Origin of the sequence: Pseudofulvimonas gallinarii, from assembly GCF_004343305.1 — a bacterium.
In the GTDB taxonomy this organism is placed as follows: domain Bacteria; phylum Pseudomonadota; class Gammaproteobacteria; order Xanthomonadales; family UBA2363; genus Pseudofulvimonas; species Pseudofulvimonas gallinarii.
On sequence record NZ_SMAF01000023.1, the window covers coordinates 1 to 49,140 of the forward strand.

General features: G+C 67.7%; 36 protein-coding genes. 27 read left to right on the forward strand and 9 right to left on the reverse strand.

From position 1 onward, the window contains the following. From EDC25_RS12110 to EDC25_RS14750, 4 genes are all read left to right on the forward strand, one after another. On the forward strand, nt 1–324 hold a 324-nt coding region (locus EDC25_RS12110), incomplete at its 5' end, for a TCP-1/cpn60 chaperonin family protein (protein ID WP_279432525.1). A gap of 298 nt (nt 325–622) precedes the next feature. Continuing rightward, the gene (locus EDC25_RS14745; protein ID WP_164483851.1) at nt 623–763 is read left to right on the forward strand and encodes a virulence RhuM family protein; all 141 of its coding nucleotides are present in this window, start codon (nt 623–625) and stop codon (nt 761–763) included. Between the two features lie 343 nt (nt 764–1,106). Next, nucleotides 1,107–2,258 (forward strand): Fic family protein, encoded by a 1,152-nt coding sequence (locus EDC25_RS12120; RefSeq protein ID WP_377600084.1) that lies wholly within the window; start codon nt 1,107–1,109, stop codon nt 2,256–2,258. A gap of 38 nt (nt 2,259–2,296) precedes the next feature. After that, nucleotides 2,297–2,458: a hypothetical protein gene (locus EDC25_RS14750; protein ID WP_164483842.1), complete on the forward strand. Its 162-nt coding sequence runs from the start codon at nt 2,297–2,299 to the stop codon at nt 2,456–2,458. 283 nt (nt 2,459–2,741) lie between these two features. On the opposite strand, the gene EDC25_RS12125 is transcribed toward EDC25_RS14750, so the two are convergent. Beyond that, the gene (locus EDC25_RS12125) at nt 2,742–3,941 is read right to left on the reverse strand and encodes a M12 family metallo-peptidase (RefSeq protein WP_123520640.1); all 1,200 of its coding nucleotides are present in this window, start codon (nt 3,939–3,941) and stop codon (nt 2,742–2,744) included. A gap of 188 nt (nt 3,942–4,129) precedes the next feature. Between EDC25_RS12125 and EDC25_RS12130 the strand changes: the two genes are divergently transcribed. Further along, entirely contained in the window at nt 4,130–5,542 is a 1,413-nt protein-coding gene (locus EDC25_RS12130) for a short-chain fatty acid transporter (protein ID WP_123520639.1), read from the forward strand. Nucleotides 5,543–5,557: 15 nt separating this feature from the next. Here EDC25_RS12130 and EDC25_RS12135 read toward each other — a convergent pair whose 3' ends face one another. The 4 genes from EDC25_RS12135 to EDC25_RS12150 form a co-directional block, all read right to left on the reverse strand. After that, nucleotides 5,558–7,912: a hypothetical protein gene (locus EDC25_RS12135; RefSeq protein ID WP_132577546.1), complete on the reverse strand. Its 2,355-nt coding sequence runs from the start codon at nt 7,910–7,912 to the stop codon at nt 5,558–5,560. Between the two features lie 133 nt (nt 7,913–8,045). After that, entirely contained in the window at nt 8,046–10,403 is a 2,358-nt protein-coding gene (locus tag EDC25_RS12140) for a right-handed parallel beta-helix repeat-containing protein (protein WP_123520637.1), read from the reverse strand. 133 nt (nt 10,404–10,536) lie between these two features. After that, nucleotides 10,537–13,323, reverse strand: coding sequence for a serine/threonine-protein kinase (locus EDC25_RS12145; RefSeq protein ID WP_164483850.1), 2,787 nt, complete (start codon nt 13,321–13,323; stop codon nt 10,537–10,539). A gap of 44 nt (nt 13,324–13,367) precedes the next feature. Then, a complete protein-coding gene (locus tag EDC25_RS12150) occupies nt 13,368–13,925 on the reverse strand; it encodes an ECF-type sigma factor (protein ID WP_164483849.1) in 558 nt (185 codons plus the stop codon). A gap of 211 nt (nt 13,926–14,136) precedes the next feature. Between EDC25_RS12150 and EDC25_RS12155 the strand changes: the two genes are divergently transcribed. Next, on the forward strand, nt 14,137–16,395 hold the full coding sequence (locus tag EDC25_RS12155) for an FdhF/YdeP family oxidoreductase (protein WP_123520634.1): 2,259 nt from the start codon (nt 14,137–14,139) through the stop codon (nt 16,393–16,395). After that, complete coding sequence (gene fdhD, locus EDC25_RS12160; protein ID WP_123520633.1) at nt 16,392–17,192, forward strand: formate dehydrogenase accessory sulfurtransferase FdhD; 801 nt, start codon at nt 16,392–16,394, stop codon at nt 17,190–17,192. The genes EDC25_RS12155 and fdhD overlap by 4 nt, the downstream gene beginning before the upstream one ends. Nucleotides 17,193–17,213: 21 nt before the next feature. On the opposite strand, the gene EDC25_RS12165 is transcribed toward fdhD, so the two are convergent. Both EDC25_RS12165 and EDC25_RS12170 read right to left on the reverse strand, forming a co-directional pair. Further along, complete coding sequence (locus tag EDC25_RS12165) at nt 17,214–17,963, reverse strand: hypothetical protein (RefSeq protein ID WP_123520632.1); 750 nt, start codon at nt 17,961–17,963, stop codon at nt 17,214–17,216. A gap of 122 nt (nt 17,964–18,085) precedes the next feature. After that, nucleotides 18,086–18,901: an AraC family transcriptional regulator gene (locus EDC25_RS12170; protein WP_123520631.1), complete on the reverse strand. Its 816-nt coding sequence runs from the start codon at nt 18,899–18,901 to the stop codon at nt 18,086–18,088. A gap of 361 nt (nt 18,902–19,262) precedes the next feature. Here EDC25_RS12170 and EDC25_RS12175 point away from each other — a divergent pair, with 361 nt between their 5' ends. The 14 genes from EDC25_RS12175 to EDC25_RS12240 all read left to right on the forward strand — a co-directional run bounded on the left by EDC25_RS12175 (nt 19,263) and on the right by EDC25_RS12240 (nt 39,907). Then, nucleotides 19,263–19,733, forward strand: a complete 471-nt coding sequence (locus EDC25_RS12175) for a roadblock/LC7 domain-containing protein (RefSeq protein ID WP_123520630.1) — start codon at nt 19,263–19,265, stop codon at nt 19,731–19,733. A gap of 53 nt (nt 19,734–19,786) precedes the next feature. Then, on the forward strand, nt 19,787–20,146 hold the full coding sequence (locus EDC25_RS12180; protein ID WP_123520654.1) for a roadblock/LC7 domain-containing protein: 360 nt from the start codon (nt 19,787–19,789) through the stop codon (nt 20,144–20,146). 85 nt (nt 20,147–20,231) lie between these two features. Continuing rightward, on the forward strand, nt 20,232–21,245 hold the full coding sequence (locus EDC25_RS12185; RefSeq protein WP_132577547.1) for a hypothetical protein: 1,014 nt from the start codon (nt 20,232–20,234) through the stop codon (nt 21,243–21,245). Further along, complete coding sequence (locus tag EDC25_RS12190) at nt 21,242–21,784, forward strand: GTP-binding protein (RefSeq protein WP_123520628.1); 543 nt, start codon at nt 21,242–21,244, stop codon at nt 21,782–21,784. Before EDC25_RS12185 ends, EDC25_RS12190 begins: the two co-directional genes overlap by 4 nt. Nucleotides 21,785–21,857: 73 nt before the next feature. After that, complete coding sequence (locus EDC25_RS12195; protein ID WP_132577548.1) at nt 21,858–22,724, forward strand: hypothetical protein; 867 nt, start codon at nt 21,858–21,860, stop codon at nt 22,722–22,724. Next, on the forward strand, nt 22,721–23,650 hold the full coding sequence (locus tag EDC25_RS12200) for an arginase family protein (protein WP_123520626.1): 930 nt from the start codon (nt 22,721–22,723) through the stop codon (nt 23,648–23,650). The genes EDC25_RS12195 and EDC25_RS12200 overlap by 4 nt, the downstream gene beginning before the upstream one ends. Before the next feature lie 136 nt (nt 23,651–23,786). Continuing rightward, entirely contained in the window at nt 23,787–26,357 is a 2,571-nt protein-coding gene (locus EDC25_RS12205; RefSeq protein ID WP_132577549.1) for a serine/threonine-protein kinase, read from the forward strand. Between the two features lie 151 nt (nt 26,358–26,508). Beyond that, complete coding sequence (locus EDC25_RS12210; protein WP_123520623.1) at nt 26,509–27,759, forward strand: efflux RND transporter periplasmic adaptor subunit; 1,251 nt, start codon at nt 26,509–26,511, stop codon at nt 27,757–27,759. A gap of 132 nt (nt 27,760–27,891) precedes the next feature. Beyond that, complete coding sequence (locus EDC25_RS12215) at nt 27,892–28,623, forward strand: ABC transporter ATP-binding protein (RefSeq protein ID WP_240639541.1); 732 nt, start codon at nt 27,892–27,894, stop codon at nt 28,621–28,623. 89 nt (nt 28,624–28,712) lie between these two features. Beyond that, nucleotides 28,713–29,894: an alpha/beta hydrolase family protein gene (locus EDC25_RS12220; RefSeq protein WP_165910905.1), complete on the forward strand. Its 1,182-nt coding sequence runs from the start codon at nt 28,713–28,715 to the stop codon at nt 29,892–29,894. Further along, on the forward strand, nt 29,879–32,362 hold the full coding sequence (locus EDC25_RS12225; protein ID WP_123520620.1) for an ABC transporter permease: 2,484 nt from the start codon (nt 29,879–29,881) through the stop codon (nt 32,360–32,362). The genes EDC25_RS12220 and EDC25_RS12225 overlap by 16 nt, the downstream gene beginning before the upstream one ends. A gap of 89 nt (nt 32,363–32,451) precedes the next feature. After that, nucleotides 32,452–34,854: an ADOP family duplicated permease gene (locus tag EDC25_RS12230; protein ID WP_164483846.1), complete on the forward strand. Its 2,403-nt coding sequence runs from the start codon at nt 32,452–32,454 to the stop codon at nt 34,852–34,854. Nucleotides 34,855–34,877: 23 nt separating this feature from the next. Then, complete coding sequence (locus EDC25_RS12235) at nt 34,878–37,310, forward strand: ABC transporter permease (RefSeq protein ID WP_123520618.1); 2,433 nt, start codon at nt 34,878–34,880, stop codon at nt 37,308–37,310. A 185-nt stretch (nt 37,311–37,495) separates the two neighbouring features. Further along, nucleotides 37,496–39,907: an ADOP family duplicated permease gene (locus EDC25_RS12240; protein ID WP_123520617.1), complete on the forward strand. Its 2,412-nt coding sequence runs from the start codon at nt 37,496–37,498 to the stop codon at nt 39,905–39,907. Nucleotides 39,908–40,033: 126 nt separating this feature from the next. Here the strand turns inward: EDC25_RS12240 and EDC25_RS12245 are convergent, their stop codons facing one another. After that, nucleotides 40,034–42,427 (reverse strand): TonB-dependent receptor domain-containing protein, encoded by a 2,394-nt coding sequence (locus tag EDC25_RS12245; protein WP_207905714.1) that lies wholly within the window; start codon nt 42,425–42,427, stop codon nt 40,034–40,036. 250 nt (nt 42,428–42,677) lie between these two features. Here EDC25_RS12245 and EDC25_RS14755 point away from each other — a divergent pair, with 250 nt between their 5' ends. From EDC25_RS14755 to EDC25_RS12260, 3 genes are all read left to right on the forward strand, one after another. Then, nucleotides 42,678–42,965 (forward strand): hypothetical protein, encoded by a 288-nt coding sequence (locus EDC25_RS14755; RefSeq protein ID WP_164483845.1) that lies wholly within the window; start codon nt 42,678–42,680, stop codon nt 42,963–42,965. A gap of 160 nt (nt 42,966–43,125) precedes the next feature. After that, nucleotides 43,126–43,704 (forward strand): YceI family protein, encoded by a 579-nt coding sequence (locus EDC25_RS12255; protein WP_132577551.1) that lies wholly within the window; start codon nt 43,126–43,128, stop codon nt 43,702–43,704. A gap of 116 nt (nt 43,705–43,820) precedes the next feature. Then, a complete protein-coding gene (locus EDC25_RS12260) occupies nt 43,821–45,878 on the forward strand; it encodes a S9 family peptidase (protein ID WP_123520615.1) in 2,058 nt (685 codons plus the stop codon). A 109-nt stretch (nt 45,879–45,987) separates the two neighbouring features. Here the strand turns inward: EDC25_RS12260 and EDC25_RS12265 are convergent, their stop codons facing one another. Continuing rightward, nucleotides 45,988–46,623: a phosphotransferase gene (locus tag EDC25_RS12265; protein ID WP_132577552.1), complete on the reverse strand. Its 636-nt coding sequence runs from the start codon at nt 46,621–46,623 to the stop codon at nt 45,988–45,990. A gap of 160 nt (nt 46,624–46,783) precedes the next feature. Here EDC25_RS12265 and EDC25_RS12270 point away from each other — a divergent pair, with 160 nt between their 5' ends. The 3 genes from EDC25_RS12270 to tnpA all read left to right on the forward strand — a co-directional run. Next, on the forward strand, nt 46,784–47,338 hold the full coding sequence (locus EDC25_RS12270; RefSeq protein ID WP_164483844.1) for an ECF-type sigma factor: 555 nt from the start codon (nt 46,784–46,786) through the stop codon (nt 47,336–47,338). A gap of 358 nt (nt 47,339–47,696) precedes the next feature. Next, on the forward strand, nt 47,697–48,950 hold the full coding sequence (locus tag EDC25_RS12275; RefSeq protein ID WP_132577553.1) for a hypothetical protein: 1,254 nt from the start codon (nt 47,697–47,699) through the stop codon (nt 48,948–48,950). A 98-nt stretch (nt 48,951–49,048) separates the two neighbouring features. Then, nucleotides 49,049–49,140, forward strand: a 92-nt coding sequence (gene tnpA / locus EDC25_RS15185) for an IS66 family insertion sequence element accessory protein TnpA (RefSeq protein ID WP_425599501.1), incomplete at its 3' end; no start/stop codon positions are given.

A 49,140-nucleotide genomic window follows, 5' to 3' on the forward strand; every position in this document is an offset into this window, starting at 1 on the left:
ATCAACCTGGCGCTGCGCGCCATGGAAGCGCCGCTGCGCGAGATCGTCGCCAACGCCGGTGAAGAGCCGAGCGTCGTCGTCAACAACGTCAAGTCCGGCACCGGCAACTACGGCTACAACGCCGCCACCGGCGAATACGGCGACATGGTGCAGCTGGGCATCCTGGATCCGACCAAGGTGACGCGCAGCGCGCTGCAGCACGCCGCGTCGATCGCCGGCCTGGTGATCACCACCGAGGCGATGATCGCCGAGCTGCCGAAGAAGGAAGCGGCCGCCGACCACGGCCACGGCCATGGTGGCGGCATGGGCGGCATGGATTTCTGAGGGCAGGACGCCCGAATGCCGCAAAGGCCAGGAGCCAAGCGCGGCTGATCCACGCCTACCAGCGTTATCGCGCCAGGGATGGCGCAACGAAAAGCCCGGCCTTGTGCCGGGCTTTTTCTTGTTCCCGAATGATGGGTGAGTCATTCCGGGGCCTCCGATGCCGCTGCAAGTCGGACCGTGCGCCGGTCGCCGCTCCCTGAAATCAGGGCGTGGCCGAGGCCGACCACCTCGCCGCCCTCAATTCCCACAAGCAGGGCCTGATGCAGCAACTGTTTCCCGCACCGGCGGCCGCGGGCGCATGAGCGGCCTGATTCTCTACACAACGGAAGACGGCGCCAGCCGCATCCAGCGGCGCGCCGATGGCCGGCCTGTGTCGCTCACGCAGGTCGAGATGGCGGAGCTGTTCTACGTCACCGCCGAAACATCCGCCAGCATCTGAAAAGTGTCTTTGCGGACAAGGAGTTGGGGCCTGAACGAATCTCCAAGGATTCCATGGTAGTTCAACCGGAGGGCGGGCGCGCCATGCGCCGGCACGTCACGCAATGCATCCTTGACCGTCCTCGTCGTGGGCCGCCGCGTCGGTCCCCGCGTGCCGCTTGGGATGGCAAGGTGACGGCTGGCTCGCAATGCTATGCAAGGCTGCCTTGTATATGGAGCCGACCTGCTCTTATATTACTTCCAGCCTTCAATATGAGCCGAGATCGCCGCCTTATGCACGCCAGCCTTGCATGAGTACGCCGCCCGGAGTCACCGGCCGGCTGCCCAATCGTGCCGGACGCTACATGGCGCAGCCGACCGGCTATCGCGCATTTTCCCCGGCGCCACTACCGCCGCAGCCGCCCGTCAGGCTCGAGGGTGAGCTGCAGGCCCTGCTATCGAAGGCCGACCGCGCGCTGGGTCGCCTCGACGGCTCGATCCAGACCTTGCCCAACCCCGATCTGTTCGTCTTCATGTACGTGCGCAAGGAGGCAGTGCTGTCGAGCCAGATCGAAGGCACGCAGAGTTCGCTGCAGGATCTGCTGGCGGCGGAAGCGCGCATCCTTTCGCCCCATCTGCCGCGCGACGTCGACGAGGTGGTCAACTACGTCACCGCGATGAACTACGGGCTCGCGCGCCTGGCCACGCTCCCCGTCTCGGTGCGGCTGATCCGCGAGATCCACGAGCGCCTGCTGCAGGGCGTGCGCGGCGCGCGGTGTACGCCGGGTGAGCTGCGCCGCACGCAGAACTGGATCGGCCCGGGCGGCTGCACCTTGAACGAAGCGACCTTCGTGCCGCCACCACCGCACGAAGTGCCCGAGGCGCTCGGTGCGCTGGAAACCTTCCTGCATGCCGACAGCGACATCCCCGCGCTCATCCAGATCGGGCTGGCGCATGCCCAATTCGAGACCATCCACCCGTTTCTCGACGGCAATGGTCGCGTCGGCCGCCTCTTGATCAGTTTCCTGCTCTGTCAGCGCGAGATCCTCGTCAAGCCGGTGCTGTACCTGTCGCACTACTTCAAGCGCCATCGCGCCGAGTACTACGAGCGGCTCCAGGCAGTACGCGACATCGGCGACTGGGAAGGCTGGCTGGCATTCTTCCTGCGCGGCGTTGCCAGCGTGAGCCTGGAAGCCACCGACACCGCGCGACGTATCCTCGCCCTGCGCGAAGACCACCGCGCCCGCGTCACGCAAGGCCTGGGCCGCGCCGCGGGCAACGGACACAAAGTGCTGGAGCACCTGTACCAGCGGCCGATCGTCGCCGTCGCCGATGTCGAGGCGCTGACCGCGACCTCGTACACCGCGGCGAACAATCTCGTCTCGCGGATGGTGGAGCTCGGGGTGCTGGTCGAGGCGACGGGCTACCGGCGCAACCGGCTGTTCCGCTATCAGGCCTATATCGATCTGTTTGGTGAGGGTGGGGAGCCGGGGCAGGGGCCGGGGCCGGAGCCATGACATCTCACAGCGCTCCCTGATTTCACGGCAGTTCAACCATGACCGACAAAGACCCTAAAGAACTGGGCAAGACCCTGTGGGCCATCGCCGGGCTGGTGATCACCACCGAGGCGATGATCGCCGAGCTGCCGAAGAAGGAAGCGGCCGCCGACCACGGTCACGGCCACTGCGGTGGCGGCATAGGCGGCATGGATTTCTGATCCAGGCGTCTCCCAGGTTTGACCGCGAAGCCCGGCCTTGTGCCGGGTTTCGTGCATTCGGGCAGCACAAGCGCAATCGACTTGTGCCTGCCTCGAATCCGTCTTCGCCACAGTGACTTCTCGCGTGCTGCTCTTCGTTCTTGTCGGTGCGTAGCTGGCTGCGCACGCTCTTGTCGGGGTCGCGGTGTGATTGCCAGCGGCTTGGCGGCCGCAGCGGGCAGCAAGCTACCCGCCTACAGGAGCGCGGGGACGATGACGCTGCGGCCTGTCACGGCAGTGCCGGTTAGAAGTCGTCGATAAAGAGCAGGTCGACCGGTACCAGGCATTGCTGGTTTTGCGGGTAGTGGTAGTCGAACCAGATCATGCTGCATGGGGAGAATGCGGTGGCGGGATCGCTGGCGTTGATGCTGGGCCGCATGATGAAATTGTACGAGCAGTTCTGGGAGACGAATGCCGAGGTGAGTCCTATGGGCAGGCTGATTTGGTTGTCGTGCCGGGCGCCGAAGTTGTGGCCCATCTCGTGCGCGAGAAGGGTGGCGTTGCTGCCGCCGGAACCGGTCATCTGGTTGACGCCGAATCCTTTTGTGCGGCTGCACAGTCCGTTGATCCACGCGTAGCCGATCACTGCGCCGTCGAAGTCCTTGCCGCTCAGAAGGTGCGCCAGGCCATGCAGGGGAATGCGCTTGTCATTGACGAAGTCGCCGAACGCATCCAGCAGGTCCGCGTAACTGGTCGTGGTCAGCGGGCCGTTGTCGGTCAGCGCCAGCAGGTAGTGCAGGCGGATGCGTGTATCGACCTGTGCCGTGTAGAAGCCGTCGACGACATTGAGCGCGGCCAGGGCGACGCTGGCGGGCGCGTCGTAGAGGTCCTGGAACTCGGTGTCCATCACCAGCGTCAGCCGCAGCTCCTGGTCCGTGCCACCGCGCACCGGCGACGGCATCCACGCGCCCGCTGCAGCTGCATGTGCGGTGTGGTCGGCGGGCGTGTCGCCGTGGAAGTCCAGCGGCTGCGCGAGATCGGCCAGCGTATAGACCAGGGTGGCGCCGGCATCGACACCGATGCGCGTGGCCAGTTCGCGATGGTGGCTGGCCGGGTCTAGAAACCAGAGTTTTTCGCCGTCGAGGACGGCGCCCAGCCAGGCGTCGCCGATGCGCGTCAGACGCAGCCAGCTTCCGCTTCGTCCCGCCACGTCACCGGCGAAGACCTGTGTCGTGCCGTCGCGCACCTGCGGCACATGGGCGCGCGCGTCCTGCATCAGGGCGGTGTGCTCCACTAGCACGAGGTCCAGCAGCTGGCCATCGGGCGTGGCCAATCGCAACACCATTGCCGCTTCGCCATCGCTGGCTTGTGTACTGTCGACCCGATGCAGGCCGGCATCACTGGCGCGCAGCAACTTTCCGGCGATGGCCGGTGCCGGTGCAACCAGCACGAACGATACGGTGACGGCCGCAAGCAGCCTCAGCCCATGTCGGAAAATATGCATTGCCAACTCCCTTGTCTCCCCGGTGCCAAGAAAGACGATCCAGACTGGAGATGCAAGTTGACCGGCAATACGTCATGGACGTTCTGCCTCGAGCGATTACGGGCGGCCGCAGCAGAACGGCATGCGCCGACATCGCCGCCAAGGTAGGCTTGGCCGGCGATGCCGCAGCACGATCAGGGAGAGTCCGGATGACGGAACACAGGTCATGGCCGTTGCGTACCGCCTTGCGCTGTGCGGCGTTTGCGGAAAAGTGGTTTCCCGATGCCTGGGTGTTCGCGGCGCTGGCGTTGGTGCTGGTGGCGTGCATCGCGCTGGCCTTTGGCGCGCCGCCGCAGACGGTGGCGCAAGGTTTCGGCAAGGGCTTCTGGAGCCTGATCCCGTTCACCATGCAAATGGCCTTCGTGGTTATCGGGGGCTACGTGGTGGCGACGGCGCCGGTGGTGTCGCGCTTGATCGTGCGCCTGGCGAAGCTGCCGCGAAGTGGTCGCGGCGCCATCGTTTTCGTGGCGACGCTGTCGATGCTCACCTCGCTGCTGAGCTGGGGTTTTTCCCTGGTGTTCGGCGGTCTGCTGGCGCGGGCGCTGGCGCAGCGCGAAGAGCTGCGCATGGACTACCGCGCTGCCGGTGCCGCCGCCTACCTGGGCCTGGGCGCGGTGTGGGCGATGGGTCTGTCATCATCGGCGGCACAGTTGCAGGCCAATCCGGCGTCGATGCCGCCGGGCCTGCTGGCGATCACCGGCGTCATTCCCTTCACCCAGACCATCTTCCTGTGGCAGTCCATCGCCTTGACCACCGGGTTGATCCTGGTGTCGATCTGGGTGGCCTGGCTGACCGCGCCACAGGGCACGTCGGCACGCACGGCGAAGGCGTTCGGTGTCGAAGCCGGATTGATGCAGTCGTCGCTTCCGCCGCGCACGCGCCCGGGCGAGTGGCTGGAGTACAGCCCGTTGTTGACGCTGCTGATCTCGCTGCTTGCCTTCGGCTGGCTGGCCGGCGAGTTCGTGAGCAAGCCGGCCGCCATCGCCATCGCCGATCTCAATACCTACAACCTGCTGTTCCTGTCGCTGGGCTTGCTGTTGCATTGGCGTCCGCGCAGCTTCATCGATGCGGTGACGCGGGCGGTGCCGGCCACCAGTGGCGTGCTCATCCAGTTCCCGTTGTACGGCGGCATCGCCTTCCTGCTGACTCAGGCGCCGGGTGCCGATGGCGAAACGCTTTCACACCGGTTGTCGGAACTGTTCGTCGCCGTCACCACGCATGACACCTTCGCCCTGGTGATGGGCAGCTATTCGGCGGTGCTCGGCTTTTTCGTACCATCCGGTGGCGGCAAGTGGATCATCGAGGCGCCGTACGTGATGCAGGCGGCGAACGATCTGCACTACCACCTGGGCTGGTCGGTGCAGATCTACAACGCCGCCGAGGCACTGCCGAACCTGATCAATCCGTTCTGGATGCTGCCGCTGCTTGGCGTCATGGGCCTGAAGGCGCGCGACATCGTCGGCTTCACGTTCGTGCAGCTGCTGGTCCACGCGCCGCTGGTGCTGCTGGCGCTGTGGGTGCTGGGCGGAACGCTCGACTACCTGCCGCCGCAGATGCCGTGACCCGGTCATCGCGGCTTACTCGAAACCATCGGCGAAGATGAGGTCATCCAGCGACTCGATCTCCAGGGTGACACCGTCGAAACGGCCAAGAACGCCACCGTTCGGAAAATCGACCGAATCGGTGACGACCGCGTACACGCCCAGCGAAGTGTTGGTGGTCCATTGTTCGGCGGTGACATCGAAGGTGACTGCCTGCGCCGGCCGATGCCAGGCATTGCCGCTTGTCAGGTCATGGTCACCACTGGCGATCACCGTGCCGGTGCAGTCCTCGCTGCCGTTCAGCCGAAGTTCCCAGCGCAGTGTCACCTGGTCGGTGAATAGCCCGTGTGACTTGCCCCAGGCATTGAGCGTGTAGCGCGCCGGGAACGGAAGGTGCACGCACTGTCGGGCGGCGGTGACTCGCGGACTTGCGATATTGCTCACGCTCACCAGCATCGAGCCGGAGCCGGTGCCGCCGCTGGCGTTCTGCGAACCGTCGCGGCTGATCGCTCCAGGAATCAAGGCTTCCCAGGCGTTGAGGTTGCTGTCGAAGTCGCCGTTGTGTAGCAGCGGCATCAGTGCCTGGCGTTCCAGGGCGCCGATGTCGCGCGCGGCGCCGACAATCACCGGCAGCCGCTGGTCGCGTGGCAGGCCGAAGACATCGATGTCGTTGCCGGTGACCGGCACCGTGGCGTCGACCGCCGGCGAGGCGGCGCGCAGCCGGTAGTCGCCGTTCGCCAGATCGACGAAGCGCGGCGACGCCACCAGCACGTCCGGCGTGTTGCCGCCGTCCAGCGAGTCGCGCTCGCTGGCGATGATGCGGTCGAAAGTGCCGAACGGACGCTCGCAGCCATTGCATTGCAGGATCGGCTTGCCGGGCTGCCAGAAGATCGATCGGCTTAGTTGGAAACCGCGTTCGCCGATGGCCAGCATGTGGCTGCCGCCTATCTCGTTGCCGGCCAGGGTCGAGTCGATGATGCGAAGCCGCAGGTGGTCGTCGTCACCACTGCCGACGTCGATCAGTGCGCCGGTCAGGGTGTTGTCGGCGATCAGCGTGTTCTGAAGGTTTACCTTGCTTTCATCGCCGGCATGGACAAGGCTGCCGCCCTGGTTGCCTTCAATGAGAACGCCGCCCACACCTGCATGGCCCGAACCGATGACTAGTCTGCCGCTCTCTTCCACGCGGATGATCGCCCCATTGGTCAGCTGATTGTCGAATGTGGCGGCCCGGTTGTCGCTGATGCTGCCGCAGGGCTGGCCCACCGGGCAGGCATTCGTATCGGGCAGCGCGTAGGCGTTGATATCCACATTGCTGCCCCACGGAGAGCCGAGAAAACTATCATGTGCTGCGACATAGATGGCGGCGCCATCGGGGGCCTGGTTCTCGTTGATCTGGCTGTTCCAGAGCCAGGCGGAGCCCAACGAAAGCCCAGAGGTCGCCGAATTCCAGGAACGGGTATAGAGACCGCCGCCGGCCTGGGTGGCGGTGTTGCCGCGTATGCGCATCGGGGACTCGGCCGAGGTCATCTGGGTCAGCAGCATTGCATTGCCGACCTCGTCGGTGTCCTGGCTCACAACGGCCACGCCGCCACCGAAGACGCCGGTATTGGCGAAGATCGTGCCCAGGCTGGTCACGCCCGGGCCGAGGTAGGCGTAGGCATTGAGGTTGCCGCTGCGGATCATAAGTCCGCCGCCATAGCCACCGGTCCCGCCCAGGCCTTCGGCGGTGTTCCACATGATCACGCTGCCCGGTTCGCGCATGGCGAACTCCAGCTGGTCGATGTACACGCCACCGCCGCTGTAACGGGCGGTGTTGTCGCTGACGATGACATTGTTTCCGAACAGCACTTCGGCGGCGATGCCGGTACCACGGGCGAACAGTCCGCCGCCATAGCCGGCGCTGTTTTGCGTCAAGGTGGTGTCGGCAATGTCCAGGCGGCCATTGCCCTGGAAGAAGATGCCGCCGCCTTCGCCGTTACCGGCAATGTCGCCACCACGGATGAACAGGTTGCGCAGGCGGATCCAGGCACCGCTGGCGCCGAGGATGCGCAACACCGAACGCGCATTGCCGCCGGCACCGTTGAGGGTGGTGGTGCCGCTGGGCGTTCCCGGCGCGCAGGTGTCGTAGCCGCCGATCAGGTCGAGCTCCTGCGCGGTGTCGATCACCAGTTCCTGCGCCGTCCAGGTCAGGTTGCGGGCGATGTGGATGCGGTCGGGGCCGGGATTGGTGTGGGCGGCGTTGATCGCCGCCTGGATGGTGCTGTGTGTGCAGCCGGCGCCGTCGCCCACGCGGTAATCGGCAGCGTCGGCGCTGCCGGCCAGCAGCGGGAGCAGTGTGCCGGCCAGGCCGATCAGGGACGGCAGGCGCGAACGGTTGGAGGAGATGCACATGACGCGAACCTCGAGCGGATGACAGGGGCTGTCATCTGCGGTAAACGGCGTCACCACCGTGATTGCGATATCGCCGGCCCGTGCCATTGCGGCGCAGGCCGGCGAAGTGCGTTCGGGTGCTGGAAAAATCCACTCAGTCCGGCCCGGTGTCCTGCTCGAAGTCATCGGCGAAGATGAGATCCAGCGATTCAACCTCCAGAGTGATGCCGTCGAACCAGCCACTCACGGCGGGCGGAAAGGTGACGCCGTTGTCGATCACCACCAGCTGGATGTTCAGCGAGCTGGTATGGGTCCATGCCGACTCCGGCACTTCGATGCGGGCTGGTGTGGCGGCCGGGGCGAACACGACGCCGTTCGGCAGGAAGTGCTCGCCGCTGGCGTCGGCCTGGCCGGCATTGCAGCTTTCGCTGCCGCTGTGTCGCAGTTCCCAGCGCAGCAGCACCGAGTCACGGGTGGCGATGTTGGCACTGCTGCGGCCCCAGCCATTGAGCAGGTAGCGGCCGGGTCCCGGCAGGTGGATGCACTGCGAGCGGGCAGTGACCCGTGGCGCCGGGATGTTGCTCTGGCTGACATGGATCGAGCCCGAGCCGGGCGTGCCGATACCGTTCTGATCGGAGGTCCATGACGAGGCGCCGGGCGTCACTTCGGTCCAGTGGTTGAGGCGGCCGATGCTGTTGGAGTCGAAATTGCCATTGTGTACCAGTGGCGCAAGGGCCGGGCGTTCGAACGCGCCCAGGTCGCCGGCGCCGTTGCGGTTGGCCTTGATCGGCAGGTCGATGCCGCGGTCAGTGCCGACAAGGTCGGGGCCGCCGCCGCTGCCGGCGAAATCGACAGCCGGTGAGGCGGCACGCAGCCGATAATCGGAATTGGCCGGATCAATGAAACGCGGATTGGTCGCCACCACCCAGGGCGAGTTGCCGCCGTCCAGGGACTGGCGTTCGTTGGCGACGATGTTCTGCGCGAACAGCGGATCGCCCGAATGCGAAACCAGAGTCTTGCCGGGCTGCCACAATACCGATCGCTGCACGCGGGTGCGACCGTTGCTGCTGATGGCGTGCGCGGCGCCGATGGCATTGCCGACCAGGGTGCTGTTCTCGAACAGCAGGTCGACATCGTCTTCGGTACGAATCACCTGTTGGCTGACCTCGTTGTCGGCCCACAGGGTGTTGACCGCCTCGACGGTGGTGTCGCCGCCAACGGCGCGCACAATGCGTCCGCCCCGGTTGCCCGACAACTCGGTGCGATCCATTATCAGGGTATTGTCGCGATCGACGAACAGGACCGAACCGCCGGTGGGGTCCCCTGCCAGATCGAGGTCGAAATTGCCGGCAATCCGGCTGCATGGCCGGTCCTGCGGGCAGGGCAGGGCTGCCGGCATGTTGTTGCCACTATTGAACATCAAGGCGGAGAAGCCGACCGGAAACAGCCCTGGCGTGCGCGCCAGATAGGCTGCCGCCCCTTCCGGCGCCGAGTTGTCGAGCAGGCTGGCGTTGTGCAGGCGCGCAACCGCCGCGTGCCCGATGATGAAACCGCCACGGTCTTCGGCCCACAGGTACAGGCCGCCACCGGCCACCGAGGCGAAGTTGTCGCGGATCGCGGTTTGCCGCTGTGCATCGGTGCTGTAGACGATCAGCCGGGCGCCGGCGTTTTCACTGACCGACATCACCGAGATGCCGCCACCGTAACGCGCCTCGTTGGCATAGACGGGACCGGCGCCGCCGACGCCCGGGCTGCCGATGTAGGTGTGGCCGTCACGCGCGCCGCCGACGATCTGGATGCCGCCGCCGTAACCGCCTTGCCACTGCCCGGTGCCGGCGTTGTAGAGGCCGGTGGCCTGGTTGAACGCGATCCAGCTGTCCGGCGCATTCATCGTCATCTCCACGCCGTCGTTGTAAACGCCACCACCACTCAGGCGCGCGGTGTTGAAATGGATCAGCACATTGTTGCTCAGGATCAGCTCGGCATTGGGACCGGTGCCTTCGGCGTAGATGCCGCCGCCGTAGCCGGCGCTGTTGTTGGTGATGGTGGACTCGATGACTTCCAGGATGCCGTCGCCACGGAAGTAAATCCCGCCGCCGTAGCCGGCGCCATCTTCGTCGCCGCCCTGGATGGTCAGGTGGCGCAGCTTGACGATGCCGCCGGTTCCGGTCGTGATGCGCAGCACCGGTGCCTGGGCGCCACCGGCGCCGTCGATGATGGTCGGGGTACCGTCAGCCGGCGATTGGTTGCAGGTGGCGAAGCCGCCGACGAGGTTGAGGTGCTGGTTGGTGTTGATGACCAGCGCCTGTTGCGTCCATGACTGCGTGCGGCTGACACGTACAGTGTCGAAACCGGGATTGAGTTCGGCGGAGTCGATCGCACTCTGGATCGTCGGATGCGTGCAGCCGGCGCCGCTGCCGACGGTGTAGATGGCGGCGCGGGCGAACGAGGAACACAGCAGCAGTGACAGGGTGATGGGGAGTAGAGGAAACAGCTTTCGGTAATGCAGCACGTTGATTCTCCGTCTGGATGTCGTTACACAGACGGGAAACGCTGCGCAGGCAGAAACTGCGACATCGCGGACGAGGTTCGTGCAATCGCCGGCCATCCCGACGACTGGATGGCGGCGTGCAGGGGGCTTGAGGTCAGCCCGCAGCGGGCATGATCGCTTCAAGTGCGGCCGCACGCCGACGCAGCCGCGACGGCGGTTGCGGCAACGCCTGCAGTGCGGCCTGCGCCTGCGCGAAGGCGAGGCGCGTGGCATCGCTGTCGCCGCCTGCGTGCAGCGCGCTGGCATGCAGTAGCCACCAGTCGGCACGCTGCAACAGGTCGGCGGCGGCATGCTCGATGGCCGGCCGCGCCGCGTCCAGATGGCGCAGCGCGCTGCCACTGTCGCCCGCGTGCAGCGCCAGTTCCGCGCGCAACATGTCGGCACGACCGTTCCACCAGCTGTCGACGCGGCTGGCCGATGCCAGTGCCTGGTCGATGCAGTCGGGCATGCCCGCGGCGGCGGCGTGCCGGGCGCTGTCCAGGGCCAGGCGCGCGAATTTTTCGCAGGCTTCGGCCAGGCCATCGGCATCGTTGCCGATGCGCCGGTAGTCATCGATGGCCGCCTGCATCTGCGCCAGGCCGGTGTCGACATCGCCGGCCAGTCCGATCGCCATGGCGATGCCGCTGCGGGCGCGGATCGCCAGCGGGTAGTCGCGTCCGAAGTGGCCGCTGTAGCCGGCATCGGCCCGTTGCAGCCACGACTTTGCAGCGTCGGCCCGTTCCAGCGCCAGCGACAGGAAACCGGCGTTGCTGAACTCGTTGAAGGTCAGGGGGCTGTCGTCGCCCTGCGCGAGCGTGTTCACGCGCAGTGATTCCAGCGCCACGGACAGCGCCGCTTCGTAATCGTGGCGGTCGCGATGCACCATCAGCAGGGCATTGAGGTGCTGCCCGCGGCGCCAGTCATCGGCCCCAAGCACGGCATCGTCGATCGCCAGCGCGCTGCGCGCTTCGCGTTCGGCGGCATCGAGATCGCCGCTTCGGCGGTAGATGCGCGACAGGTTGGCGTGAACCGCCGCCACCCGCCAATGCTGAAGGCCAAGTTCGTCCTGGCGTGCCGCCAGCTGCTCTTCCAGTACGCGCGCCGCGGCCGGAAAATCGCCGGACACGAAATGCGCCTGCGCAAGATGGCCGAGCGCTTCGGCGAGCAGCGCCGGATCATCCAGCGACCGGGCCAGTTCCGCGGCGCTGCGGGCATCGGCCATACAGCGTTCCAGGTCGCGTTCGCGGATGGCGACGGTGGCCGACTGTCCGAGCACGGCGGCGCGCAATGCCGCGTCGCCGGGCGCGATGCGTGGCAGCATCTGCGTCATGCGTGCACGGGCTCCGGTTGTCTGGTGCGCCTGCACCTCGGCGCGCAGCAGTTCCAGTTCGGCCTGCAAGGACAGCTGGCTGTCGGCGCCGCGGTGCCGGGTGATGCCGGCCAGCGCCTCGCCGAGCACCTCCAGTGATTCGTCCAGCACGCCCTGTTCGCGCAGCACCACGCCCAGGTGCATCAGCAGTTCGCCGCGCACCGATGGATCAAGGCGCGTGTCGTTGCGTGCCTGCACGATCGCATCGTGCACGACATCGGTGATGCGCGGCGCGCCTTCGCGCGGCGAGCCCGGTGCCGCCTGCTGGAAGGCGCCGACCATGAAATCGCGCAGGGCGTTGGCACGGCGCGACTCATGGCGCGCTTCGGCCGCCTGCCAGAGGGCGATGGCGGTGGCGGAAAGGATGGCGGTGAGCAGTGCCAGAGTGGCCACGACGCCACCGCGGTGGCGTTGCACGAACTTGCGCGTGCGGTACCAGCGTGACGGCGGATGGGCGCGGATCGGCTGCATCGCCAGATGCCGTTCGATGTCGTCGGCCAGCTGGTCGGCGCCGGCATAGCGGCGTGCCGGCTCTTCCGCCAGCGCCTTGAGCAGGATGGTGTCGAGATCGCCGCGCAGGGCGGCGCGCAGTTGTGGTCGCGCCACCGGCAGCCGCCACAGGTCGGTGACCAGCTCGTCGACGCGGGCGGAGGCGCGCAACGGTCGCCGCGGATCGGGGCGCTCGCCGAGCAGCAGCTCGTGCAGGATCACACCGAGCGCATAGACATCGGTGGCGGTGGTGATGGTGCCGCCCTCGAACTGTTCCGGCGCCGCATAACCCGGAGTGAGTTGCGCGTAGCCGGTGCGGGTGGCGTCGGCCGGCAGCGCCTGTCCGGCGGCCAGCAGCTTGGCGATGCCGAAATCCAGCAGCTTCACCGTGCCGTCGTTGCTGACCAGGATGTTGGCCGGCTTGAGGTCGCGGTGCACGATCAGGTTGCGCTGCGCGTGTGCCACCGCGCGGCAGACCACCACCATCATCTGCAGGCGCTCGCGCAGACCCAGTTGCGCCGCGCAGGCGTGGTCGGTGATCGGGCTGCCATCGACATAGGTGATGACCAGGTAGGCGGTGCCTTCGGCGGTGACGCCGCCGTCGATCAGGTGCGCGATGTTGGGATGGTCCAGCGCGGCCAGCACCTCGCGTTCGCGGCGGAACTGCCGCTGCGCTTCCGGCGAATGCAGGCCGCGGTGCAACAGCTTGATCGCCGCCTGCTGCAAGGTGCCCTCGACGTTGCGCGTGGCCCGGAACACCGTCGCCGAGCCGCCGTCGCCCAGGTGTTCGTGCAGTGTCCAGCCGCCGATGCACTGACCGCTGCCCCAGCCCGGTACGGGCGCATCGCCCAGGGCGTCGGCAAGATCGGGTGCCGACAAGGTGGCCAGCGGATCGCGGCGGTCGTGGTCGGCGGCAAGCAGCTGCTCGATCTGCCGGCGCATGCGCAGGTCCGGGCAGCAGCTGGCCAGGAAGCCGGCGCGCTGGTGGTCGGGCAGGTCCAGGGCGCGTTCGAACAGGTCGCGGAGCGAGTCGGCGGAAGTCATGGCGAAGGGAAACGCCATCGGCGTCGCGATTGCGACACCGCAGCTCAGTCCAGGTTGGTCTTCAGGAAGGCGCGGGCAAAGCGCCAGTCGCGGTCGACGGTGCGCCGCACGACGCCCAGCACCTCGGCCGTCTGTTCAAGGGTCAGGCCGGCGAAGTACAGCAGTTCGACCACGCGCGCGGCGCGGGCGTCCTGCGCTTCCAGCCGAGCCAGTGCTTCGTCCAGGGCGATCGCCTTCTCGGCACTGTCGATCGCGAGCTGCTGGTCGATACCGCTGAGCGTGACGCGCTGCCAGTCACCGCCGGCGCGCAGGCGCAGGCGGTCGCGGGCACGATCCACCAGCAGGTGGCGCATGGCGCGCGAGGCATAGGTGAAGAACTGCGCCGGATGCGCGAACTGTTTTTCGCCGGAACCGAGCATGCGCAGGTACAGCTCGTGCACCAGCGCCGTCGTCTGCAGCGTGCCGTCGGCCTGTCCGGCCAGGCGCTTGCCGGCCATCGCCTTCAGGCGGTCATACACGCTGGCGAACAGCGCATTGGCCGTGTCGGGCGCCAGCGCCGCCGCCTCGCCCTCGTTCCTGTCCTTGTCTTCCGCCATCGCCATGGAAAGCGTGGTCTCCCGGCCCCTGCCCGTTGTGAACGTCGACCTAGAATACGCGGAATGGCTGCCGTCCGCGCCAGCGGCGAGCCGGTCGCGCGGCCGGCGCAGCATCTTCCCCGGCTGCGTCGTCCCCGCGCGGCGCGGCCGGCAAGCGCAGCCGGCCGGTGCAAGGCCGATGCGGTTACCATGCCGGTGTTTACAGGCGGCCCGACCGATGGACAGCGGAAACAAGCCCTACGACAAACCCGCCGGCGGCATCGACGCGCTGGCCAGCTCGGTGCGCGCGCTGCGCAAGCAGGGCATCCTCGGCAAGGGCGCGAAGACGATGCTGCGTGCCAACCAGCCGCACGGCTTCGACTGTCCGGGCTGTGCCTGGCCGGACCGCAATCCGCACTCGACCTTCCAGTTCTGCGAAAACGGGGTCAAGGCGGTGGCGGCCGAGGCGACGGCGCGACGGGCCACGGCGGCATTCTTCGCCGCGCACACCGTCAGCGAACTGGCAACGTGGTCGGACATGGAACTGGAAGACCAGGGTCGCCTGACCGAGCCGATGCGCTACGACGCCGGCAGCGACCGCTACCTGCCGCTGTCCTGGGACGATGCCTTCGCGCTGATCGCCCGCGAGTTGCAGGCGCTGGACGATCCGGACCGCGCGATCTTCTATACCTCGGGACGGACATCGAACGAGGCGGCCTTCCTCTACCAGCTGTTCGTGCGGCAATTCGGCACCAACAACTTCCCCGACTGTTCCAACATGTGCCACGAGCCGACCAGCCAGGCGATGCCCGAGCAGATCGGCGTCGGCAAGGGCACGGTGACGCTGGCCGATTTCGAGCAGGCGCAGGCGATCTTCATCTTCGGCCAGAACCCCGGCACCAACCATCCGCGCATGCTCGGCGAGCTGCGCGAGGCGGCGCGTCGCGGTTGCCGCATCGTCGTCTTCAACCCGCTGCGCGAGCGTGGCCTGGAACGCTTCGCCGATCCCAAGCATCCGGTGGAGCTGCTCACCGGCAAGGGCACGGCGCTGGCGAGCCATTACTACACCCTGCGCGTGGGCGGCGACCTGGCGGCGGTAAACGGGCTGATCAAGGCGGTGCTGGAGGCCGGTGCCGAGGATCGCCAGTTCATCCACGAACACTGCCGCGATTTCGAGCAGCTGGCCGATGCCGTGTCGGCGATGTCGTGGCGCGACATCGAGCAGGGCAGTGGCCTGACCGAAGCCGAACTGCGCGAGGCGGCGCAGGTGTACATCGATTCGCCGGCGACGATCGTCTGCTGGGGCATGGGCATCACCCAGCACCGGCGTTCGGTCGCGACCATCCAGAGCCTGGTCAACCTGCTGCTGCTGCGCGGGAACATCGGGCGGCCGGGCGCCGGTGCCTGTCCGGTGCGCGGTCATTCCAACGTGCAGGGCGACCGCACGATGGGCATCAACGAGAAGCCGGCAGCGGCATTCCTCGATCGCCTCGGCAGCGAGTTCGGCTTCGAGCCGCCGCACCGGCATGGCCACGACACCATCGCCGCGATCGAGGCGATGGCCGCCGATCCGGGCACCGTTTTCATTGCGATGGGCGGCAATTTCGCCGCCGCCACGCCGGACAGCGCGCGCACGCAGGCGGCACTGCGCAACTGCGCGCTGACGGTGCAGATTTCGACCAAGCTGAATCGGTCGCATGTCGTCCACGGGCGCGAAGCGCTGATCCTGCCCTGCCTGGGCCGTACCGAAATAGACATGCAGGCCGGCGGCATGCAGGCGGTGACGGTCGAGGATTCGATGAGCATGGTGCACCGGTCGGCGGGCATGAATCCGCCGGCGTCGCCGTACCTGCTGTCCGAACCGGTGATCGTCGCGCGCATGGCCGCGGCGACGCTGCCGGACAGCCGGGTGCCGTGGCTGTGGCTGGTCGAGGACTACGACCGCATCCGCGAGCACATCGGCCACGTCGTCGCCGGCTTCGAGGACTTCAATGCCCGCGTCTGCGCGCCGGGTGGCTTCCACCTGCGCAACGCCGCCCGCGAGCGCGACTGGAGCGGCATCGGTGGTCGTGCGCGCTTCATCGCGCACGCGCTCGATCCGGCCGATGCGTCCATGCCGGCACCGGACCTGCTCACGCTGACGACGATCCGCAGCCACGACCAGTACAACACCACCGTCTACGGCCTGCGCGACCGCTATCGCGGCATCGACGGCGAGCGCCGCGTGCTGTTCATCGCCGCGGCCGACCTGGCGCGTCTGGATCTCGTCGCCGGGCAGCAGGTCGATATCGTTTCGGTCTGGGATGACGGCGAGCGCGTGGCGCCGTCGTTCAAGCTGGTCGAGTACGACATCCCGGCCGGGTGCGTGGCCGCGTATTACCCCGAGACGAACGTGCTGGTGCCTTTGGGCCACCACGCCGATCGCGCAAGGACGCCGGCGAGCAAGTCCATTCCGGTGCGCCTGCGTGCCGCGACGGACGCAGTCGCCGCGCCGTGAGCCGCAGGTTGCCCGAGCCGGTCCGCACCGTTGCGGCGACGCGAATCGACGGCGGGCAGTCGAGCCGGCGTGACGATCGCGTCGCCGGCGAGGAAGCGGTGGCACTGGTGTACAACGGCGTGACGCACGCGGTGATGCTGGCGACGCCTGCCGACCTGGAGGATTTCGCGCTTGGCTTCTCGCTCAGCGAAGGCATCATCGACAGCCCGGCTGATTTCGATCTGGTCGAAGTGCGCGCCGGCGACGACGGCATTTCCGTGCAGGTGGCGATCCCCGGCCGATGCTTCGATCGCCTTGAGCAGCGGCGGCGCGCCCTGCCGGGCAACAGTGGCTGTGGGCTGTGCGGCAGCGAATCGCTCGCCGAGGTCCTGCGCATGCCGACGACCGCGCAGGCCGCGCCGGTGTCGCCGTCACCCATCAGCGCGGCGATGGCGCAGTTGTACGCGGCGCAGCCGATGAATGCGCAATGCCACGGACTGCACGCAGTGGGCCTGGCGAATGCCGATGGTGGACTGGTGTGCGTACGCGAGGATGTCGGCCGCCACAACGCGCTCGACAAGCTGATTGGCGCCATGGCGCGCGAGGGCGTGCAGCCGGGAGGCCGCTTCATAGTCGCCACCTCGCGCGCCTCGTTCGAAATGGTGCGCAAGACGGCCGCCGCCGGAATCGGCCTGTTGGCCACCATCTCCGCGCCGACGTCGCTGGCCGTGCGCATGGCGGGGCAGGCCGGGCTGGCGCTGGTGGCCTTCGCGCGCGGGGAGGCGATGAGCGTGTACGCAGGCCGGCTGCCGGACTGACGGCAGCCGGCCATGCCGGCGCTACTGGAACACCGTGTCGGAGCCCGGCTTGCTCACCACCTCGAAGCCGTCATACAGGATGTGGTCGCCCACGAACACGTTCTGGTCGGCGACGATGCCGTGGATCGCCCAGGCCCGCGGATGCGGAACCGAACCGACCGCGTTGCCCAGGGCGACATCCCACGCCAGGAAGGCGGGCCCCGGAGAATTGAACAAATGACTGCCCGCCACGCCGTCGCTGGCGATGTCCGCCAATGCGCCGGCGGTGAAGGCGCAGCAGTCCGCCGTGCCCGACGTCGACAGGCCGGTCACCTGGCCGGTGCCCGGGTTGATCCACAGCAGTCGGGTCTCGTTGGCGCCCTCCTGCCGACCCTGCGCCAGAAGGCGTCCGCTGCCTTCGTCGAAGTGGAGGTTGGAGAGGGCGTAGCCCGCCACCGGCACGTTGGCCAGGACGCTGCCCGCCGCCAGTGAAAACGTCAGCAGGCGTTGCCCGCTTCCATCATCTCCCAGGACATGCCATTGGCCGCGGCGCGGGTGCAGGCCGTGTGCGCCGGGCACCAGGCCCAGGTCCGCGGGCAGGAGCGCGCCGAGCACCGTGACCGTCCCGGTCGTGCTGGAAATATGGACAAGGCGGCGGTCGCCGTCGCTGTCGCGGGCGATGGCGTAGAGGCGGTTCTGCAGCCGGTTCCAGGCGGCGGCGAGCACCTGCCAGCCGGCACCGACGGTGACACGGCCGACCAGCGCACCGCTGACCGCGCTGATGCGTACCACTTCGTGGTCGCCGGCGGCCTGCTGGACCAGCAGGGTCTCGGCCTGGGCCGGATCGAAGGTCAGCGTGCCGGTGACAGTGCGGCAGCCGTCGACCAGTCCCGAGCCGACGCGGCGTCGCGGTCTCAGAGCATCGGCGCCGACTCATGGCGGACACTGCGCAGCATCCGTGGCGAAATGCCGTAGCGTGCAGCGAACCGGATCGCGAACCGGGAGGCGCTGAGATAGCCGACCGCATGCGCGATGTGGCTGACGGGCATCGACGTCGACATCAACATCTGCAACGCCTGGTTCATGCGCGCGTCTTCCAGGAGCATGCGGTAGGACGTGCCCTCCGCCGCCAGTTTCCGGCGCAACGTCGGCTCGGATACACCCAGGGCGGCAGCGACATCGGCGGCGGTCCAGTCGCGGGCGATGTCACGCGTGATCACCCGTTCGACCTGTCGCCGTGCCGGCACTTCGCTGCGGAACAGGAACGGCAGCCGCCAGCCTTCCAGCGCCAGCTGCAGCAGTACGCCCTGGATCCAGTGCTCGATCATCGCCATCGGCAGCTGCGAGCGGATGGATCGGGTCATGTGGTTCCACAGCAGGGTCGATTCGGTGCTGCGTGTGAACACGAGCTGCTCCGGCGCGTCGCCATCGACGAGGTCCCGCAGCAGCAGGCGATGCTGGCGCTCGAAGCCGGCGATGACCGGCTCGTCCAGACGCACGCTGTCGACCTGCAGGCCACCAATCCCGGGGATACCCCGAATGTCGACGCGCTCGCCGGCGGAGAGCAGCAACAGGTGGCCTTGCGGTGCGACCCAGGTGCGGCCGCGGCAACTGAGCGTCAGCTCGCCGCTTTCGACCAGAAGCAGCCGGTCGGCGCCGGTGTCGTGCGTGATCGGTGACCGCAGCCGATCGGTCCGGAAAGTGTCGAACAGCAGGGTGGGATCGTGCATGTCGTCGGGTCGGTGTCCAGGGTCCCGGGCGCGGTTCCGGGCAGGCGTGATGGTGCGTGAGTCAACGTCCGTGTCAGGTGACCAAATGCAAGGCGCTGAAAACACTCACTTGGGAATGTACGCCACCTGTCCGAGTGTAGACGGCGTCACAGAATGTGACACAAAACGATCGGTTCGGCACCGTCTTTGATCGAAAGAGGGCATTCACAGCCGTACGGCTGAATAGGCTACGCGGCCTGTCGAAGGCTGCGCCATCGGTGCATCCGGAAACGGACGGATGCCGGGCAATGCGCGCGGAAGCGGCAACGGCGGGAGACGGCGCGGTCAGGCACCGCATTGGATTGGCCCAAGGAAGTTCGGAATGGCAACAAAGAAGAAACCGGATCTTGCCGCCGGCCGGCGCCTGCTGGCCTCCGCGGCCTTCAAGGCGCGCTGCGAAGGCGTGCTGGAAGGTTGGCTGGGCAGGCATCCGGACATCGACGTGCTCTCCGTCTCGTCGGTGGACGGCCGCAACGTCGTCTGCATCCAGCGCGGCGAGTCCCAGCCGGGGCGCATCGCGGCCCTGAGCGCGACGCTGATGAGCGTCAGCGAGTCGCTGTCCCTGGAAGTCGGGGGCGAGGGCGTCGACCACGCACTTCTCGCACTCAAGCAGGGTGTGGTCGTCAGCCGCCGCCTGGCCGACCGCACCGGCATCTTCACGCTGTCGCTGTTTGGCAGCACCCAGCTGAACCTGGCGCTGGCGCTGCGCGCGGCGATCGACGTTGCCGATGCGCTGGTCGGCGTGATCGACAGCGAAATCGAAACACCTTCACTGGCGGTGTCCGTCGCCTGAGCCGGGACGGACACCTTTTTTGGCGTTGCAATCAACATCAAGGACACATGGAAATGGCAGGAAAAGTCTCCCTCGAGTCGCTGCGCAGCATCGACGGTTACATCGCTTCGGCCCTGGTCGATTGCGAAAGCGGAATGCTGCTGGCAGGTGACGGCACCGGCATCGACCTGGAACTCGCCGCCGCAGGCAATACCGAGGTGGTGAAGGCCAAGCGCAAGGTCGCGAACGCACTGAAGTTGAACGACACCATCGAGGACATCCTGATCACGCTGACCCGCCAGTACCACCTGATCCGTCCGCTGGAATCCAACCAGGGACTGATGCTGTACCTGGTCATCGACCGCAGTCGCTCGAACCTGGCCATGGCCCGCCACGAGCTGAAGACGTTCGAAAAGGACATCGATTTCACCTGACGGAAATCGATTGCAACAGTCCCGCGGCGTGCCGTTGTGGCGCGCTGCAGGACGCCGCAACACCGCCGCCTTTCCGGAATTCGCCATGCTCATCGCTCTTGCACGGATCGATCCCACCACCGACATCGAAGGCACGAGGAAACGACAGCCCATGTACCTGAAAGTCTCCCTGGCCGGATTGCCCGAGGAACTGGCGAAGCGCACGCGCATCGCCTTCAACCTGCAGGCGGCGCATGGCTGTTCGGTCGGCTACGTCAACGGCCTCGGCCTGCCGGCCGACATGCTGGTGATCGACGCCGACAGCAAGGATGCGAAAGTGGTGATGGAACGCGCGCTGCAGGCCGGACGCAAGGTGCTGGCCTTCGGCCACGCCGCCGGGATCGAGCACGGCGTCACCGTGCTGAAGCGCGACACCCCGGTCACGGAACTGGGCAACCTGTTCCGTGCCGAAATCGATCGCCTGCGCGAGCGCCGCGACCCGGTCGACGGCGCGCCTCGTCGCCGCGGCGTGCCGGTCATCGTCCGCCTCGCCAGCGGTGGCATCGACGCCCGGGCCAACCTCAAGCTGGTCAGCGGCGACCTCACGCTGATCATCCGTCGCGGAGCCTCGCGCGTGCTGGCGCCCAGCCACAGCGACATCCTCGTCGCGGCGGAGCGCTTGATGACCACCGACTGGAAGGTCGAGGTCCTGACTTCGTTCGACATCATGTCGGTGCGCGGCTGGATGTCGCGCAGCCTCGACAGTTTCCTGGTGCGCGCCGTGCGTGCACGCGGCGTCGTGCTGCCGCGATTCCCGGATACGCCGGTGCGCCTGCATGACTGGCCCGACCTGGCCGAATGCAACGACCCGCTGGCCGTGGAAATGGCCGGACTGATGAGCCGCGGCCTGGTGACCATCGACCGCCTGGTGGAATACACCGGTGCCGGCCAGATCGACGTCTGCAACCTGTTGTGGGCGTTCCGCGCCGCCGGCCTGCTGACGGTGTCGGCGACGACGCCGGTGCGCCGGCCGACACCGCCCACGTCGCAGCGCCAGCACCGCGCCAGCCTGTTGACCCGCATCGCCCGTCGCATCGGCATGGGATTCGCAGTGCCATGACCGACCTCGACGCGGTCAAGATCGTTTTCGCCGGCCCGGTCGGTGCCGGCAAGACCACGGCCATCCGCTCCGTGTCCGACATGCCGCCGGTCTCGACGGAGGTGCCGCTGCTGGAGGACGTCGATGGCGACAAGACGACGACCACGGTCGCGCTCGATTTCAGCACGCTGCTGCTGGACGACGGCACCGTGGTGCAGCTCTACGGGCTGCCGGGCCAGGAACATTTCGGATTCATGCGCGCCATCGTCCTCAGTGGCGCGATCGGCGCCGTCCTCGTGCTGAACGGCGCCGACGAGCAGGTCGCCGAGCATTGCCGCGAATGGCTGGCATCGTTGAACGAGGTGGCTGCCGGCATTCCCATCGTCGTCGGCATCACCCGCACCGACATCGCGCCCGCTTTCGACCTGGGCGAGGTGCGCGCCGTCCTGCGCGCAGCCGACATGGTGACGCCGGTCATGACCTTCGATGCGCGCGAGTCCGCGCAGACCGGCCAGGTACTGCGCTCGCTGCTGGCCGTCGCGCTGGCCGATGCCTGCTGACGACGGTGCCGTCCACGGGCGGCTGCGGTGGTTGCGGGGCCACGGCCTGTCCGTCGGGCGGACGCTCGGCGAGATGCTTTCCGAGTTGCCGCACCACCGTACCGAGCGGCGTGGCTGCGGCTACACCCAGGCGACGCGGTACCTGGCGACGCGGATCGTGGCAGCCAGGGATCCGCTAGATCCTTCCGACCTGCTGTTGCTCGGCGACTGGCCGTTGCGCCGCGTCGAGGTGCTGGCCAGGCAGGCGCGGCAGGCCGGCTGGCCGGCGGGCTGGCGGGCGTTGCATCGCGCGCCGGCGGATGTACTTGAAGCGTTGCCGGACGTGGAATTGGTCGAGGCGGTGGCCGGCCCCGGGCGGGCGCTGGACACCCTGGCGCGGCTGGAGGGGCCTCCCGGCATGCGGGTGTTCGCCGGTCTGCTGCGGCAGGTCATCGGCGGCGGGCATTCCTCCGCGCCGGAACTGCCGGCAATGACCCGGCTGCCGGGCATCGGCAGCTGTTCGCAGGCCGAGGAATTCTTCCTCGAAATCGCGCACGGCAAGATCCGCCGTGGTGGCCGTGTCAACGTCTGTGCCGGCGCGGACGGCCAGCCGCTGCTGGTCGAGAAGATCGACCTGGGCGAGTCGCATTCGGCGATGTCGCTCGCGCCGCTGCAGTTGAACGGCGTCGAGCTGCCGGCGGGCAGCCTGTTCGCGCTGCAGGTGGACGGGTCGCGACCGGCACTGGCGTCATCGCCGCGTGGCGGCGTGTTCGACCTGTCCGCGATAGGGCAGGCGCGATTCCTGCGCCTGTCCACGCTGGCGGTGCCGCCGGCGGAACGTGCCAGCGTGTTCACGCGGCAATTCGAGACGCAGGTGCAGCGCGATTTCCTGTCGCCGGCGACCACCACCATCGACGACCTGGCGCACTACGCGCAGGTCCGGATCGCAGCCGCGGCATGAAGCGCGTTCCCGGCTTCTATTCAGCGCGGTACGCGCCGGCCGAGGTGGCCAGCCTCGCGCGTCTGCAGCTGGCTGCGGAGCAGATGCAGCGCTGTGGACTGGTCGATTTCCGTGCGCCAGCGCCGCTGGATCCGCAGCGCCTGCGTGGGCTGCACAGCGACCGCTACATCGACGCCTTCGTTTCCGGCTTCGAACCGCTGGCATCCAGCCAGGGCCTGCGCTGGAGCCCGCGCCTGCGTGACGCCACGCTGGCCATGCTCGGCGGACAGCTGGAAGCGAGCGGACAGGCCCTGCGCACCGGCCTGGCCCTGAACCTGGCGCGTGGCTTCCACCATGCCGTTCCCGAGCGCGGTGTCGCCTACTGCCCGTTCAATGGACTGGCGCTGGTCGCGCATTGCTTGCCGCAGCGGCGTGTCTTCGTCATCGACTGCGACGAGCATGGCGGCAATGGCACGGAAGAGTTCGCCGCCCTGCTGCCGAACCTCCACGCCGCTTCGGTATTCGGTACGCGCTTCGGTTGCCGGGGCGGCGAGCGTTCGTGGGCCTTCCCGGTCCGCGTCGACCTCTTCGGCTTCGAAGTCTACGAGGCGGCGCTGGCGACGGTGTTCGACCTGGTCGACCGGGTGCAGCCGGACCTGGTGATCTACCAGGCCGGCGCCGACTGCCACATCGACGATCCCAAGGGCCGCGCCGGCCTGACCACGCCAGAGCTGTTCCGGCGCGACCTGATGGTGTTCGAGGCGATGGCGGCGCGGGCGATCCCGCTGGTGTTCGTCGTCGCCGGTGGCTACCAGCAGGCGCGCCGGGTCGCGCGCATCAACACCAATACCGTGCGTGCGGCACGACGGGCCTACCTGCGACGCTTCCCCGCCGCGCTGCTGGACGCACCGGACGCATGCGACGTGGCGCTTGCGCCACCGTCCTGAGCGCGCCCTGGATTGACCGCGCCGCGCCCGGGAGGGCGGCCGGCTGTGTGCGTACGTGCGGCAGCGGACGGCCCGGGCAGCGGCCACACGCTACACTCCCGGCAGCAGGCCGGATGGTTCCGGCAGCAGGGACACGATGACTGGACCCCGCGAGGACTCGGCATCGACAGGGCGGCCCGTTCCGCACGACGTGCAGGACGATGCAACCGTTGCCATCACGTCGCAGCCGCTGTCGCTGGCGCTGGCGTCCGCCGTCATCACCGACGGCAGCGTCATCGGCGGTTGGCGCCTGCTGCGCGAGATCGGCAGTGGCGGCATGGGCAGCGTGTTCCTGGCCGAGCGCGAAGACCGCGAATTCCGGCACCAGGCGGCGATCAAGATCGTCCGCGGCTTTCCCACCGCCGAGATACTCGAACGCTTCCGCCGCGAGCGCGAGTTGTTGGCGACCCTGCGACATCCCAACATCGCGCGTCTTTTCGACGGTGGCACCACGGCGGCCGGCCAGCCTTATCTGGTCATGGAATACGTCGACGGCATGCCGCTGGACGAATGGTGCCGCGTACGGCGTCCGACCCTGCGGCAGCGCCTGCGCCTGTTCCAGTCGCTGTGCGCGGCCGTGCAGCATGCGCACCAGCAGCTCATCGTGCATCGTGACCTCAAGCCCGGCAACGTGCTGGTGCGCGGCGATGGCGAGCCGGTGCTGCTCGATTTCGGCATCGGCAAGCTGCTCGGTGAAAGTGAAAGCCCTGATGAGGCGACCCTGTTCCAGGCGCTGACGCCGGCCTATGCCAGCCCCGAACAGTTGCGTGGCGGCATCGCCACGACACTCAGCGACATCTACGGCCTGGGCCTGATCCTCTTCGAGCTGCTCACCGGCGTCGCCCTGCGCAAGCAGAAAGGCGACACCACGCGGCTGATGCCCAGTTCGCTGGCGACCACGGGCGAAGACTGGCTGCGTGCGGATGCGCGCCTGCTGCGCGGTGATCTCGACAACATCGTCCGCAAGGCCTTGCGCGAGGAGCCGGAGCGCCGATACGCCAGTGCCGCAGCGTTGTCGGCGGATATCGAGGCCTGGTTCCAGGGGCGGCCGGTCGATGCGGCGCCCGATTCATGGACCTACCGGTTGCGCAAGTTCGTCGCCCGCCATCCGGTCTCGCTCGGCGCCACCGTCGCCGCGCTGGTCGCGCTGTCGGTCCTGTCGCTGCGGCTGGCCGCCGAGCGCGACCGCGCGCTCGCGCTGCAGGAGGAGGCGCGGCTGGAAGCCGAAGGCGCCAACCAGTCTGCGGAATTCCTGGTCGCGCTGTTCGATCGTGCCTCGCCGGAAGTGACGCGCGGACGCGAACTGGGCGTGCGCGAACTGATCCGCCAGGCCGGCGAGGAGATGGCAGGCCGCGACTTCAACCGGCCGGAAGTGAAGGCGCGCCTGCAGACGGCGCTGGGTCGCATCTACATCAGCCTCGGCCTGTCCGGCGACGCCGCGACGATGCTGGAGTCGGCGGTCGCCCTGGCGCGGCACCAGGAAGGGGGTGCCGATCCGCATGTCCTCATCCCCGCGCTGCGCCACTTCGCCCGTGCCTGCGACCTGCTGGAGCGCGATTCATCGGGACTGGCAGCGGCCACGGAAGCGCTTGAACTGGCGCGCCGGCACCTTGCCGCCGACGACCTGGAGATCGCGCACGTCCTGCAGACCCTGGGCGTGGCGGAAGAAAGCCAGGACCTGCACGAACAGGCGTTGGCGCACTTCCGCGAGGCCGAGCAGCGTTTCATCGCCGCCGGTCCGGAGCACACCGCCCATGTCGGCGCCGCGCTTCACAACCAGGGCTGGGCACTGAGTCGCCACGGCCGTGACGACGAAGCGCTGCCCATCCTCGAACGGGCCATGCAGCTCAAGCGCGAAGCGCTCGGCGACCGGCATCCCTCCCTGCTCTACACTCTGGACGCGATGGGCAGGACGCGGGCGCACCTGCGTGACTTCGAAGGCGCCTTGAAGGACCTGCGCGCCTCGCTGGACTTGGCTATCCAGGTGCTGGGCCAGCCCAGCGCCCGCGTCGCCGCCAGCTGGCTCGAGCTGGGTTCGCTGCTGCAGGACATCGGGCGCTACGAGGAGGCCGAACAGGCCTATCTGGCCTCGATCGAACAGCACCGCGAGGTGGACGGCGAAGGCAGTGCGGCGCAGGCGATCGCGATCAACAACCTGGCGACGCTGCTGGAAGACATGGGCCGCTTCGACGAGGCCGCCGTGCGCTTCCGGCAGGCGCTGGCCATGCGCATCGCCGGTGGCGCGAACCCGCGTGCGATCGCGCGCGGGCAGGCCAACCTGGCGCGCCTGCTGGTCGAACTGGACGCCGATGCCGAGGCGACGGAAATGGCCGAGGCGGCATGGATCGTCCGCGAACCCCTGACGCCGGCGGATCTGGGCGAGCGGCTGGATTCGCAGCTGCTGCTGGCGCGTCTGGATGTCCGTGCCGGCCGGCTGGATGCGGCGCGGCGTCGCATCGCACAGGTGCGGACGGATGCCGGCGACATCGACGGGGCGCTCCCGCAGATCCGCGCCCGCCTTGCACAGTCCGAGCGCGAGCTGGCACTCGCCGACAGCGATGCTGCCGCCGCGCGCGAGGCGCTTGAACGCGAGCGCGAAGCGCTGCGGGAATTCCTGCCCGCAGGGCACTGGCGACTGCGACGGCTTGAGGCGACCGCACGGCCGTGACTGACCGGTAACGGTCGCCGTGCGGTGGCGGTCGCCGGCGATCACTGTCCAGAACCGGACAGAAGCCCGTTGCCCCTCGCGCCCCGATTGCGCAAGTGCGCTGATCTGAAAGGGAAAAAAGGATTGGCACGCGGGCTGCTTGAAAGCCGGCATGGACATCCAACGCACCGACCTCAAGATCAGGAAGCGCCGCCAGCGCATCATCTACGGCGTTGCCGGCGCGATCGCCGTGCTGGCCGCCGGCATCGTCATCGCCCGGCTGGAGCCGGCCGCACCCAGCGTCGAGCGCGGCACCGTCTGGTCCGACACCGTCAAGCGCGGCGAGATGCTGCGCGAGGTGCGCGGGCCCGGCACGCTGGTGCCCAAGGCCATCCGCTGGATCGCTGCGGAAACGGACGCGCGCGTCGAACGCATCGTCGTCAAGCCGGGCGCCCAGGTCGAGCCGGACACCGTGATCGTGGAGCTGTCGAACCCGGTGGTCGAGGACCAGCTCGCCGCCGCGCAGGCGGAGTTCATCGCCGCGCAGGCCAGCTACGCCGCGCGCGAAAGCGAGCTGGAAAGCCAGCTGCTCGACCAGCGCGCCAACTTCGCCGCGGTCGAAGCCGAATATGAAGGCGCGCGCCTGCAGGCGGAAGCCGAAGGCGAACTGGCCAGCAAGGGCATCATCCCGCGCATCCAGTACCAGCGCAGCCAGCTGGCGGCGGAAAGCCTGAAGGTGCGCCTGGAAATCGAACGCGACCGCATGAGCAAGAGCCGCCAGAACATCGGCAAGCAGCTGGAAGCCGAGCGCGCGCGCATCGAACAGCTGGCACGCACCCGTGACCTGCGCCAGCGCCAGGCCGATGCCTTGCAGCTGCGGGCCGGCATCGCCGGCGTGCTGCAGCAGGTGCCGGTCGAGGAAGGCCAGCAGGTGATGGCTGGCACCAACCTGGCGCGCGTCGCGCGGCCGGACGTGCTGATGGCCGAACTGCGCATTCCCGAGACGCAGGCCAAGGACATCGCCATCGGCCAGAAGGTCAAGGTCGACACGCGCAACGGCGTCGTCGTCGGGGAAGTCATGCGCATCGATCCGGCCGTGCTCAACGGCACGGTGCAGATCGACGTCGACTTGCCGGGCGAACTGCCGCCGGGTGCGCGTCCGGACCTGTCGGTGGACGGCACCGTCGAAATCGAGCGCCTGGCCGACGTGCTCTATGTCGGACGCCCGGCCTTCGGCCAGCCGAACAGCCAGACGACGCTGTTCCGCATCGACGCCGATGGCCGCGCGGTGCGTGTCCCGGTCCAGCTTGGCCGCGCTTCCGTGAATCTGATCGAGGTGGTCCAGGGCCTGCAGGAGGGCGACAAGGTGATCCTTTCCGACACTTCCGCCTGGGACCAGCACGACCGTCTCCGCCTCAACTGAAGCCGGCCGCGAAACGGCCGGCGCCATGCAACCCCTTCCCGACAAGGACCTGACGACATGAACCTGCATCCCCACGACACCGGCACGGCGACCGGCACCGGCGAAGGCGGCCAGCGTGCGGTGCCCGACACCCTGATCAAGCTCGATGGCATCAAGAAGGTGTTCCTGACCGACGAAGTGGAAACCCACGCGCTGTCGGAAGTGCACTTCGACATCCATCGCGCCGAGTACGTGTCGATTTCCGGCCCGTCCGGTTGCGGCAAGTCGACGCTGCTGTCCATCCTCGGCCTGCTCGATACGCCCAGCGGCGGCAGCTACCTGCTCAACGGCCGCCAGGTCGAGGACATCAGCGCCGCCGAGCGGGCGCGAATCCGCAACAAGGAAATCGGCTTCATTTTCCAGGCCTTCAACCTGATCGGCGATCTCAACGTGTTCGAGAACGTCGAGTTGCCCCTGACCTATCGCGACGGCATGGGCAAGGGCGAGCGTCGCGACCGCGTGCAGTGGGCGCTGGAGCGTGTCGGCATGGCCCACCGCCTGCGCCATTACCCGGCACAGCTCTCCGGCGGCCAGCAGCAGCGCGTCGCCGTTGCCCGCGCCCTGGTCGGCCAGCCGTCGATCCTGCTCGCCGACGAACCGACCGGCAACCTCGACTCCAAGAACGGCGAGGCGGTGATGACGCTCCTCGACGAGCTGCACAAGGGCGGCGCGACCATCTGCATGGTGACGCATGACCCGCGCTACGCCGATTTCGCGCAGCGCAAGATCTTCATGTTCGATGGCCGCGTCGTCGACGAGGACACCATGCACCGGCTGCGCAAGGAAGAGGACGCGCGCCTGTTCCGTCGCGCCGAAACCGCCTGATCCACTTCGGCCCCACGATCGTCCACGGAGTCGCCGACATGTCGCCTCGGTCCACCCGCCATCCATCGTCGCCTGTGCGGATCCCGGCCGTGCCGCACGGCCGGCGCCAGAGGCGGAGCCGTGCCTGGCTGCTGGTCGTGCTCGGCTGGTTCATGCTGGCCACGCTCGGTGTCGCCGAGCGCCGCGAGCATCCGGTCGGGCGCGCGCATGCGGCCTACAGCGACGACAGCCGCCAGGACTGGAATGACCCGACGCGACCGCGTCCGCTGTCGGCGACGGTGTGGTATCCGGCCGCCCGCGACAGCAGGGAGCAGCCCTGGCAGGCCGGCGTCTTCGAGTTCGGCATGATCGCACCGGATGCGCCGATGCCTGCCGGCGTCGGGCGCCTGCCGCTGGTCCTGGTGTCGCACGGCACCGGCGGTTCGGCGCCGCAGCTTTCGTGGCTGGCCGAAGCGCTGGCCGGGCAGGGTTTCCTGGTTGCGGGCGTGAACCATCACGGCAACACCGCCGCCGAAGCACGGACACTGGTCGCCGGTTTCACGCTGTGGTGGGAACGCGCCCGCGATGTCAGCGTGCTGCTGGACCGGCTGCTGGCGGATCCGCGTTTCGCCGACCTGATCGATCCGGATCGCATCGGCGTCGCCGGATTCTCCATCGGCGGTTTCACTGCGATGCTGCTCGCCGGCGCGCGCGTCGATCTCGACGCCTTCCATGCCCATTGCCGTGAACACAGCGGCGACCACACCTGCCGGCCGCCGCCGGAATCGGCCCAGACCGAGGAGGATTTCCAGCGCTTCCTGGCCGGCGACCGGCGCGCGCTGGCGTCGCTGCGCACGGCCGCGGACAGCTACCGCGACCCCCGTGTGCGCGCCGCCTTCGTGATGGCGCCGGCGTTGATGCCGGCGCTCTCCGACGAAAGCCTGCGCGGGCTCGACCTGCCCGTGCAGGTGGTGACGGGCGCCGCCGACACGCTCGTCCTGCCCGGATTCGTCCAGGCGCTGGCGCGGCGCATGGACCGCGTCGATATCGACACCCTGCCGGGTGTCGGCCACTACGCCTTCCTGGCGCCCTGCAATGACGCCGGCGTCGAGCAGCTGGCGCGGTTCTGCGTCGATGCGCCGGGCATCGACCGTCGCCAACTGCACCATCGCGTCGCGGCCCACGCCGTGGCCTTTTTCAAACGCCAGCTCTGCCAGGCGCATCGCAATGATGCTGCGGCCGGGACGGCGTCCGACACCCACGAGGAGGTGGATCCATGTTCGACACCCTGAAACAGGATCTCCGATACAGCCTGCGCAGCCTGCTGTCCAAGCCGGGATTCGTCCTTGCCGCGATCCTGACGCTGGCGCTGGGCATCGGCGCCAATACCGCCATTTTCAGTGTCGTCAACGGACTGCTGCTGAAGCCGTTGCCGTACGCCGATGGCGAACGTCTCGTGCTGGTGCACAACGTCTATCCGAAGATGGGCATCGACTATGCCGGGACCTCGATTCCCGACTACTTCGACCGTCGTGAACAGGCCTCGGCGCTGGAAGACCTGGCGATCTACACCGGCGTCAGCCTGAATCTCGCCACCGACGGCACGCCGCAGCGCCTTGTCGGACTGCGCGCATCGGCTTCGCTGTTCAGCACGCTGCAGGCAAGGCCCGCCATCGGCCGCGTCTTCGATGCCGATGCCGAACTGCCCGGCCAGGACAACGTCGCGGTGATCAGCGACGCGCTGTGGCGCTCGCAGTTCGCCGCCGACCCCGGCGTGATCGGCCGCGATGTACGCCTCAACGGCACGAGCCACCGCATCATCGGCGTGATGCCGGCGAGCTTCGTGTTTCCCAACCACACCACGCAGATCTGGCTGCCTTACGCCTTCTCGCCGGCGCAGAAGAGCGACGAGGAACGCGGCAACGAATTCTCTGAATCGGTGGGCCGGCTGGCACCGGGTGCCACCATCGCCCAGCTGGACAGTCAGCTCGACGCGATCATCATGCGCAACGCCGAACGCTTCGCGGGGCTGGGTGATCCGCGGGCGACGCTGTTCGCCGATTTTTTCCGCGACGGCGGCATGGCTGGCCGCGGCAAGCCGCTGCGTGACGAATGGGTCGGCGACGTCCGCCCGGTGCTGTGGCTGCTGCAGGGCGTGGTCATGTTCGTGCTCCTGATCGCCTGCGCCAACGTCGCCAACCTGATGCTGACGCGGGTATCGGCGCGCCAGAAGGAACTCTCGGTGCGAACGGCGCTGGGCGCCAGCCGCGGACGCATCATCCGCCAGCTGCTGATCGAGGCGGTGGTGCTGGCACTGGCGGGCGCCGTGGCCGGTATCGCCGTCGCCTACGCCTGCCTGCAGCTGCTCGATGCCCTCAACCTGACGCAGAGCCCGCTGCGCACCGGCATCGGCATCGACGGCCAGGTGCTGCTGTTCACGCTGGCGGTGTCGGTGCTTACCGGCCTGGTGTTCGGCCTCTTCCCGGCCTTCAGCCAGTCGTCCGGCAAGCCCTATGAAGTGCTGAAGGATGGCGGTCGCGGCAATACCGGTGGGCGCGCGGCGCGCGCCACGCGCAACGTACTGGTGATGGTGCAGATCGCGCTTTGCGTGACGCTGCTGGTCGGCGCCGGGCTGATGATGAAGAGCTTCGACCGCCTGCAGGACGAGAATCCCGGCTTCCAGCGCGACGGCCTGATCACGCTGCGCCTGGACCTGCCGGCGGGCAAGTACCCCGACGACGGCACAATCGTGCGTTTCTACAGCGACGCACTGCGCGAGTTGCGTGCCATTCCCGGCGTGACGCAGGCCGCCTACGTCAGCAACCTGCCGTTCGGGACCAGCACCTGGCAGAGCTCCTACGTCATCGAGGGCCATGACGCGGGCGCGGGTGTCGCCAGTCCGCACGGGTTTTCCCGCGTCGCCGACGAAGGTTTCTTCCAGTCGTTGCAGATCCCGCTGCTGGCCGGTCGATACTTCACCGCCGCCGACAGCGCCGATGCCGCGCGCGTGGTGATCGTCGACGAGCTGCTGGCGGACAAGTATTTCCCGGACGGCGCCATCGGCAAGCGCATCCGCCGTTCCGGCGACGAGGCCGACAATCCCTGGTGGACCATCGTCGGCGTCGTCGGCACCGTCAAGCATGGCAACCTCGCCGCCGAGATGACCAAGGAGGCGTACTACTTCCCGTACCAGCAGTTCGAATACACCCGCTACGGCAACCGCGACGGCTTCTTCGTGGTGAAGACCGACCTGCCGGCGGGGGGGCTGGTCCAACCGATCCGGCAGGCCGTCCTGCGCGTCGACCCGGAGCAACCGGTCTATGACATCCGTACCCTGGACGAACGCATCGCGCTGTCGCTGCAGGGGCGTCGCGCGCCGATGCTCCTCCTGGTGCTTTTCGCCGGTGTCGCGCTGGTGCTGTCGGCGGTCGGCATCTATGGCGTGCTCGCCTACGCGGTCGCGCAGCGCACCGGCGAACTGGGCGTGCGCATCGCGATCGGCGCGCAGCGCGGGGACGTGGTGCGCATGGTGCTGGTGCAGGGCGGCCGCATCGCCCTGATCGGGCTCGCAGCCGGACTGGTCGGTGCGCTGGCACTGGGTGGTTTCCTCGGCAGCCAGCTGTTCGGCGTATCGCGGTTCGATCCGCTGACCTTCCTCTCGGTGGTCGCCGTTCTCGGCAGCGTCGCGCTGCTGGCCTGCTGGCTGCCGGCGCGTCGCGCCGCGCGCGTCGATCCCATCGTCGCCCTGCGCTACGAATAAGGAAATCCGCCGATGTCCTTCACCGCCTTCCAGCGCGACCTCCGCTACGCCCTGCGCAACGAATGACACCGTCTTCCTGGAGAACCGACATGCCAGTCTGGATCGATGACTTCCGCCACGGCCTGCGCACACTGCGCGGCAACGGGGGCGGAATGGTGTTCGCCGCCGCCATCCTGGCCTGCGGGCTGGGGCTGGCCATCGCCATGTGGTGCGTGGTCGACGCGGTCCTGCTTCGACAGCTGCCGTTTCCGAACGGCGAGCGCGTGGTGCAGGTCAAGGAGCTGACCGACGCCGGCAACGCGATCAACGTGGCAACGCCGAACCGCGCCGACCTCGACGCTTCGGTCGATACGTTCGAGCGCAGCGCGCTGCACGCAACCGGGGCTTCGATCATCGCGACGCCGGAACGCTCGATGCAGGCGACGGCGACGACGCTGGTCGGCGATGTCTTCGCCGTGCTCGGCCAGTCGCCGCTGCTGGGGCGGACCTGGTCGTCGGAGAGTGCGAGCAACGAGGTCGTGATCGCGCATTCGCTGTGGCAGGGCCTGTTGCACGGCCGTGACGATGTCCTCGGCGGTGGCCTGCGCATCGACGACGTCGACTACACCATTGTCGGGGTGATGCCGCCGGGCGCCGAGTTTCCGGCGTCCAGCCAGGCCTGGGTGCAGGCCGACGCCTCGATGCTCACGTCGAGCCGTTCGGCGCACAACTGGGAGATGGTCGCGCTGCTGGGCGCCGTCGCCGAGCTGCCGCTGGCGCGGCAGCAGGCGCAGGCGCTGGCGACACGGCTGAAGGCCGGGCACGGCGACCAGGTGGACGCGCGCGGCTTCGACCTGACGCCGCTGGCCGATGCCATCGCCGCACCGGTGCGCACCGCGCTGCGCGTGCTGCTGGTCGGCGTCGCCTTTTTGCTGCTGATCGCGATCGCCAATGCGGTGAACCTGCTGCTGTCGATCGCCATGGAGCGCCGCCGCGAGCAGGCGCTGCGCACCGCGCTGGGTGCCGGGCGCGCGCGTCTGTTCCGCCAGGCGCTGGCGGGAAACCTCGTGCTCGCTGGCGTGGCGTGGCTCGGCAGCGTGGCGATCGCCGTGGGCGCGCTGCGGCTGTTGACGCGACTGGCGGGTGCAAGTCTGCCGCGCCTCGCCGAAATCTCGCTGACAGCGTCCACGCTGGCCGCCTCCGCCCTGCTGGCCTTCGGCATCGCCGTCCTGCTGACGCTGGCAACGCGCCTGGGCGTCGGCGACACCGGCGTCAACGCCGTGCTCCGGGAAGGCGGTCGTGGCCAGTCGCCGGCGCGCTCGACGCTGCGCCTCCGCGCCGGGCTGCTGGTTGCGCAGACGGCAATGACGACGGTTCTGCTGGTGGCAGCGGTGCTGATCGGCCGCAGTTTCTTCAGCCTGATGAACGTCGATGCCGGTTACGACGACCACGGCGCCGTGCGCATCGAGCTCAACCAGCCCTTCAGTCGCGACCCGGCGGTCACCGCCGCGAATGCCGGGCGCTACCGGCAACTGCTGGATGACCTCGCGGCAATGCCAGGCGTCTCCGCCGTGGGCGGCGTCAACCGCCTTCCGCTGACCGGCGGCGCCGATGGCGGTTTCTGGGACCACACGTTCACCGACTTCAGCGCGGCGCCGCCGGAGCCGCTGGGCTACGCGCACTATCGCGTCGCCAGCCATGGCTATTTCGAAGCCTCCGGGATCCCGCTGCTGCGCGGTCGCACGTTCACCGGCGCCGACCGTGCCGAGGGCGAGCACGTCGCCGTCATCAGTGCGCGGCTGGCACGCGAGGTCTGGGGCGACCGCGATCCGCTCGGCCAGCGCATCCAGTACGGCAACATGGATGGCGATGCGCGGCTGCTGACCATCGTCGGCATCGTCGGTGACGTGTACCAGAACGGCCTGGATCGCCGGCCTTCATCGACGGTGTACGTCAATGTCGCGCAGCGGCCGGTCGCCGCCTCGCAGTTCAATGTCGTGGTGCGCAGCGAGCTGCCGCTGGCCTCGGTGATGCCGATGCTGCGCGAACGCCTCGAGCGCACGGTCGCGGAGATGCCGTACTCGCTGCAACCGCTCAGCCAGGTGCGTTCGGCTTCACTGGTGCAGCGCCGCTTCAACCTGGTGCTGCTGGCCGTGTTCGCGGGCACGGCACTGCTGCTGGCGGCCACCGGTCTGTACGGACTGATGGCGTTCTCGGTCGGACAGCGGCGCGGCGAATTCGCCATCCGGCAGGCCCTGGGCGCCTCGACGGCCGGTGTCCTGAAGCTGGTGCTGCGCGGCGGCCTGGTGGTGGCCGGACTCGGCATCGCCCTCGGCGCGGCTGTCGCGCTGGCGATGTCGCGCCTGTTCGCCGGACTGGTCCACGGCGTGCCCGTCGGCGATCCGCTCAGTTACGCGCTGGTGGCATCGCTGCTGGCGATGGTCGCGGTGGCCGCCTGCTGGCTGCCCGCACGTCGCGCATCGCGCGTCGCCCCGGCAACGGCCCTGCACTGACAACAACCGGAACGGATTTCCCGATGACTGCATTTCTGGACCATTTCCGCCATGCGTTGCGCCGCCTGGCGGCGCAGCCCGTCTTCTTCGCGACCGCCGTGCTGACGCTGATGCTGGGCATCGGCGCGGTGACGTCGATCTTCACGGTGTACGACGCGGTGTTCCTGAAGCCGCTGCCGTTCCGCGACGCCGACCGCATCGTGCGCGTTCTGCGCGACCAGCCGCCGGTGTCGTCCAGTCCGGTGTCGCCGCCGGTGCTGCGCGAGTGGCAGGCAGGCCATGGGGGCGTCTTCGACGCGTTCGGCGCCTGGGTGCCGCAGACCGTCAGCCTGACTGGCGAGGGCGAGGCCGTGCGCCTCAATGCCTATCTGGTGACGCCGGGTTTCTGGCAGGTCTTCAGCCAGCCGGTCGCGCTGGGCCGCGCCTTCGGCGACGAGGAGGAGAATGCCGGCGAGCGCGTGGTGGTCATCGGCGAAGCCTTGTGGCGGGACCGCTTCGACCGTTCGCCCGATGTCATCGGCCGCGAGATCCGCCTCAACGGCGAAGCCTGGCGGGTCATCGGCGTGACCGAAGCCGGTTTCCGCTATCCGGAAGATGCGCAGCTGTGGATGCCGAGCTTCCTGCCGGCCAATACCGCGGGGCGCGGCAGCAATTCCTTCGCGCCGGTGGCCCGCCTGCGCCAGGGCGTCAGCGCCACGCAGGCGCAGGCGGCGATGCGCGCTGTCACGCAGGCGCAGGCGGCGGAGTTCCCCGACAATCACGCCGGCCTGACCGCCCGGGTCATGCCGCTGCGGGCGCTGGTCGGCCGCACCCTGCAGTCGCCCATGAGTACCCTGCTGGCGGCGGCGGTCGTCGTGCTGCTGATCGCCTGCGCCAACCTCGCCAACTTGATGTTGACGCGCGGCCAGAGCCGGGCACAGGAACTTGCCCTGCGCCGCGCGCTCGGCGCCGGGACCGGACGGCTGCTCGGCGACGTGATGGCCGAAGCGGCCCTGATCGCGTTGGCCGGCGCGGTACTGGCACTGTCGGTCGCGCCCTTCGCCGTCCATGCACTGCTGGCGATGGCGCCGGACCTGCTGCCTTCCTACAACGCACCGGGCGTGGACCTGCGCGCCATCGCCATCACCGCCGGCCTGGCGCTGGCGACGCTGATGCTTTTCGCCTGGTGGCCGGCACGCCGGGCGGCTTCCGCCGATCCCGTGCAGGCGATGCAGGGCGCATCGCGCAGCCAGACCGGCAGTCGCGCCCAGGTACGCCTGCGTTCCTGGCTGGTGCGCATCGAGATGGCGCTGGCGATGATGCTGCTGGTCGGCGCCGGCCTGCTGATCGACAGCCTGCGGCGGCTCTCGCAGGTCGATGCCGGCCTCGCCGAACCCCAGTCGGTGCTGGCCGCCGGCATTTCCATGCCGGCACCGGTGATGCAGCCCGGCGAGGATTTCGGCGACTGGTACGCGCGCAGCCGCGTGGTGATCGCGCCGCGCATCGACGCCATCGTGCAGCGCCTGGGCAGCTTGCCCGGCGTCTCCTCGGTGGCCATCAGCGAACGCCTGCCGGCGTCCGGACAGGGCGGCTGGAATGGCGACTTCGGCATCGCCGGCCGCGAACTGCCGGATGAGCGCCTGGTCGAATACCGTTTCGTCAGCCCCGATTATTTCCGCACCTTCGGCATCGCTTTGAAGTCGGGACGTGCCTTCAATGCGAACGAGGGCGACGAGGCCCTGTTCCCGACCACGGCGCTGGTCAACGAATCGTTCGTGCGGACGTACCTGGGTGGTGACGATGCCGTCGGCGCGCAGGTGTCGACCTTCGATGGCGGCGAGAAGACCATCGTCGGCGTCGTCGCCGACGTCCGCCAGCAGGGCCTGGACCGGCCGGCGGTGCCGGAGATCTATTTCCCGGCGCGGACCGTGCCGGTTGGCGACCTGGTCGTCGCGGTTAAAACGCAAGGCGATGCACTCGCACTCTCGGACAGCCTGCGCCGGGCGATGAAGGAGGTGGCGGCGGATACGCCGGTGCTCGCGGTGCGGACGATGGACGCGGTGGTCGGCGACACGCTGGCATTGCGCCGCTTCAACATGAGCCTGAGCACGGCGTTCGCCGCGGTGGCGGTGCTGCTGGCGGTGATCGGCCTGTATGGCGTGATCGCCTGGTCGGTCGGGCAACGTCGCCGCGAGATCGGCGTACGGCAGTCGCTCGGCGCGACCCGGGGCGCGATCCATCGCATGGTGCTGGGCGATGGCCTGCGCATCGTGCTGCCCGGTCTGCTCGCCGGCGCCATCGGCGCGGTGCTGCTGGGACGGCTGGTCGCGGCGCAGCTGTATGGGGTCGATGCCGGCAGTCCGGTGGTCATGCTGCTGGCGGCACTCCTGCTCGCCGCCGTCGCCATGCTGGCCTGCCTGGTGCCGACGCGTCGTGCCGCGCGCGTTTCACCCATGACCGCATTGCGTGACGACTGACAACGCCGAAGACCCGTGATAGTCGGGCCCGGGCCGGGCCCGTCGTGAAGCGGTGGATGTCCGCGCCTGACGCAAGGTGCCGTGGTCGGACATCCGGCTACCGCGCACATCGCGCAAGGGCGCGCGTGCAACCGGGTACCGCGGTTGCATCGGGCTGTATTCGACGCTGAGGGGGAACGGAAGCGATGGGACTGCAGGCACTGGGCAACGCTTGGCGAAGGGTCTGGTCGCGGCCAGGGCACTCGGCGCTGTCGATCGCCATCCTGGCACTGGGCCTGCTGGCGGCGACGTTCCTGTTCGGATCGGTCAACAGCATGGTGATCAAGCCGCTGCCGTTCCCCGACGCCGAGCGCCTCGTCGCTGTCGGCTGGAGCACGACGGGTAGCCCCGACGAAGTCGGCGATCTCAGCACGGCGCAATGGCTTGCGATCCGCGACGGCCTGCCGGTCTTCGACCGCGTCGCCGTCGAGGCCGGGCCGGCCACGGTCGTCATCGGCGATGGCGACAGCGTGAAGCGCTACAACGGCGCGATCATCGACCACCAGCTGCTCCCGCTGTTCTCGGTACAGCCCCTGTTCGGACGCGGCTTCAGTGCCGAGGACGACCGGCCGGGGGCGCCGCTGACGGTGGTGCTGGGCGAGCAGGTGTGGCGCAATGAGTTCGGTGGCGATCCCGCTGTGGTCGGTCGCCAGGTGCGCGCCAACGGTGGCCCGGCGACGATCATCGGCGTGCTGCCGGCGTCTTTCGCCTATCCCTTCGACCAGCAGATGTGGATCCCGCGGCGCCTGGTGCTGGACGACGAGTTTGGCGTGCAGGTGCTGGCGCGGCTGGCGCCCGGCGTGACGCTGTCGCAGGCGCGGCAGGTACTGGCGGGTGCGACGGCGCGCATGGGCAGCGACGTCCTGGGCAGCCGCGACGGCGATTTCCTCAACGCGATCCCGTTGCACCACCGTTTCGTCGACCGGACGACCCGGCACATGCTGTGGATGATGTTCGCCGCCGGGTTGCTGGTGCTGCTGTTGGCCTGCGTGAACGTGGCCAACCTGCAACTGGCGGCGATCCTGCCGCGTCGACGCGAACTTGCCGTGCGCAGCGCGCTCGGCGCGGGTCGCGGACGACTGTTGCGGGAGCTGATGGCCGAGGCGCTGCTGATGTCGCTGGTCGCGACGACGCTGGCTGCGCTGGGCAATGACGTGCTCGGACGCGTGTTCGTGCAGCATCTCGCTGCCTCCGCCGTGGTGGTGCCGTTCTTCATCGACTTCGATTACGACTGGCGCGACCTGGCCTTCCTGCCGGCGGTCGCCTTCGCGACCTGCCTGCTCGCCGGCCTGATACCGGCGCTGAGAGCGGCTGGCGTCAATGCGCAGGACGCCTTGCGCGATGGCAGCAGGGGCAGCCACGGCGGCCTGTTCCCGCGCATCTCGCGCATCCTGGTGATCGGCGAGATCGCGCTTTCCGTCGTGCTGCTGGTCGGTGCGGCCATGTTCGTCCGCGGCATCAATGGCATGCTCGCCTTCGACCACGGCGCGCATGCCGATCCGGAAACGGTGCTGACCGGTCGCATCGGACTGTTCGAGAACGACTATCCGTCGGACGAGGAGCGCCTTCGCTTCTTCCAGCGCGTCAGCGAGGTCATCCGCCAGGATCCACGGGTGGTCGCCGCGACGGTGGGCACCGGCATGCCTGGCTGGACCAGTGGTGGCAGCGAGGAGCTGGTCGGGGAAGGCGGTGAACGGCCCTCCGGCGGTTTTGTCGATGCGGAAACCGCCGCCGTCGATGCAGCTTTCGCGGATGTCTACGGAATCCGCCTGCGCGAAGGCCGTTTCTTCAACGAGAACGACCGTGCCGGCACCCTGGCGGTGGCCGTGATCGACTCGCGTGCCGCCCAGCGCCTGTTCCCGGATCGCCCGGCACTGGGACAGCGGCTGACTGTTGATCCGGAAGGCAGCCAGGCGCGAACGGTCACCGTTGTCGGGGTGATCGACAATCTGCACCTGCGGCAGGTCGGGTCGACGCCACGCCCGAGCATGCTGGTCCCGTTCGCGCAGGCGCCCACCCGTTTCGCGACCGTGGCCGTGCGTGTCAATGGCGACGCGGCGGCCTTCGCGCCGCGATTGTCCGCCGCGATCCGCACGGTGGATCCGCATACGCCCGCCTACTGGGTGCAGACGCAGGCGTCGAACATCAAGGCCGGGCGCGCTGGCGCCGTCGTCCTCACGCAGATGTTCGTCGCCGTTGGCGTGCTGACATTGATCCTCGCGGCAGCCGGCCTCTATGGCGTGCTGGCATTCTCCGTCGAGCAGCGCACGCGCGAGATCGGCATCCGCCGGGCGATCGGTTCGGACCGCGCCGGCGTCACCCGGCTGGTGCTGAAGCGGCTCGTCGGCCAGGTGATGGCCGGCCTGGCGATCGGCGTCGCGATCGCGCTGCCGTGGTCGAAACTGCTCGCCAATCCCGCCTTCCACACGCGCGCCCATGATCCGCTGATCTTCGGCGCCACCGTCGTCCTGATCCTGCTTGTTGCGCTGTGCGCGTCGCTGGTGCCGCTGCGGCGGGCATTGCGCGTCGATCCGGTGATCGCGTTGCGCCAGGAATGACACGCCATCCCGCGGAATGGGAAAAGGCCGCCCGGTGGGCGGCCTTTTCGTTGACGGGACGCAATGGTCGTCGCCACGTTGCGCGTTGGTGACTCGGAGGCGTGCCCTACGCGCGCGGCTCGTCGTTCAGAAGCGCACGTTGAGCGACAGCCAGAGGTTGCGCGCCTTGTCCTTGTTGTTGAAATCGTCCAGCGCCGACATGGTGTAGGTGCCGTCCGGATTGGCGGTGAAGACCGTCTGGTAGCCGGTGAAGTCCTCGTCGAGCAGGTTGTTGATGCGGGCGCCCAGGGTCATGTTGTCGTTGATGCGGTACTGCGCGGCCAGGTGCAGGATGTTGTAGCTGCGGTAGAAGAGGGGGTTGCCATCCTCGTCGGTGCTGCCACGGTAGCGGCGCGAGCGGGATTCGGCGATCAGCTGTGTCGAGAAGCGGTCGCTCGCCATCCATTCCAGGGTCGCGTTGGCCATGTGCTTCGCCGACTGCGCCAGCGGGAGGCCGGCCTCTTCGCCGGTCTTCTGTTCGCTGTCGGTCCAGGTGTAGTTGGCGCGCAGGGCCCAGCTGTCGCCGAGCTGGTAGCGGCCGGCGATCTCGGCGCCGACGACGCGTGCCTCGGCGACGTTGATGTTCTGGGCGTAACTGGTGTAGCCAAGCTGGGCGAAATCACCGAGGTTGGCGCAGGGACGGACGCCGCCGGTTGCCTCGCAGCTCTGGGTTACTTCGCCGCGCGAGATCTTGTCCTTGAAATCGTTGTGGAACACGGTGAAATTGAAATTGTGCGCGCCGTCCAGCGACGTCCAGTAGGCGGCCAGCTCGCTGTTGACGCTGGTTTCCGGCTGCAGGTCCGGGTTGCCGACGAAGGGCGTGGTGCCCTGGCCGCCGAAGCCGGTGATGCCGTCGTACAGGTCCGTCGTGTCCGGCGTCTTGTAGCCCGTGCTGACGCCGCCCTTGAGCGTCCAGGTGTCGCTCACCACATACAGGCCGTAGACCCGGGGGCTGACGTGGCCGCCGAACATGTTGTGGTCGTCGTAACGGATGCCGGCGGTCAGTGTCAGCCGGTCGTTGACGCTCCAGTTGTCCTCGGTGAACACCGACCACATCTCATGATCCTGAACGGTGCCGCCGCCGGGTCCGCCGGTTTCCATTCCGAAGACGCCATCTTCCAGCTCGCCGTCGATGATCTGGCCGCCGACCACGACATGGTGGAAGCCGCCGCCTTCCAGTTCGATGGGCATGTCCAGCTTTGCGTCCAGCGTGTACTGGCTGCTTTCCATCGCCCGCTTCGGCCGCGGCAGGAACGCCGCCTCCGCGGCGGCGCGGCGGTCGGCGACACTCATTCCTTCGTAGTCGCCGGTGCCCGAATACATCTGCTGCAGCAACTGGCGTTCGGCAACGGTGAAGGGCAGGGTGCGGCCGTTGTTGGCGGTATCGATCCAGGCCAGCGAAACGAAGCTGTTGCCGAAGCTCCAGTCGCCCTGGTGGGTGATCGACCACTGGTCGCGGGTGAATGTCTGCTCGTCGACGTAACCGACGCGCGGCTGCACCACGCCGCCGGTGGCGCGCCAGATGGTGTCGATGCTGTCGACGGTGCCGAGGGGATAGGTCTCCGTGCCCAGGTTGTTGACGTACGGCGTATTGTCGTAGACCTGCTCGGAGCTGTCGGCATCGACGATCACCGACTGGTTGTCCGTCGGCGTCCAGGCCAGCGAGATGCCCACCGTCTGGTTGTGGTTGTCGACGGTCTTGCCACCGCCACCGAAACCGAGGCTGCGTTCATGCGGTGCGCCGGACGGGTCGTAAACGGTGTCGTATTCCGGATTGGAGGCATCGCGCTCGTAGCGCGCGCCCCTCAGGGTCAGGCCCAGTGTGTCGCCGAGGATCGGGCCCATGACTGCGAAGTCGAGCGTGCTGTCGCTGCCGAATTCGCTGTGCTCCTGCACGTTGTGGGTCACCGTCGCCGAACCACGCCAGCGGTCGGACACCTTGCGGGTGATGATGTTGACGACGCCGCCGAGTGCATCCGAGCCGTACAGGGTGGACGCCGGGCCGCGGATGACTTCGATCCGTTCGATCATGTCCAGCGGCGGGATGTGGTTGAACTGGTTGCCGCCGAACGAGTTCGGATAGATGTCGCCGTGATTGTTCTGGCGCCTGCCGTCGATCAGGATCAGGGTGTAATCGGCGCCCATGCCGCGGATCGAGATGGTCTTCTGCCCGGTCTTGTCGGAGGTTTCGCCCACATCGATCCCTTCAAGGTCGTTGACGGCGTCGATGAGCGTCATGTACGGACGCTTCTGCAATTCCTCGCGGGAGATGAGGCTGATGCTCGCGGGGGCATCGGTGAGCTTCTGCTCGAAGCCGGCGGCGGTGACGACCACCTGGTCGAGTACATTGGCGTCATCGGCGCCGTCGGTCGCGTCGCCCGGGTCCTGGGCGAGGGCGGCCATGGGCGACAGTAGCAGGGCGATGGCGAGGGCAAGAGGACGTGGCTTGAAGGAAAGAGGGCGGAATGTGCGGCCTGGCATGGGTGCGGTTCCCGAGGGCGGATGCGGCGGCGGCCCGGTTGTGTGAGTGGAGTCCCGGTGGCGGGATGTTGCGGGCGCACATTATACATGCGGGTAAGAGTGATTCGCATTTACTGGCCAAGCGTTTGTGTGGACGACGGTTGGCCGGCCGTCCATATTCCTGCGCGAGTCGTCGCACCGGGGCAGGAGCTGGACGCGGCGGTCCAGCTTCGTACGCCGCGAGGCTGGATTCCGCGGCTATGCTTGCGCCATGGACATGTCGATGCCCTGGCTGGCTTTTGTAATCCAGATTCCCGTTTTCGCCATCGTCGGCTGGCTGTTCGTGCGCGGGCGGCCGGCGCGATGGACCGGGCCCGTTCTGCTCGGCACGCTGGTGCTGACGTTCGCGGCCACGATCTGGGCGTTCCACGGCGCCGATCGCACCTGGGGACTGATGTGGCCGCAGGTGCTGGCCGCCGTGCTCGGTTACGGCGTATTCCTGGCCGGTGTCGGCCTGGGCTGGCTGTTGCCTTGGCTGGTGGCGCGTTCACAGCGATGAGACAGTGCGTTCCATTGCCGGTGCTTGTTGCCGGCGGGAACGGCCGGCATCCTAGGCGATCCGATCGCCAGGTCTTCCCGCCGGCGCCAGGCGCCGACCACGGATGCCTCCCGGTTTCCTGATACACGACATTCCGACACGCCTCCCAAGGAGTACACCGATGAAGCGTCTTGCCCTCGCCACCGCCCTGTTTGCCGTCGCTGCGGGTGCCGCCCAGGCGGAAACCTACGAAATCGATACCCGCCATACGCAGGTGCACTTCACCTACAGCCACATGGGCCTGTCGAACATCACCGGCCGCTTCGCCGACGCCACCGGCACCATCGTCTATGACCCGGCCGATCCGTCATCGGCGTCCATCGAGATCAGCGTGCCGATCGCCAGCGTCAGCACCGGCGTCACTGCCATGGATGACCATTTCAAGCGCGACGACCTGTTCGACGAGGCCCGGTTTCCGACCGCCACCTTCAAGAGCACTTCGGTGCAGGCGGCTGGCGAAGGCAAGCTCAAGCTCACGGGCGACCTGACCATCCACGGTGTGACCCGCGAGGCCAGCTTCGATGTCACCGTCAATGGCATGATGGAGCATCCGATGCGCAAGGTGCCGGCCGCGGGCTTCGATGCGGTGGGGACCATCAAGCGCAGCGACTTCGGTGTCGACAAGTACTTGGGAGGCATCCCGGACGAAGTCCGCATCAACGTCACCATCGAGGCCATCGCCGCCGCCAAGGCGGAGTAAGCCGGTCGCCGGCGGCCGCCGCCACGCTGGCGGCCGCCTGGACACATGACCTTCGGGACGTCCATCGTTCCGCCGGCCGGTGCTAGTCTCCCACGCAGTCAACTGGGAGGCTTCACATGTACCGATCCTTGGGCCTGCTCGTGCTGATGGCCGCTGTCGGCGGTTGCGCCACGAAACCGCCGGCAACATCGACTGCCTCATCCATGGAAGCCGCGCCCACGGGAGCGGCCCTTGCGCCGCCCCTGATTCCGCGCGAAGTCCTGTTCGACAACCCGAGCCGTTCCAGCGGGCAGGTCAGTCCGGACGGCCGCTGGCTGGCCTACGTCGCGCCGCGCGATGGCGTGCTCAACCTCTACATCGCGCCGTCCGATGCACCCGACCAGGCGCGTCCGGTCACCCACGACCGCGGCCGTGGCGTGCGCACCTTCGGCTTCGCCTACGATGGCAAGCACCTGCTGTATCCACAGGATGACGGTGGTGACGAGAACTTCCGCATCCATGCCGTCAACCTGCTGACCGGGGAGGACCGCGTCCTGACCCCGGCGGGCTCGCGCGCGATGATCGCGAAGCTGACGCCGAAGCACCCGGATGCCGCGCTCGTGATGGTGAACGACCGTGACCCGCAGTACTTCGATCCGGTCCGCATCGACCTGGCCAGTGGTCGCAGCGAGCGCGTGTTCGAGAACAGCCGCTTCGGCGACATCATGTTCGATGACGACCTGGCCGTCCGCTTCGCCGTGCAGCCGACGCCGGATGGCGGCAACACCGTGCACCGGCGCGACGGCGACGACTGGCAGCCGTGGATCACCATCGGTGCCGACGACGCGCTGACGACGATGCCGCTGGGCCTGACCCGCGACGGCTCGACGCTGTACATGTTCGACAGCCGCGACCGTGACACCGCCGCGCTGGTCTCGGTGGACCTGGCGACCGGCGACCGCCGGGTGCTGCATGAGGATGCCCGTGCCGATGTCGACGACCTCCTGGTCGATCCGCGCACCGGCGTCATCCAGGCGGCCGGCGTCAACTACCTCAAGACCGAATGGACTGTCCTCGATCCGGCCATCGCCGACGACCTGGCCTACCTGTCCGGCCTGGGCGAGGGCGAGGTGATGATCGCCAGCCGCACGCTCGCTGACGACCGCTGGGTCGTCGCACAGATGACCGCGGAGCACGGCACCCGCTACTGGCGCTACGACCGCGCGCGTCGCCATGCCGAACCGTGGTTCCACACCCGGCCGGCGCTGGAGCAGTACACGCTGGCGCCGATGCACGCGGTGGAAATCCCGTCGCGCGACGGGCTCCGGCTGGTCAGCTACCTGACGCTGCCTGCGGAAAGCGATGCCGACCGCGACGGCATTCCCGCCGAGCCCGTGCCGCTGGTGCTGTGGGTGCACGGCGGCCCCTGGGCGCGCGACGGTTTCGGCTTCAACAGCATCCACCAGTGGTTGGCCAACCGCGGCTATGCCGTGCTGAGCGTCAACTTCCGATCCTCCACCGGTTTCGGCAAGGCGTTTCTCAATGCCGGCAACCTGCAGTGGGGCAGGACCATGCACGACGACCTGCTCGATGCCGTGCAGTGGGCCATCGACCGCGGCATCACGCATGCCGACAAGGTGGCGATCGGCGGCGGCAGCTATGGCGGATACGCGACGCTCGCGGGCCTGGCGTTCACGCCGGACGTGTTCGCCTGTGGCGTCGATATCGTCGGCCCCTCGAACCTGGTCACGCTGCTGGAAAGCATCCCGCCGTACTGGGGGCCGATGCGTGCGATGTTCGCCACGCGCATGGGCGATCCGGATACCGGCGAAGGCCGCGCGCTGCTGGCAGAACGTTCGCCGCTGCACCAGGCGCACCGGATCCGCAAGCCGCTGCTGATCGGACAGGGTGCCAACGATCCGCGCGTGAAACAGGCCGAGTCCGACCAGATCGTGCAGGCCATGCAGTCGCACGGCATCCCGGTGACCTACGTGCTGTATCCGGATGAAGGGCACGGCTTCCAGCGCCCGCCCAACCGCCTGAGCTTCAACGCCGTGACCGAGGCCTTCCTGGGCCGCTGCCTGGGCGGTCGCGTCGAGCCGGTCGGCGATGCCTTCGATGGCGCGACCATCACCGTGCCGCATGGCGCCGGGTTTCTGCCCGGCCTGCCTGAAGCCCTCGCGGCGAAGAAGTAAACCGATGGACGGCCTGCCGTGCACCGTGGCAGGCCGTTATCCGGCCGCCCGGCACGGGACGTTGTCCGGCGAGACGGCGCCGACCGCCGTGCAGCGGGGCGCAGGTGATTCAGCCGCGCCCTTCGTTGTCCTGCCAGCGCAGGATGCGCCGCGTCACCCAGTTGTAGACGCGCTTGCCGGTGCGCCGCCATGTCCTTGCCAGCCAGGAGCTGCGCGCCAGCAGGCGCTTCTCGACCGGTGTCAGCGCTTCCGGGCAATAGGTGCGCTTGTGCTTGAGCAGGTGCCGCAGGTCTTCGCGCGCGAGCAGTCGGAACCAGCGCGCCCGCGTATCGCCCATGCCGGCGATCTGGAAATCGACGATGGCCGGCGAGCCGTCGTCGCGCACCAGCCAGTTCGGTTCCTTCGCCAGGTCGTTGTGGACGACGCCACGGGCGCGCAGTTCGCGCAGCAGGCGATGCGCGCGACGGAAGTAGCCGGGGTCACGCGGTTGGCCCTCCTGCATCGGCTTGCCGGGAATCAGGCTGCGCTCCACGCGAAGCCGCGACGCCGACAGCAGCGCGGGAACGCCGTCGATGCCTTCGAGGCGACGCAGCACGCGTGCCTCGCGCGCCGCGGCGCGCGAGGCCAGTGGACGCAGCCACCACGACACCTGGGCGAGATCGCGACGGATCATTCCCTGGCTGCCGTCGTGGCAGAGATAGATCGCGCCGAACGCGTCGCGCTTGAGCAGGGTTTCCGTCATCATCCGCGGGCATTGTGCCGGCGCATGCCAGCGATGTCATGGGCCGGGACCCGCCCGCGGCGGACGGGCGGACGTTCCGCAAGCGGACCGCGGGATGCCGTTCGACCGCTCCGTCCGGGCGCGCAAGCTGTTGCCGGGGTCGCGGGGTCAATGGGAGGGCGACATGGAACCAGGTGAATTCACCGTGCTCATGGCGCGGTCGCGCGAAGGCGACGGCACGGCGCACGAGACCCTGTTCCGGATGATCTATGCCGAGCTGCGGCGGATCGCACGGCGCCAGCTTGCCGGCATGCCGCGCGGCGAAACGCTGGATACCACCAGCCTGGTCCACGAGTCCTACCTCAGGCTGATCGGCCCGGCGGCCAGCCACGTCGGCACGCGCTCGCATTTCCTGAACCTGGCGGCGCGGGCGATGCGCCAGATCCTCTGCGACTATGCTCGACGCCGACTGCGCACGCGCGAGCGCTTCGATGGCCGCTCGCTCGACGACATCCACGGCGCCGAAATCGCCGAGGCCGATCGCTGGGTCCGCCTCGACGAGGCGTTGGAGGAACTCGAGCGCGTGAACGCGCGCCAGGCGCGCATCGTCGAATGCAGGTTCTTCGGCGGACTCGGCGAAGAGGAGACTGCCGAGGCGCTGGCGGTCTCTGTGCGTACGGTCCAGCGTGACTGGAACAGCGCCCGGCAATGGCTGGGCGAACACATGCGCGAAGACTGATATTCAGCCGTCACGCCAAGCTCCAGCCGACATCGCGACCGGGGCCGGCTCCTGTTTCGCCACTGGCCGTGTCACGGGTGTGATTGGCAGGGTGGCGCTTTCCCTCGCCAGGACCTGAGGGCCGGAAGGCACGGATACGCCAGCGCGGAGAGCTGCGCCGCCGGTCGCGGGCAGCCAGGCCCAGGTGCCCGGCTTCGTTACAGATTCCCTGGCGAGGCTGGGCGTAGTCAGCGCCACCCGTCGAAGCCGTCGGAACACTTTGATCTGGTCTATGGAGGGACGAACATCAGTCAACGCGGAAAAAAATTGAACACGCTGGTTGTCAATGAACAGACGCCACGGCCGAGGATGCATCGTCTTGAAATTTAAAGCAACGCTAACGACGCTGTTGATCCTGTTAAGCACCCAATTCGCGACCTCTGCGAGCGCTGATGACAGGCAAGAGAAGTGGGATCTGGCGTGGAGAACTCTTTATGAGGAGAACCGGCCTCTAAAAGCAATAGGCGATTTGGATTCGCTTATGAAAACAGGGTGGATTCATACAAACACCTTCGCTCAATTCTACGCCTTCACAGGGAATTTGATCGAAACCGAGTTTCTAGCTCACGCATATCTTGCTGAAGACATAGTTGACCCGCCAATTGAATTAATTTGCGAAGCGTATATGCGCATTCCGGCTACTGAAGCAATTATGGACGTTGCAAGGAATGCGAAACTAGTGATGATGAATGAGAATCATTACTCACCGCTTCATCGCGCGTTCGCCAGCCAAGTCATCGGAGTGCTGAGACCTATTGGGTTTTCGCTCTTCGGCGCAGAAACTTTCAGCGAAGTGGTGGCAGAACGCTCAGATCGTCTCACGTCACCAACATTGGATCTTGGCGTCTATTCTGCGGAGCCAATGTTTGGGGATCTCATTAGACATGCGATTGCCCAAGGCTATGTATTATTTCCATATGAACAGACCGCTGCCCAGTTAGTAGATGGAGTTGATGAAAATACTCGACGTGCAGTCCGTGAGCAAAGCCAAGCAGCGAATATCAAGAGGGTAATTGATGATAACGCTGACAAGCTAGTTTTTATATATGGAACTCACATTAGAAAGACGCCAGGCAATGGTTCGAATACAATGATGGCGTATAGGCTCCAACAGTTGACCGGTATAGAACCAATATCGATAGATCAAACCGGAGGCACACCTAGTTCTGCACGCCGATACCAAACGCCTCTCTATAGGGGTGTCGAGCGGTGCGGCAAGCTCGATTACCCGGTGGCCCTTCGAAAGCGAGATGGCACGTACTTAGCCAGAGATGGGTACGACATCACGATATTCTTTCCGCATACCAACTACTCAATTGGCGGACGACCGGATTGGTTAATCTCAATTGGAGGCCGGGCGTTTTTATCACTTAGGCTTCAGCCGGCTGCGCAGCAAACACTTGTGCGAATTTTTGTTCGAGACGAGGCGGACGACGCCGTCGCTATTGATCATGTATTAGCGCCGCCAGAATCTGATAGGGTGACAGTCGCCCTACCGAAAGGACATTACCGTGCGGTTAGGGAATGGCCTGATGGGACGCAGAACGATCTGGGCGAACTCACGATTGATTAGCGCACGGATTGTCTCATCGTAAGCGTCTGCCGACGACACCTGTTTTCCCGGTCGCCAGCGGGGTTTGATGGGCACCCTCAATTCGATGGTGCCCTGTCATGCCCAGCAAGCGTACCCGATGGGCGGCCCATATGGCCGCCTGGCAATCCAGTGGCCTGAGCCAGTCGGCGTATTGCCGGCGGCATGCGTT

Coding starts and splice junctions, on each gene's coding strand:
- EDC25_RS12175 (WP_123520630.1), top strand. CDS start 19,263: ATGGCAACAAAGAAGAAACCGGATCTTGCCGCCGGCCGGCGCCTGCTG.
- EDC25_RS12130 (WP_123520639.1), top strand. CDS start 4,130: ATGACGGAACACAGGTCATGGCCGTTGCGTACCGCCTTGCGCTGTGCG.
- EDC25_RS12240 (WP_123520617.1), top strand. CDS start 37,496: ATGGGACTGCAGGCACTGGGCAACGCTTGGCGAAGGGTCTGGTCGCGG.
- EDC25_RS12125 (WP_123520640.1), bottom strand. CDS start 3,941: ATGCATATTTTCCGACATGGGCTGAGGCTGCTTGCGGCCGTCACCGTA.
- EDC25_RS12120 (WP_377600084.1), top strand. CDS start 1,107: ATGGCGCAGCCGACCGGCTATCGCGCATTTTCCCCGGCGCCACTACCG.
- EDC25_RS12170 (WP_123520631.1), bottom strand. CDS start 18,901: ATGCACGATCCCACCCTGCTGTTCGACACTTTCCGGACCGATCGGCTG.
- EDC25_RS14755 (WP_164483845.1), top strand. CDS start 42,678: ATGGACATGTCGATGCCCTGGCTGGCTTTTGTAATCCAGATTCCCGTT.
- EDC25_RS12135 (WP_132577546.1), bottom strand. CDS start 7,912: ATGTGCATCTCCTCCAACCGTTCGCGCCTGCCGTCCCTGATCGGCCTG.
- EDC25_RS12245 (WP_207905714.1), bottom strand. CDS start 42,427: ATGCCAGGCCGCACATTCCGCCCTCTTTCCTTCAAGCCACGTCCTCTT.
- EDC25_RS12150 (WP_164483849.1), bottom strand. CDS start 13,925: ATGGCGATGGCGGAAGACAAGGACAGGAACGAGGGCGAGGCGGCGGCG.
- EDC25_RS12255 (WP_132577551.1), top strand. CDS start 43,126: ATGAAGCGTCTTGCCCTCGCCACCGCCCTGTTTGCCGTCGCTGCGGGT.
- EDC25_RS14745 (WP_164483851.1), top strand. CDS start 623: ATGAGCGGCCTGATTCTCTACACAACGGAAGACGGCGCCAGCCGCATC.
- EDC25_RS12230 (WP_164483846.1), top strand. CDS start 32,452: ATGCCAGTCTGGATCGATGACTTCCGCCACGGCCTGCGCACACTGCGC.
- EDC25_RS12260 (WP_123520615.1), top strand. CDS start 43,821: ATGTACCGATCCTTGGGCCTGCTCGTGCTGATGGCCGCTGTCGGCGGT.
- EDC25_RS12235 (WP_123520618.1), top strand. CDS start 34,878: ATGACTGCATTTCTGGACCATTTCCGCCATGCGTTGCGCCGCCTGGCG.
- EDC25_RS12265 (WP_132577552.1), bottom strand. CDS start 46,623: ATGATGACGGAAACCCTGCTCAAGCGCGACGCGTTCGGCGCGATCTAT.
- EDC25_RS12180 (WP_123520654.1), top strand. CDS start 19,787: ATGGCAGGAAAAGTCTCCCTCGAGTCGCTGCGCAGCATCGACGGTTAC.
- EDC25_RS12270 (WP_164483844.1), top strand. CDS start 46,784: ATGGAACCAGGTGAATTCACCGTGCTCATGGCGCGGTCGCGCGAAGGC.
- EDC25_RS12190 (WP_123520628.1), top strand. CDS start 21,242: ATGACCGACCTCGACGCGGTCAAGATCGTTTTCGCCGGCCCGGTCGGT.
- EDC25_RS12155 (WP_123520634.1), top strand. CDS start 14,137: ATGGACAGCGGAAACAAGCCCTACGACAAACCCGCCGGCGGCATCGAC.
- EDC25_RS14750 (WP_164483842.1), top strand. CDS start 2,297: ATGACCGACAAAGACCCTAAAGAACTGGGCAAGACCCTGTGGGCCATC.
- EDC25_RS12200 (WP_123520626.1), top strand. CDS start 22,721: ATGAAGCGCGTTCCCGGCTTCTATTCAGCGCGGTACGCGCCGGCCGAG.
- EDC25_RS12210 (WP_123520623.1), top strand. CDS start 26,509: ATGGACATCCAACGCACCGACCTCAAGATCAGGAAGCGCCGCCAGCGC.
- EDC25_RS12205 (WP_132577549.1), top strand. CDS start 23,787: ATGACTGGACCCCGCGAGGACTCGGCATCGACAGGGCGGCCCGTTCCG.
- EDC25_RS12225 (WP_123520620.1), top strand. CDS start 29,879: ATGTTCGACACCCTGAAACAGGATCTCCGATACAGCCTGCGCAGCCTG.
- EDC25_RS12145 (WP_164483850.1), bottom strand. CDS start 13,323: ATGACTTCCGCCGACTCGCTCCGCGACCTGTTCGAACGCGCCCTGGAC.
- EDC25_RS12195 (WP_132577548.1), top strand. CDS start 21,858: ATGCTTTCCGAGTTGCCGCACCACCGTACCGAGCGGCGTGGCTGCGGC.
- EDC25_RS12185 (WP_132577547.1), top strand. CDS start 20,232: ATGCTCATCGCTCTTGCACGGATCGATCCCACCACCGACATCGAAGGC.